General features: G+C 61.8%; 56 protein-coding genes (2 of these 56 cut by a window edge). 39 read left to right on the forward strand and 17 right to left on the reverse strand.

What is annotated here, in order from left to right; all coding sequences use genetic code 11:
- On the reverse strand, positions 1-897 hold the 5' portion of the coding sequence (locus B9Z48_RS02965; RefSeq protein WP_108377069.1) for a LysR family transcriptional regulator. 81 nt of this gene lie to the left of the window's left edge; 897 of the gene's 978 nt are visible here — the first part of the coding sequence; the start codon lies at positions 895-897; the stop codon falls past the left edge of the window.
- Between the two features lie 146 nt (positions 898-1043).
- Between B9Z48_RS02965 and B9Z48_RS02970 the strand changes: the two genes are divergently transcribed.
- The gene (locus B9Z48_RS02970; RefSeq protein ID WP_146186223.1) at positions 1044-1526 is read left to right on the forward strand and encodes a hypothetical protein; all 483 of its coding nucleotides are present in this window, start codon (positions 1044-1046) and stop codon (positions 1524-1526) included.
- A 9-nt stretch (positions 1527-1535) separates the two neighbouring features.
- Here B9Z48_RS02970 and B9Z48_RS02975 read toward each other — a convergent pair whose 3' ends face one another.
- Positions 1536-2504, reverse strand: coding sequence for a DMT family transporter (locus B9Z48_RS02975; protein WP_233261000.1), 969 nt, complete (start codon positions 2502-2504; stop codon positions 1536-1538).
- Between the two features lie 47 nt (positions 2505-2551).
- Between B9Z48_RS02975 and B9Z48_RS21625 the strand changes: the two genes are divergently transcribed.
- Entirely contained in the window at positions 2552-3226 is a 675-nt protein-coding gene (locus B9Z48_RS21625; protein ID WP_194944657.1) for a hypothetical protein, read from the forward strand.
- 82 nt (positions 3227-3308) lie between these two features.
- On the opposite strand, the gene B9Z48_RS02985 is transcribed toward B9Z48_RS21625, so the two are convergent.
- Positions 3309-5189, reverse strand: coding sequence for a phosphoenolpyruvate carboxykinase (GTP) (locus B9Z48_RS02985; RefSeq protein WP_089955664.1), 1881 nt, complete (start codon positions 5187-5189; stop codon positions 3309-3311).
- A gap of 217 nt (positions 5190-5406) precedes the next feature.
- Between B9Z48_RS02985 and modA the strand changes: the two genes are divergently transcribed.
- The 3 genes from modA (at position 5407) to B9Z48_RS03000 (ending at position 8147) form a co-directional block, all read left to right on the forward strand.
- A complete protein-coding gene (gene modA, locus B9Z48_RS02990) occupies positions 5407-6225 on the forward strand; it encodes a molybdate ABC transporter substrate-binding protein (protein WP_233261001.1) in 819 nt (272 codons plus the stop codon).
- Positions 6226-6294: 69 nt separating this feature from the next.
- A complete protein-coding gene (gene modB, locus B9Z48_RS02995; protein WP_089955668.1) occupies positions 6295-6972 on the forward strand; it encodes a molybdate ABC transporter permease subunit in 678 nt (225 codons plus the stop codon).
- Positions 6972-8147: an ABC transporter ATP-binding protein gene (locus B9Z48_RS03000; RefSeq protein ID WP_108377072.1), complete on the forward strand. Its 1176-nt coding sequence runs from the start codon at positions 6972-6974 to the stop codon at positions 8145-8147. Before modB ends, B9Z48_RS03000 begins: the two co-directional genes overlap by 1 nt.
- A 70-nt stretch (positions 8148-8217) precedes the next feature.
- Here the strand turns inward: B9Z48_RS03000 and B9Z48_RS21980 are convergent, their stop codons facing one another.
- Complete coding sequence (locus B9Z48_RS21980; protein ID WP_255350435.1) at positions 8218-8352, reverse strand: hypothetical protein; 135 nt, start codon at positions 8350-8352, stop codon at positions 8218-8220.
- 80 nt (positions 8353-8432) lie between these two features.
- Positions 8433-8861: a PaaI family thioesterase gene (locus B9Z48_RS03005; protein ID WP_089955672.1), complete on the reverse strand. Its 429-nt coding sequence runs from the start codon at positions 8859-8861 to the stop codon at positions 8433-8435.
- Positions 8862-8997: 136 nt separating this feature from the next.
- Between B9Z48_RS03005 and B9Z48_RS03010 the strand changes: the two genes are divergently transcribed.
- Positions 8998-10221 carry an alanine--glyoxylate aminotransferase family protein gene (locus tag B9Z48_RS03010; RefSeq protein ID WP_108377073.1) on the forward strand — a complete coding sequence of 408 codons (1224 nt, stop codon included), beginning with the start codon at positions 8998-9000 and terminating at the stop codon, positions 10219-10221.
- Here the strand turns inward: B9Z48_RS03010 and B9Z48_RS03015 are convergent.
- Complete coding sequence (locus tag B9Z48_RS03015; protein WP_108377074.1) at positions 10206-10673, reverse strand: DUF3237 domain-containing protein; 468 nt, start codon at positions 10671-10673, stop codon at positions 10206-10208. The genes B9Z48_RS03010 and B9Z48_RS03015 overlap by 16 nt on opposite strands.
- A 57-nt stretch (positions 10674-10730) precedes the next feature.
- Positions 10731-11330, reverse strand: a complete 600-nt coding sequence (locus B9Z48_RS03020) for a DUF502 domain-containing protein (RefSeq protein ID WP_194944658.1) — start codon at positions 11328-11330, stop codon at positions 10731-10733.
- A gap of 109 nt (positions 11331-11439) precedes the next feature.
- Between B9Z48_RS03020 and B9Z48_RS03025 the strand changes: the two genes are divergently transcribed.
- Positions 11440-12525 (forward strand): 3-deoxy-7-phosphoheptulonate synthase, encoded by a 1086-nt coding sequence (locus B9Z48_RS03025; protein ID WP_108377075.1) that lies wholly within the window; start codon positions 11440-11442, stop codon positions 12523-12525.
- A 295-nt stretch (positions 12526-12820) separates the two neighbouring features.
- Here B9Z48_RS03025 and B9Z48_RS03030 read toward each other — a convergent pair whose 3' ends face one another.
- The gene (locus B9Z48_RS03030; protein WP_108377076.1) at positions 12821-13966 is read right to left on the reverse strand and encodes a mandelate racemase/muconate lactonizing enzyme family protein; all 1146 of its coding nucleotides are present in this window, start codon (positions 13964-13966) and stop codon (positions 12821-12823) included.
- Positions 13967-14014: 48 nt separating this feature from the next.
- The gene (gene garD, locus B9Z48_RS03035; RefSeq protein ID WP_108377077.1) at positions 14015-15568 is read right to left on the reverse strand and encodes a galactarate dehydratase; all 1554 of its coding nucleotides are present in this window, start codon (positions 15566-15568) and stop codon (positions 14015-14017) included.
- Between the two features lie 94 nt (positions 15569-15662).
- On the opposite strand from garD, the gene B9Z48_RS03040 reads away from it, so the two are divergent.
- The 20 genes from B9Z48_RS03040 (at position 15663) to B9Z48_RS03135 (ending at position 37140) form a co-directional block, all read left to right on the forward strand.
- A complete protein-coding gene (locus tag B9Z48_RS03040) occupies positions 15663-16691 on the forward strand; it encodes a LacI family DNA-binding transcriptional regulator (RefSeq protein ID WP_089955697.1) in 1029 nt (342 codons plus the stop codon).
- A gap of 109 nt (positions 16692-16800) precedes the next feature.
- Positions 16801-17787: a tripartite tricarboxylate transporter substrate binding protein gene (locus B9Z48_RS03045; RefSeq protein WP_233261002.1), complete on the forward strand. Its 987-nt coding sequence runs from the start codon at positions 16801-16803 to the stop codon at positions 17785-17787.
- 20 nt (positions 17788-17807) lie between these two features.
- Positions 17808-19559 carry an L-arabinonate dehydratase gene (araD, locus tag B9Z48_RS03050; RefSeq protein ID WP_108377079.1) on the forward strand — a complete coding sequence of 584 codons (1752 nt, stop codon included), beginning with the start codon at positions 17808-17810 and terminating at the stop codon, positions 19557-19559.
- 11 nt (positions 19560-19570) lie between these two features.
- Positions 19571-20302 (forward strand): ribonuclease activity regulator RraA, encoded by a 732-nt coding sequence (locus B9Z48_RS03055; RefSeq protein WP_108377080.1) that lies wholly within the window; start codon positions 19571-19573, stop codon positions 20300-20302.
- 196 nt (positions 20303-20498) lie between these two features.
- Positions 20499-21242, forward strand: a complete 744-nt coding sequence (locus B9Z48_RS03060) for a LytTR family transcriptional regulator (protein ID WP_158273198.1) — start codon at positions 20499-20501, stop codon at positions 21240-21242.
- A gap of 998 nt (positions 21243-22240) precedes the next feature.
- Positions 22241-23104 (forward strand): xanthine dehydrogenase family protein subunit M, encoded by an 864-nt coding sequence (locus B9Z48_RS03065; RefSeq protein WP_108377082.1) that lies wholly within the window; start codon positions 22241-22243, stop codon positions 23102-23104.
- Positions 23105-23121: 17 nt separating this feature from the next.
- Positions 23122-23607 carry a (2Fe-2S)-binding protein gene (locus tag B9Z48_RS03070; RefSeq protein ID WP_053169257.1) on the forward strand — a complete coding sequence of 162 codons (486 nt, stop codon included), beginning with the start codon at positions 23122-23124 and terminating at the stop codon, positions 23605-23607.
- Positions 23608-23636: 29 nt separating this feature from the next.
- Positions 23637-26048, forward strand: a complete 2412-nt coding sequence (locus B9Z48_RS03075) for an aerobic carbon-monoxide dehydrogenase large subunit (protein WP_108377083.1) — start codon at positions 23637-23639, stop codon at positions 26046-26048.
- 12 nt (positions 26049-26060) lie between these two features.
- Positions 26061-26690, forward strand: a complete 630-nt coding sequence (locus tag B9Z48_RS03080; protein ID WP_108377084.1) for a CoxG family protein — start codon at positions 26061-26063, stop codon at positions 26688-26690.
- A 2-nt stretch (positions 26691-26692) separates the two neighbouring features.
- Positions 26693-27676: a MoxR family ATPase gene (locus B9Z48_RS03085; protein ID WP_228769155.1), complete on the forward strand. Its 984-nt coding sequence runs from the start codon at positions 26693-26695 to the stop codon at positions 27674-27676.
- On the forward strand, positions 27673-28857 hold the full coding sequence (locus B9Z48_RS03090) for a VWA domain-containing protein (protein WP_108377085.1): 1185 nt from the start codon (positions 27673-27675) through the stop codon (positions 28855-28857). The genes B9Z48_RS03085 and B9Z48_RS03090 overlap by 4 nt, the downstream gene beginning before the upstream one ends.
- Positions 28858-28881: 24 nt before the next feature.
- The gene (locus B9Z48_RS03095) at positions 28882-29979 is read left to right on the forward strand and encodes an XdhC family protein (protein ID WP_108377086.1); all 1098 of its coding nucleotides are present in this window, start codon (positions 28882-28884) and stop codon (positions 29977-29979) included.
- Positions 29980-29981: 2 nt separating this feature from the next.
- Positions 29982-30662 (forward strand): NTP transferase domain-containing protein, encoded by a 681-nt coding sequence (locus B9Z48_RS03100; protein WP_108377087.1) that lies wholly within the window; start codon positions 29982-29984, stop codon positions 30660-30662.
- Positions 30659-31378, forward strand: a complete 720-nt coding sequence (locus B9Z48_RS03105; RefSeq protein WP_233261003.1) for a TIGR02466 family protein — start codon at positions 30659-30661, stop codon at positions 31376-31378. The genes B9Z48_RS03100 and B9Z48_RS03105 overlap by 4 nt, the downstream gene beginning before the upstream one ends.
- Entirely contained in the window at positions 31371-32522 is a 1152-nt protein-coding gene (locus B9Z48_RS03110; protein ID WP_146186225.1) for a hypothetical protein, read from the forward strand. The genes B9Z48_RS03105 and B9Z48_RS03110 overlap by 8 nt, the downstream gene beginning before the upstream one ends.
- 45 nt (positions 32523-32567) lie before the next feature.
- The gene (locus B9Z48_RS03115; protein ID WP_108377089.1) at positions 32568-33572 is read left to right on the forward strand and encodes an XdhC family protein; all 1005 of its coding nucleotides are present in this window, start codon (positions 32568-32570) and stop codon (positions 33570-33572) included.
- Between the two features lie 88 nt (positions 33573-33660).
- Positions 33661-33903, forward strand: a complete 243-nt coding sequence (locus tag B9Z48_RS03120) for an AbrB/MazE/SpoVT family DNA-binding domain-containing protein (protein ID WP_108377090.1) — start codon at positions 33661-33663, stop codon at positions 33901-33903.
- On the forward strand, positions 33900-34295 hold the full coding sequence (locus B9Z48_RS03125; protein WP_108377091.1) for a PIN domain-containing protein: 396 nt from the start codon (positions 33900-33902) through the stop codon (positions 34293-34295). The genes B9Z48_RS03120 and B9Z48_RS03125 overlap by 4 nt, the downstream gene beginning before the upstream one ends.
- A gap of 197 nt (positions 34296-34492) precedes the next feature.
- The gene (locus tag B9Z48_RS03130) at positions 34493-34966 is read left to right on the forward strand and encodes a (2Fe-2S)-binding protein (protein WP_108377092.1); all 474 of its coding nucleotides are present in this window, start codon (positions 34493-34495) and stop codon (positions 34964-34966) included.
- Positions 34963-37140: a xanthine dehydrogenase family protein molybdopterin-binding subunit gene (locus B9Z48_RS03135; RefSeq protein WP_108377093.1), complete on the forward strand. Its 2178-nt coding sequence runs from the start codon at positions 34963-34965 to the stop codon at positions 37138-37140. The genes B9Z48_RS03130 and B9Z48_RS03135 overlap by 4 nt, the downstream gene beginning before the upstream one ends.
- A gap of 653 nt (positions 37141-37793) precedes the next feature.
- On the opposite strand, the gene B9Z48_RS03140 is transcribed toward B9Z48_RS03135, so the two are convergent.
- The 7 genes from B9Z48_RS03140 to B9Z48_RS03170 all read right to left on the reverse strand — a co-directional run bounded on the left by B9Z48_RS03140 (position 37794) and on the right by B9Z48_RS03170 (position 44660).
- Positions 37794-38537: a sulfite exporter TauE/SafE family protein gene (locus tag B9Z48_RS03140; RefSeq protein WP_108377094.1), complete on the reverse strand. Its 744-nt coding sequence runs from the start codon at positions 38535-38537 to the stop codon at positions 37794-37796.
- Positions 38538-38609: 72 nt separating this feature from the next.
- Positions 38610-39443 (reverse strand): 2-oxo-tetronate isomerase, encoded by an 834-nt coding sequence (gene otnI, locus B9Z48_RS03145; RefSeq protein WP_108377095.1) that lies wholly within the window; start codon positions 39441-39443, stop codon positions 38610-38612.
- A gap of 57 nt (positions 39444-39500) precedes the next feature.
- Entirely contained in the window at positions 39501-40160 is a 660-nt protein-coding gene (locus tag B9Z48_RS03150) for an aldolase (RefSeq protein WP_108377096.1), read from the reverse strand.
- Positions 40161-40295: 135 nt separating this feature from the next.
- Positions 40296-41576, reverse strand: coding sequence for a 3-oxo-tetronate kinase (otnK, locus tag B9Z48_RS03155; RefSeq protein ID WP_108377097.1), 1281 nt, complete (start codon positions 41574-41576; stop codon positions 40296-40298).
- Positions 41573-42472 carry an L-threonate dehydrogenase gene (gene ltnD, locus B9Z48_RS03160; RefSeq protein ID WP_108377098.1) on the reverse strand — a complete coding sequence of 300 codons (900 nt, stop codon included), beginning with the start codon at positions 42470-42472 and terminating at the stop codon, positions 41573-41575. Before ltnD ends, otnK begins: the two co-directional genes overlap by 4 nt.
- A gap of 46 nt (positions 42473-42518) precedes the next feature.
- Positions 42519-43493, reverse strand: coding sequence for a tripartite tricarboxylate transporter substrate binding protein (locus B9Z48_RS03165; RefSeq protein ID WP_108377099.1), 975 nt, complete (start codon positions 43491-43493; stop codon positions 42519-42521).
- 339 nt (positions 43494-43832) lie between these two features.
- Positions 43833-44660, reverse strand: coding sequence for a helix-turn-helix domain-containing protein (locus tag B9Z48_RS03170; protein WP_158273199.1), 828 nt, complete (start codon positions 44658-44660; stop codon positions 43833-43835).
- Between B9Z48_RS03170 and B9Z48_RS03175 the strand changes: the two genes are divergently transcribed.
- Positions 44659-45054 carry a phosphopantetheine adenylyltransferase gene (locus tag B9Z48_RS03175; protein WP_146186226.1) on the forward strand — a complete coding sequence of 132 codons (396 nt, stop codon included), beginning with the start codon at positions 44659-44661 and terminating at the stop codon, positions 45052-45054. The genes B9Z48_RS03170 and B9Z48_RS03175 overlap by 2 nt on opposite strands.
- 39 nt (positions 45055-45093) lie before the next feature.
- On the forward strand, positions 45094-45534 hold the full coding sequence (locus B9Z48_RS03180) for a GNAT family N-acetyltransferase (protein ID WP_108377102.1): 441 nt from the start codon (positions 45094-45096) through the stop codon (positions 45532-45534).
- 199 nt (positions 45535-45733) lie between these two features.
- Here the strand turns inward: B9Z48_RS03180 and B9Z48_RS03185 are convergent, their stop codons facing one another.
- Entirely contained in the window at positions 45734-46252 is a 519-nt protein-coding gene (locus tag B9Z48_RS03185) for a MarR family winged helix-turn-helix transcriptional regulator (protein WP_233261004.1), read from the reverse strand.
- Positions 46253-46385: 133 nt separating this feature from the next.
- Between B9Z48_RS03185 and badH the strand changes: the two genes are divergently transcribed.
- The 10 genes in view from badH to B9Z48_RS03235 are tightly spaced (at most 43 nt apart) and all read left to right on the forward strand, a layout consistent with a single transcriptional unit that may run on beyond the window.
- Positions 46386-47153, forward strand: a complete 768-nt coding sequence (gene badH / locus B9Z48_RS03190) for a 2-hydroxycyclohexanecarboxyl-CoA dehydrogenase (RefSeq protein WP_108377104.1) — start codon at positions 46386-46388, stop codon at positions 47151-47153.
- A gap of 30 nt (positions 47154-47183) precedes the next feature.
- A complete protein-coding gene (gene badI, locus B9Z48_RS03195; RefSeq protein WP_108377105.1) occupies positions 47184-47966 on the forward strand; it encodes a 2-ketocyclohexanecarboxyl-CoA hydrolase in 783 nt (260 codons plus the stop codon).
- Between the two features lie 22 nt (positions 47967-47988).
- The gene (gene aliB / locus B9Z48_RS03200) at positions 47989-49146 is read left to right on the forward strand and encodes a cyclohexanecarboxyl-CoA dehydrogenase (protein WP_108377106.1); all 1158 of its coding nucleotides are present in this window, start codon (positions 47989-47991) and stop codon (positions 49144-49146) included.
- A 38-nt stretch (positions 49147-49184) separates the two neighbouring features.
- Entirely contained in the window at positions 49185-50834 is a 1650-nt protein-coding gene (aliA, locus tag B9Z48_RS03205) for a cyclohexanecarboxylate-CoA ligase (RefSeq protein WP_108377107.1), read from the forward strand.
- A gap of 43 nt (positions 50835-50877) precedes the next feature.
- Positions 50878-51861 carry a tripartite tricarboxylate transporter substrate binding protein gene (locus B9Z48_RS03210; protein WP_108377108.1) on the forward strand — a complete coding sequence of 328 codons (984 nt, stop codon included), beginning with the start codon at positions 50878-50880 and terminating at the stop codon, positions 51859-51861.
- 13 nt (positions 51862-51874) lie between these two features.
- Positions 51875-52651 carry an enoyl-CoA hydratase gene (locus B9Z48_RS03215; protein WP_108377109.1) on the forward strand — a complete coding sequence of 259 codons (777 nt, stop codon included), beginning with the start codon at positions 51875-51877 and terminating at the stop codon, positions 52649-52651.
- 13 nt (positions 52652-52664) lie between these two features.
- On the forward strand, positions 52665-53825 hold the full coding sequence (locus B9Z48_RS03220; protein WP_108377110.1) for an acyl-CoA dehydrogenase family protein: 1161 nt from the start codon (positions 52665-52667) through the stop codon (positions 53823-53825).
- 28 nt (positions 53826-53853) lie between these two features.
- A complete protein-coding gene (locus B9Z48_RS03225) occupies positions 53854-55041 on the forward strand; it encodes an acyl-CoA dehydrogenase (RefSeq protein ID WP_108377111.1) in 1188 nt (395 codons plus the stop codon).
- Between the two features lie 18 nt (positions 55042-55059).
- Positions 55060-55815 (forward strand): electron transfer flavoprotein subunit beta/FixA family protein, encoded by a 756-nt coding sequence (locus B9Z48_RS03230; RefSeq protein WP_108377112.1) that lies wholly within the window; start codon positions 55060-55062, stop codon positions 55813-55815.
- A gap of 17 nt (positions 55816-55832) precedes the next feature.
- Positions 55833-56183, forward strand: the beginning of a protein-coding gene (locus tag B9Z48_RS03235) for an electron transfer flavoprotein subunit alpha/FixB family protein (protein WP_089961402.1). 582 nt of this gene lie beyond the right edge of the window; the window shows 351 of its 933 coding nt (coding positions 1-351); its start codon is at positions 55833-55835; the stop codon falls past the right edge of the window.

The raw sequence follows: 56183 nt of genomic DNA on the forward strand, positions 1-56183 counted from the left end.
TTGCATTCGACGATGCCACAGTGCCTCCACATGCACGGGCGGCACATCCAGCGGCAACTCGCACAACACCAGTTTGTCGGCCATGCCCGTGGTGGGCACAAAGTGGCGTGGCAACACGGTGAGCAAGTCGGAGCTGACCACCACTTGGCCCGCTGTGAAAAACTGGTTCACGGTGAGCACGATGCGCCGCTGCCGTCCGATCGAGGCCAATGCTTCGTCGACAAAACCATAAGGCCGACCAGAAAAGCTGACCAACAAATGGCGTGCGGCACAGTAAGCGTCGAGCGTCATGGGGTCGTGGGCCATGGGGTGGCCTTGACGCATCACGCAGACGTATTCACCCGCGTACAGACGCTGGTGTTCAAAAGACACCGCTTCTCCGGCTTGGGCACGCCCCGTCAAATCGGTCAACACGGCAGGAAAGTAGCCCAAGGCCATGTCGGCGACCCCTTCACCGAGCAGGCTTCGTGGGTCGCGCGTGTTCAGCGGCACCACCCTGAGTGACACGCCGGGCGCTTGCTGTTGCAGTTGTCGGGCCAAGCCGCCCATCAACTCGGCAGCTGTGGCGTCGGCCATGGCCAAGATGAAGGTGTTGGTGGCCTCTTGCGGCACAAACGGACTGGGCACGATGGCCTCTTGAAGCTGGCGCAGGGCTTCGCGCACACTGGGCCAAAGCGCCAGCGCCCGGGGGGTGGGCTCGATGCCATGGCCTTGGCGTTTGACCAGCTCATCGTCCAGGGCGTCGCGCAAGCGGCGCAAAGCATTGCTCACCGCCGGTTGAGACAGTGAGAGGTTTCGGGCCGCCCGGGTCAGGCTGCGCTCGGCCATGACTTCGTCAAAAATCCGAAGCAAGTTGAGGTCGAGCGTGCGAAATGAGGCTGGGATGTGAGCGTTCATGCGGGGACAGATGATTTATCACCATTATGAATGTCAAACATCATGAATATAAAGTTGAACGACACTGGTAAAAACCCTATGATTCACCCATCGGTTTTGACGTTTTCAATATCAAAGTGCACAAAATCGAATCAAGGGAACAAAAAATGAACACCACCTCCACCACCACCACCTCATCCGTCTTGGCTCAGATGAGCACCGTCCGTGCCAAGCACCCTGTGCTGAGTGCATCCACCAAAGCGTTGTCGACATGGCTGTCCACGGCAGGCGTGGCAGCCCTGCTGGTCTTGGCCAACCACCTCATGGACGATTGGGCCGAAACACACCTCATGGCCGCTTGGTTGGCTTTGTGGGCCTTGGCCATTGTGGCCATCGTTGTTTTGCGCAGCGTGAGCCGAATGCTGGCGCAAAACATGATCACGGGGCTGAACCAGTGGTCTGCACATCTGGCACGCCGTCGGGCCGATGAACGCCTGTGGAACATGGCCCAAGCCGACAGCCGTTTGATGGGTGAGCTGCAAACAGCGATGGACCGTGCCGATGAAATCGGGCTTCCAACGCCCAACTTGACCACTTACATGACTCGCCGCGCGGCCCGCATGGTCCATAACCGCCTGTATTACATCTGAGCGTTGGGCCTAAGCCCCTTTCGCGACCGATTTTTGTTCAAGGGCCGGTGTGGGTCGTGAGGCCAAGTAGATGCCGGGCAAGATCAAGGCAGCCCCCATCACATGGTGCCAGCCCAAAGACTCCCCCAACACAGCCCAAGCGGTCAAGCCGCCATACAAAGGGCCGAGGTACAAACTGGCGGCCACCCGACTCGCGCCCAAGGCTTTCTGGCAAAAACCATACGCCCAATAAGCCCCAATGCCGGGAACGAGACCCGCCAACACGACCAAGAGCGTGGCCTGCACGCTCCATGCGGGTGTGCTGTCCAGTTGCACTTCCCAAATTGCAAATGGCGTCAAGACCAAGACCCCACCTGCACAAATGGCCGCCAAACGCGCTGTGGCCCCCAGGGGACTGGGCCATTTCTTTTGCAACAAAGCAAAGGCCGCCCACGCGACCATGGCCAGCACAATCCAGCCATCGCCTGCGACCCAGTTGACTTGCCCCAGAGCGCCCCACTGGCCTTTCACCACCACATGAAAAACGCCAGACAAAGCCACCACCACGCCCAGGCCTTGCCGCCACGAAAAACGCTCACCCAGCCACAACACCGCCCCCAAGGTGATCAGCACGGGTGATGCGGCGTAAATCAGCGCGATGTTCATGGCGGTGGTGGTCTGCGCCCCTTGGTAAACCCAGGCCCCACAAACCAGCATGCCCAATGCCCCCAAGACCAAATAGCGCCATGTTTCTTGCAAGGTGCTGCGCCTCTCACGCCACAGTTCACGGCGGGCGACAAAACCCAAAATCAACCCGGCCAAGGCCCACCGACCCCAGGCCAGCATGTGCGGCTCAACCACCCCAGGCGCGGTGCGGGCCACGATGTAATTGACGGACCACAGGGCAGGGGTGATCCACAGCAAGGTCAAAGCCATGCGCTGCCGATCCATCCCCATGAATTTGAAATGGCTGTTCATGGAGTTAATATGTTTATTCATGCCAAAAGAATTCAAAATTTCTTCTTTTTATAAACGAAAGGACTGACATGCTGATCAGAACAGGGGTGTGCTTGCTGGTACTCGCCATGTTGGCGGGATGTTCGACGGCATCCAAAAAAATCGCTGCCACTTACACATCTCCCCAACAGTACCAATCTTACGATTGTGCCCAGTTGGCTCAAGAATCCCATCGGATCTTGGTGCGGGTCAAACAACTCGGTGTTCAATTGGACCAGGCTGCAGCCAATGACCAAGCCATTGGGGTGGTGGGGGCTGTTTTGTTCTGGCCAGCTTTGTTGGCCCTTGGAGGAACCAAGCAACAAGAGGCTGAGTACGCCCGTTTGAAAGGTGAATACGAGGCCGCTGAGCAAGCCGCCATCACCAAAAAATGTGCCTCAGTTGTGGCAGCACCCATGGCAAAAATCTCACCCAACAAGCCCCAGGTTGACTTGGACAAGGACTTTGCAAAGGTTTCAGATGTGCAGGCGGTCCCATTCTTGAATGACCGGGGACGTGAAGGGTATCGCCATTGGCTGAACCAAAAGCCTCCCAAAGCCTTTGTTCTTGCACCCAACGGAACATGGAACGCCACTTGGGGCCTGACCACGGGCAGTGGCGACGAAAGCCCCGACCCTTTGCCTCGGGCCATGGCCCGATGTGAAAAGCGGGCTCAAGGGTGCAAGGCTTACGCGGTGGATGAGCGCGTGGTGTGGGTGCCCTGAAAAAAAACCGCCACGACTTGGGGTCGCAGCGGTCGTTTGGCCGTGCCACGGGGTGGCACAGCCCTCACAGTTTGACGCCAAATCAAGCCGCCAAACGCGCCTGCAATGCCGACTTGGTGTCCAGCAGCGCTTGGGGCAAGTGGTAGCTCAGCTGCGCAAAGTGTTCGTCGTGCAGCTTGAACTCGGCTTGCCAGGCGGCGGCATCGATGCTGGTTACCGCTTTGAACTGCTCGGCGCTGAAGTCGATGCCGCTCCAGTTAATCTCTGCGTAAGTGGGGGCCACGCCGAACATGGTCTGCTCGCCCTGGGCCTTGCCTTCCAGACGGTCAATCATCCACTTCAGAACGCGCATGTTGTCGCCGTAGCCGGGCCACACAAACGAGCCGTCTTCGCCTTTGCGGAACCAGTTCACGCAGTACATGGCGGGCAGTTGGTGGCCAGCGGCCTCAGCCTTGGCGCCGGTGTCGAGCCAGTGCTGGAAGTAGTCGCTCATGTTGTAGCCGCAAAACGGCAGCATGGCGAACGGGTCGCGGCGCACCACGCCTTGCGCGCCAAAGGCGGCAGCGGTGGTCTCAGAGCCCATGGTGGCAGCCATGTAAACACCTTCGGTCCAGCTGCGTGCTTCGGTCACCAAGGGCACAGTGGTTGAACGGCGGCCGCCGAACATGAAGGCGTCGATCGGCACGCCCGCAGCGTCGTCCCAAGCGGGGTCGAGTGCGGGGTTGTTGGTCGCAGCCACGGTGAAGCGGGCGTTGGGGTGGGCGGCTTTGGCACCGGTTTCCTTGGCAATCTGGGGTGTCCAGTCCTTGCCTTGCCAGTCGATCAAATGGTCGGGCAGCTTACCGGTGTCCTTTTCCATGCCTTCCCACCACACGTCGCCATCGTCCGTGAGGGCCACGTTGGTGAAGATCACGTCCTTGTGCAGGCTCAGCATGCAGTTGGGGTTGGTCTTCATGTTGGTGCCGGGGGCGACGCCAAAGTAACCGGCTTCGGGGTTGATGGCGTACATCTTGCCGTCGGTGTGCGGCTTGACCCAAGCGATGTCGTCACCAATGGTGGTCACGCTCCAGCCTTCAAAGGCCTTGGGTGGCACCAGCATCGAGAAGTTGGTCTTGCCGCAGGCGCTGGGGAAAGCCGCTGCCACGTGGTACTTCTTGCCCTCGGGGTTGGTCACGCCCAAAATCAGCATGTGCTCGGCCAACCAGCCTTGGTCACGGCCCATGTTGGAGGCGATGCGCAGCGCAAAGCACTTCTTGCCCAGCAGCGCATTGCCGCCGTAGCCCGAACCGTAAGACCAGATCTCGCGGGTCTCAGGGAAGTGCACGATGTATTTGGTGGTGGGGTTGCAAGGCCAGCTGGTGCTGTCTTTTTGGCAAACACCGTCGATGGTGGCCAAAGGTGCGCCCACGGTGTGCATGCAGGGCACGAACTCGCCGTCGGTGCCCAGCACGTCGAACACGGCCTTGCCCATGCGGGTCATGATTTTCTGGTTCACGGCCACATAGGCACTGTCGGTCAGCTCGATGCCAATGTGGCTGATGTGCGAACCCAGCGGGCCCATCGAGAAAGGCACCACATACATCGTGCGGCCAGCCATGCAGCCGTCAAACAGCGGGTTCAGGGTGGTGCGCATTTGCGCGGGCTCCATCCAGTTGTTGGTGGGGCCGGCGTTTTCTTTTTGGGCCGAGCAGATGTAGGTGCGGTCTTCCACACGGGCCACGTCTGATGGATCAGAGCAGGCCAAGAAAGAGTTGGCGCGCTTGGCCGGGTTGAGTTTTTTGAAGGTGCCTGCAGCGACCAATTCGGCGCACAGGCGGTCGTATTCTTCTTGGGAGCCGTCGCACCAATAAATGTTGGCGGGCTTGCACAGGGCGGCCATTTCGGCGACCCAGGCGATCAGCTTGGCGTTTTTGACGTAACTGGGCGTATTGAGGGACAGGCCCTGCATCACGGGTGAGTTCATGGGAAGTGCTCCAAGTTTAAAAATCGTTTTTTCAAAACCTCTGCGCAGGGGCTTTGAAAAAACGGCTGGGGGGCTGAGATACTGCGCGTGACCCACTGAAAATGGGTGGTCACCATTGGGTAAGCTGTGGGGCCTCGATTTTAGGGAGCCTGCCTGTTGCGTGCCTGTCAGATTGCTGAAAAACCCTTTTATATCTATGCAAAAAACGCATGACGTTATGCAAACCGATTGGTTTGAACATGGGCGCCAAGGCCGTCGCGCCCGCACCCTGCTGGTGAGTGCGTTGTTCGTATCGGCAGCCCTGTTCCCGTTTTTGGCACGGGCCCAGGGCCAAGGGCCTGTGCGCCTCAAAATCGCCGCAGCCAGCAATCTGAAGTTTGTGCTGGCTGACTTGACAAGCCAATACAAGCAACAAACCGGCGTTCAGGTCGATGTGAATTTGGGCGCTTCGGGCAACCTGGCGCGGCAGATTTTGCAGGGTTTGCCGGTTGAACAATTCATCTCGGCCGATGAGGCTTGGGTGGCCGAACTGGCCAAAGCCGGGCGCACGGTGGACGCGGGTCAGCGATATGCCACGGGTCGCTTGGCGCTGATCGTGCCTAAAAATTCAGCACTTCCGCTGGCTCAGGGCTTGGCGGCGGTGGTCCGCGCCCTGAAACCGGGCGACAAATTCGCCCTCGCGAACCCGGCCCTGGCCCCTTATGGCGTGGCCGCCGTAGAGGCCTTGCAGCGTGCGGGCGTTGGACCACTGACTGCACAGCAAAAAGTGCTGGGCGACCACATCGGCCAGGCGACCCAGTTTGTGGCCACGGGCGCGGCGCAGGCGGGCATCACCGCTTTGGCGCTGGCGCAGGCCCCCGAGATCGCCCGCAGCTTGCAGGTTTTGCCGCTGCCTGCTGATTTGCACGCCCCCCTGCACCAGCGCATGGTGCTGCTCAAGGGTGCGGGTGCGGCGGCGGCAAACTGGCACCAGTTTTTGCTCAGCCCGCCCGCACAAGCGGTGTTTGTGCGGCACGGTTACGCCTTGCCGCAATAATCCAGCTCAACACCCGCCTCAAACTCAGCCATCAACCCTGCACTTCCATTCGCCTGCAAACCCCACTTTATGGATTGGTCCGCCCTTCACGTTTCGCTCACTTTGGCGGTTTTGACCACCCTGGCGCTGCTGCCCGTAGGCTTGGCGCTGGCCCGTTGGTTGGCCGTGACTGCCTGGGCAGGCCGCCCTGTGGTCGAGGCATTGCTGCTGCTGCCCTTGCTGCTGCCACCCACCGTGATCGGTTTTTACTTTTTGGTGGCCTTTGGGCAGGGCAGTTCTTTGGGCGCGTGGCTCTCGTCCTCGGGCGTCCGCTTGGTGTTCACGCTCGAAGGCTTGCTGCTGGTGAGCGTGCTGGTCAACCTGCCCTTCATGGTGCAACCGATTCAGCGCGCCTTTGCAGCAGTGCCGCACAGCCTGCGCGAGGCGGCTTGGGTGTCTGGCTTGTCGACCTGGCAGACCTTTTGGCGCATCGAGTTGCCTTTGGCCTGGCCCGGTTTGCTGGCCGGCATGGCGCTCACGGTGGCGCACACGCTGGGCGAGTTTGGCGTGGTGCTCATGGTGGGCGGCAACATCGAGGGTGAGACCCGCACGCTGTCGGTGTCGTTGTACGACAAAGTGCAGGGCATGGATTTGCAGTCTGCCCATGTGATGGCCTTGGCGCTGGTGGGCATCTCCTTGCTGGCGCTCAGCCTCGTGCTGGCGTTTGATCGGGTGGGCCAGCGCGGCCGCGCCTTGCAGGAGCGCTGATGAACGGCTTGCAAGTGCAATTGCGCTCAAACAGCCCCATTCGGCTGGAGGCCGAGTTTGACTGCGGCGCGGGCGAGTTGGTGGCGCTGGTCGGGCCGTCGGGCAGCGGCAAAACCAGCATGCTGCGCGCCATCGCGGGCTTGTGGACACCCACCGATGTGCAAGGCCACATTCGGGTGGCGGGCCAAGCTTGGCTGGACACGGCGGCGGGGGTGCAGCTCAGCCCGCAAGAGCGCCGGGCCGGCCTGGTGTTCCAGCATTACGCGCTGTTTCCGCACATGACGGCGCAGGCCAATGTGGCGCTGGCCGCTGGGCCGGGCTGGTCGGGCGCTGACGTGCAGACTTTGCTGGCGCGGTTGGGGCTGGCCGCGCTGAGCCAGCGCAGGCCCTCGCAACTGTCTGGCGGTCAGCAGCAGCGGGTGGCGCTGGCTCGGGCGCTGGTGCGGGTCATGCCCAGGCCCGCTTTGGCGTCAAGCCCCGCCAAGCCCCCCCAAGCGTTGCCCGGCGTCTTGTTGCTGGACGAGCCCTTTTCTGCGGTGGACGCACCCACACGCCAAACGCTGTACCGCGAGTTGGCCGCTTTGCGCCAAAAGGTGTCGGTGCCCATGGTGCTGGTCACGCACGACCTGGCCGAGGCCCGACGCCTGGCCGACCGGGTGGTGATCGTGGACGCGGGCCAGACCCTGCAAACCGGCGAACCTGCCCGCGTGTTTGCCAGCCCGCGCAACGCCCGGGTGGCCGAGTTGGTGGGCATTCAAAACCACTTTGAAGGGCGCTTTTTGAAGGGCGAAGCCGGCTGGGGGCGCTTGTGCTGGACAGACCCCGCGCAGCCAGAAGCCGAACTGGACCTGGCGGTGTTTGACAAAAACAAGATCGACGACGGCACCCGCGTGACCTGGGTGCTGAACGGGGAACAGGTGGACGTGATGGCCGACGGCCAGCTGCCCAGTCTGGCAGCGCCGGGCCACACACGCTTGCGCTGCCAGCTGCTGGAGGTCTTGTCGCTGGGCGAAATCAGCCTGTGCACGCTCCGGCCCGAAGCCCTGCCCAGCCAAACCATCACCTTGAACCTGACCACCCGCCTGCTGGACCGTTTGCAGGTGCAAGCCGGGGGCAGGGTGCAATTGCTGATCGCGCCGGGGGCGCTGCACATCATGCCCGTGCGCACAAAATAAAACCCGCAAAGCACGGGCTGTTGCGGGTTGGGCGGGTGCGGCCAAGCGGCGCACCGGGGGCGGCCAAGCCTCAGGCCATGAACACGGCGATGAAGGCCAGCAGGAAAATCAGCACGGCACCAGCGGCTGGAATGATCACGGGAATGTGCTTGACCACGTTTTCCACGGGATCGTCGGATGTGTGAGCGTCGTTGTGAGCAGACATGTGGAACCTCAAAAAATAATGGGCTTATTGTAGCCAAGCCAGACTGGCGGGCCGCTGACAAAGGGACGCGACAACCCGGCTCACATCAGGGCATAGGTGGTGCTGGCCCGAAAAACGCTTTTGCCGTCCTCGGCCCCGGCCAGGTCAATCTCGCCAAAGGCCATGGCCTTGCCCGCCCGCAGCACCCGGGCGGTGACCAGGGCGTCCTGGCCCGACAGGGGCTTCATGAAGCTGCTCGACAGCTGCACCGTGCTGCAGGGCCGGAACTGCCCAAAGTGGCTGATGAGCGCCAGCACCATGGCCGTGTCGGCCGCAGCCATCATGGCCTGACCGCACAGCATGCCGCCCACCCGCGAGAGCTGATCGCTCTGTGGCAGGCGCAGGGTCACGCTGTCGGCGTCAAAGCGCTCGACCTTCAGGTTCAGCGCCTGCACCCAAGGGGCAAACAGCTCGGACAGGGCTTGCTGCAGAGAGTCGGCGCTCACGCGCGATGAGGTATCTGGGGTCATGGTTTGCAAAAAAAGAACGCCAACGTTGGCTGTGGCTCACGGCCATTATCCAGCGCCTGCCTATCGCACAGGGTACAGTCGCCCCCAACAAGTCCCACTAGACTGAAAACCTTTTTCACCGACCTGCAGGAACGGCATGAACCGCTTTTCACCGTCCACCCCCCGCATTCCCGGCATCCGCTTTGTGCATTCGCCCGGCCCCACCCATGTGCCCGACGAGGTCATGCACGCCATGCAGCGGCCCATGACCGATTTGTCGGACCCTCGGGTGGCGGCCATGATCGCCGAATGTGAAAGCGGCATGAAACGGCTGCTCAACAGCCCTCGTTCAGATGTGTTCCTGTTTGCCAGCAACGGCCACGGCATGTGGGAGTCGGCAGCGGCCAACCTGGCGTCGCCGCAGCACACCTTGCTGCTGGCCGGTTCGGGCCATTTTTCAGACCAGTGGGCGATCCAGATTGAGGGGCTGGGCATCGCTTTGCAGCGCACGCCCTACCAAGAGGGCCATCCTTTTGACGTGGCTGCGATCGAGCAAGCCCTGCGCGAAGACAAAGACCACCGCATCAGCGCGGTGATGGTGGTGCACACCGACACCGCCAGTGGCGTGACCAGCGATCTGGCGGCGGTGCGCCGCGCCATCGACGCGGCGGCGCACCCGGCGCTGTATGTGGTCGACGTGGTGGCTTCGTTGGCCGCAAGCCCGTTTGACATGGACGCTTTGGGCGTGGACGTGGCCCTGGGCAGCTCGCAAAAAGGGTTGATGATGCCACCCGGTCTGGGTTTTGTGGCCGTGAATCCCCAAGCCATGGCCTGGTCGGCCCAGCACGCTGACCCGCGTTTTTACTGGGACTGGCAACGCCGCCAGTCCACCAACCAGTCGGCCAAGTTTTGCGGCACGCCGCCGCTGGCCCACATTGCTGGCTTGGAAACCGCCATTGCTTTGCTCGAAGCCGAGGGCTTGCCAAACGTGTGGGCCCGGCACCAACGTTTGGCGGGCGCGGTGCACGCGGCCGTGGAGCGCTGGGCGGTGCATGGGGCCATGCGTTTTCATGCCCGCTTGCCCGAGACCCGTTCAGCCTCGGTCACGGCCATCGAGGTGGCACCTGGCATCGACCCCGAAGCCCTGCGCACCGTGGCCCGCGAGCGTTTTCAGGTGGCCATGGCCGGGGGCTTGGGGCCACTGGCGGGGCGGGTGTTTCGCATCGGCCACTTGGGCGACATGAACGAGCCCATGATTTTGGGGGCGCTGGCCGGCATTGAGGCGGCCATGACGGTGCAAAAAATCCCGTTTGGCACCGACGGCGTGGCGGCGGCAGTGGCCTTTTTGGCCGATCATTTGGCCGTTCAAAGCACCCGGTAAAAACTCAGATACACCCCATCGGGCGTCCGTCGCCCACTGCCGATGAACTGGCTATCACTCAACCAGGCCCATTGCGGCGCGGTGGCTTCCAGCTTGGGTTGGCAGCGAAAGTAAATCTCGTCCGGGTTGACGGGTTGGCCGTTCATGATGCGTTGGGAGTTTTCGAGCGAGGCCACGCGCAAGGCGGTGTTTTGCACAAACACCCGGCTGCCGTCGTCCAGCTCAATCACGTAACGCGCGTCCAGGTGCGCCTGCGTGCCGCTGTTCAGGATGAGCTGAAAGTCGGCACCTCCGGCCATCACTGTGCCATTCAAGCGGGGGCCGGTCACGGTGCCGCCCGTGATCGGGATCATGCGGCGCAGACCCGCAGGGGTCTGGCCGACTTCTACGGGGGGGGCGATGGTCACGGCCAGGTCGCAAACATGCTCAAGTGCGGGTGGGGGCAGGGTCATGGCAGATTTTCCAAACAAGGGGAATGCGCAGTTTAAGGCGCAGCGCGGGGCAGTCTGTCACGTTGGCTCAGATGGACTTTTGGCGTTGCCCATCCAGGCGGTCAAGGATGAACGCATGGCTTCTTCCACCGACATGTCCAGCACCTGCACCCATTCGCGCGGCACAAACACGGTGTAGCCGCCGATCATGTAGCCCATGGGCAGATAGACCGCCACGTTTTGGCGGGTCTGCGCATCCAGCGGCAGGTCGCTCAGGTTTTGGCGCGTGACCAGGCCGATGATGGACAGCTCGCTGTCCGGTTTTTTCAACAGCACCACCTGCTGCGCATCGCGCTCGTGCGGCGAAAAGTAATCGGCAAAACTTTTGAGCGAGGAATAAATGCTTTTGACCAGCGGCAAGTTGGTGAAGGGCAACTCCACCCAGCTGAGCATGCGGGTCATGAAGGGCTGCGACACCAGAAAACCCAGCACCAGAATCAGCGCCGTGCCCAGCACAATGCCCAGGCCCGGCAGATAGAAATCGCCCGTGAACGGACGCAACACTTGCATGGCCAGGCCCTCAACCCAAGTGATGAACAGGTAAAGCACATAAACCGTCAGGCCCACAGGCAAAAAGCTGATCAGGCCGCGAAAAAAATAGGCGTAAATGCGTTTCATGCGCCAGATTGTGACCGTGCGGCAAAGGGCCGGGACAGGCGGGGAAAAGTCGCTTTTATACTGGTTCGCGTTATTCAGATCACATCGACCCACTCACCCCCACCTGCCCATGCTTTCCACCCAAGACAAAACCCGCATCGACGACACCCGCATCGCTTCGGTGCGCCCCCTCATGACGCCCGCCTTGCTCGAAGAGCGGTTGCCTGCCTCGCCCGCGCACCTGGCGCTGGTGGAACGTTCACGGCAAGACATCTCGAACGTGTTGCTGGGCCAAGACGACCGGCTGGTGGTGGTGGTCGGGCCGTGCTCGATCCATGACCACGACCAGGCCATCGCCTACGCCAAGCTGCTCAAGGCCGAGGCCGACAAACATGCGCAGGATTTGCACATCGTGATGCGCGTGTATTTTGAAAAGCCCCGCACCACGGTGGGCTGGAAGGGTTACATCAACGACCCGCACCTGGACGGCAGCTTTGCCATGAACCAGGGGCTGGAGATGGCCCGCAAGCTCTTGCTCGATGTCCTGGACTTGGGCCTGCCCGTGGCCACCGAATTTCTGGATTTGCTCAGCCCACAATTCATCAGCGACCTGGTCACCTGGGGCGCCATCGGTGCAAGAACCACCGAAAGCCAGAGCCACCGTCAACTGGCCAGTGGCTTGTCGTGCCCAGTGGGCTTCAAAAACGGGACCGATGGTGGTGTCAAGGTCGCGGCCGATGCGGTGGTGGCGGCCAAGGCTCCACACGCTTTTATGGGCATGACCAAGATGGGCCAGGCGGCGATCTTTGAGACGCGTGGCAACCAGGACGTGCACATCATTTTGCGCGGCGGCAAAGCGCCCAACTACTCGGCCGCCGATGTCGATGCAGCTTGCCAAGCGCTGCAAGCTTGCGGCATTGCGCCGCAGGTCATGGTGGACGTGTCGCACGCCAACAGCAGCAAGCAGCACGCCAAGCAAATCGAGGTGGCGCACGACGTGGCCGCGCAAGTGGCCGCAGGCGAGCGCCGCATCATGGGCCTCATGATTGAAAGCCATTTGAGCGAAGGACGGCAAGATCAAAAGCCGGGTCAGCCTTTGCAATACGGCGTGTCCATCACCGATGCCTGCATCAGCTTTGCTCAGACGGTGCCGGTACTCGATGCGCTGGCGCAGGCGGTGCAAAAGCGGCGGGGGGTGCAGCGGGCTGTTGGGTGATTGACAGGGTCTGCAAGCGTTTCATCCAGACATGCCATCCTCCAAGGTCAACAACGACTTGCCTTTTGAAACACGCAGTGATTTTGTCCGATGATGTTGGTTCGGGCGTTTTTTGTGGGAGCGGCGCCCTCGCCGCGATGGTGCCCTGACCCCCCCCATCGCCCGGACAACGGGGCTCTCTCGCCGATCGTGGAGCGCATCGCTGCGCCCAAGATCGGTTTTTCACTTCAAACTTCACAGGGCCGGCTCCATACGCACCGAGTCAAGGCGGTGCAAACCAGAGCCACCGATCCGCTCAGTTCACAGGCACACCCACTTCGGCCACCTCGCGTGTCCAGGCCCGGGCTTGTTCACTCAGGCTCACGCCCAGGCCGGTGCGGGTGGGCACCTGCATGCGGCCGTTGTGGATGGTGATGCGTTCGTTGAACAAGGGCTCCAGCCATTCAAAGTGTTCGACCCAGGGTTCGGTCTTGTAGGCAGCGGCCAGGTGCACATGCAGCTCCATGGCAAAGTGCGGCGCCAGCATCACGCCCGCATGTTCAGCCAGGGCGGCCACTTTCAAAAACGGTGTGATGCCGCCCACGCGCGGCGCATCGGGCATCAGGTAATCGGCGGCGCGGTGGCGGATCAGGTCCCAGTGCTCGCCTGCACTGGTCAGCATTTCACCCGTGGCAATGGGGGTGTCAAATTGGGTGGCCAGCGCGGCATGGCCTTCGTGGTCGTAGGCGTCCAGCGGCTCTTCGATCCAGACGAGGTTGAAGGCTTCGAGCGTGCGGCACATGCGTTGCGCGGTGGGGCGGTCCCATTGCTGGTTGGCATCGACCATGATGGGTACCGCGTCACCCAGGTGTTCGCGCATGGCGGCCACGCGCCGAATGTCCAGGGCGCAGTCGGGCTGACCCACCTTGAGTTTGATGCCGCCAATGCCTTGGGCGATGGACGCACTGGCATTCACCCGCAGCTGCTCCAGCGGGGTGTGCAAAAAACCACCCGAGGTGTTGTAGCAGCGCACCGAGTCGCGTTGCGCACCCAACAACTTGGCCAGCGACAAGCCCGCGCGTTTGGCCTTGAGGTCCCACAGCGCCACATCAAAAGCGCCTATGGCCTGCGTGCTCACACCGCTGCGTCCCACCGAAGCACCGGCCCAGCACAGCTTGTCCCACAGCTTGGCGATGTCGTTGGGGTCTTCACCCAGCACGGCCGGGGCGATTTCGCGTGCGTGGGCAAACTGGGCCGGACCGCCTGCCCGTTTGGAATAACTGAAGCCCAAACCCTGGTGGCCGCTGGCGGTCTGGATTTCGACAAACAGCATGGCGATTTCGGTCATCGGCTTTTGTCGGCCGGTCAGCACCTTGGCATCGCTGATCGGATTGGCCAAGGGCAAATAGCACGAAGACACGCGTGCCCAGGTGATGTGGTCGGGGGTGGTGGGTGTGGTCATGGTGTGTGAAGGAGGGGGGCAAAGGTAGAAAGGCCGTTGCAAAACGCTTCAGGTGATGGGGGCCGGATTGAACAGCACCAGCGCGTTGTGCAGCTTCCAGCGCTCGGCCCAGGTTTTTTGGCGGCCACTGGCCACCTCCAGCATCAAGTGAAACAGCTCCCAGCCCACGTCTTCGATGCTGGCACTGCCGTCGGCGATTTTTCCGGCGTTGATGTCCATCAGGTCATGCCAGCGCCGCGCCAGCTCGCTGCGCGTGGCCACTTTGATGACCGGCACTTCGGCCAGGCCGTAGGGCGTGCCCCGACCCGTGGTGAAGACATGCAGGTTCATGCCGGCGGCCAGTTGCAAGGTGCCGCAGATGAAGTCGCTGGCCGGCGTGGCCGCGTAAATCAGCCCTTTTTGGCGCAGTTTTTCGCCGGGTGCCAGCACGCCGCTGATCGGGGCTGTGCCCGACTTGACGATGGAGCCCATGGCTTTTTCGACGATGTTGGACAGCCCACCTTTTTTGTTGCCGGGGGTCGTGTTGGCGCTGCGGTCGACTTGGCCACGCGCCAGGTAGGCGTCGTACCAAGCCATCTCGCGCACCATGGCCTGGGCCACTTCGGGGGTGGACGCTCGTGCGGTCAGTTGGTCAATGCCGTCGCGCACTTCGGTGACTTCGGAAAACATGACGCTGGCGCCTGCACGCACCAGCAAGTCGGTGCAAAAACCCACCGCCGGGTTGGCGGTCACACCCGAAAACGCATCGCTGCCGCCGCACTGCACGCCCACCACCAGCTCACTGGCGGGCACGTTCTCGCGTCGGCGCTGGTTCAGCCGGGTCAGGTGCTCGCGGGCGGTGCCCATGATCGCCTCGATCATGGCCATGAAGCCCACATGGGCCTCGTCCTGCAGGCAAACCACGTCCAAGGCGGCGGGCTCGCTTCGGGTGTCGGTGATGGGAATGGTGCCCGGCGGCATCAGCCGTTCGGGCTGCAGCTTTTCGCAGCCCAGACTGACCACCATGACCTCGCCGCCAAAGTTGGGGTTCAGGCTGATGTGGCGCAGGGTGCGAATCGGGATCTCGGCGCCTTCGGCATCGATGGCCACGCCACAGCCGTAACTGTGCTCCAGCCCCACCACATCGTCCACATGGGGAAACAGCGGCAGCAGTTCGGCCTTGATGCGCTGGACGGCAAAGTCGACCACGCCCGAGACACATTGCACCGTGGTGGTGATGGCCAGGATGTTGCGGGTCCCCACCGAGCCGTCGGCGTTGCGAAAGCCTTCAAAGGTGTAGCCCTCCAGCGGGGGCAACGGGGCGGGCTGAGCGGTGGCCATGGGCAGCTGCGCCAGGCCCCGGGCCTCGGGCATGTGCAGCAGGCGCTCGTGCACCCAGCTGCCCGCCGCCACGTCCTGCAGCGCATGGCCAATCGGAATGCCGTAGCGCAGCACCGGGCTGTGCGCGGGCAAGTCAAGCAGGGCGACCTTGTGGCCTTGTGGCACTTTTTCACGCAGCACCAGGCCGCACGGCAGCACCGTGCCTGCGGGCAAGCCCCCGTCGTTGGCCACGATGGCCACGTTGTCGCTGGGGTGCATGCGGATGGTGAGGGGCGCGGCCATGGTGTCTCCTATGATCTGATCAAGCCCATCGCTTGACGGCATGTGTTACCAGCAAGATGATAGCGCTACCATTGCCGACCGACAAGAAACCTGAATGCCCGAAAAAGACCTTCCCAAAAAATCCCGGCGCAGCACCGGTGCCATGACCTTGCGCGATGTCGCCATGCTCGCCGGGGTGGCACCCATCACCGCCTCGCGTGCGATCAACACACCCGATCAGGTCTCGGCCGAGGTCTTGCGCAAGGTGCAGGAAGCGGTCTTGCGCACCGGCTATGTGCCCAACCGCATGGCCGGTGGGCTGGCGTCCTCGCGCAGCCGCTTGATTGCGGCGGTGACGCCCAGCACGGTGATGACGGTGCTCATGGGCACCATCGAATCGCTCAACAGCACTTTGTTTGATGCGGGCTACCAGCTCATGCTCGGGCAGACCAGCTACTCGAGCGAGCGTGAAGAGGCCTTGCTCGAAGCCATCATCGGGCGGCGTCCAGACGGCATTTTTCTGACCGGCCTGTTGCCGCCCGGCAAAAGTCGCACCCTGCTCATGGCCTCGGGCATTCCGGTGGTCGAATCTTGGGACCTGACGCCCACCCCGATCGACATGCTGATTGGCTTTTCCCACACCCACATTGGGCGCGAAGTGGCACGCTACCTCGCAGGCAAAGGCCACCGCCAAATGGCGATCGTGCGGGCCAATGATGAGCGGGCCAAGCGACGCGCGGCCGCTTTCCGTGACGAGCTGTTGCAGCTGGGCCTGCCCCCCGTGGTCGAGGTGGACGTGCAGGACAGGCGCTCGATCCAAAGCGGCCGAGACGCATTGACCCAGTTGCAGCAAACCGCGCCCGATGTGGACGCGGTCTTTTGCAGCTCCGATCTGCTGGCTTTGGGGGTCCTGATGCAGGCTGGGGTGCTGGGTTTGAAAGTGCCGCAGCAACTGGCCATCATGGGCTTTGGCGACACCCCACTGGCCAGCGATGTGGCACCCGCCTTGTCGTCGGTGCGCATCAATGGTGAGGAGATTGGCCGACTCGCGGCCCAATACCTGATGGCCCGCGCCGAAGGGCGCGATGTGGCCTCACCCACCATCGACGTGGGGTTTTCTGTGGTGGCCCGCGACAGCGCCTGACCCTCGTAAACCCTAGCCTCCAAAGGATTGACGCCGCTTGGGGCGCTGGTTACGATGCCTGCAAGCGCAATTGGTAGCGCTACCAAAAACAAGCCGCAGGAGACAAGACATGAACAGCAAACGCAATTGGATGGGCCAGCTGCTGGCCTTGACGGTGGGCCTGACCGGTCTGGTCAGCACCGTTGCCCAGGCCCAGACCGACTACCCCACCAAGCCGGTCAAGATCATCGTGGCGTTTCCACCCGGGGGCACCAGCGACGTCATGGCCCGCATGGTGGCCGACGAGATGGGCAAGCTGCTCAAGCAGCCCTTTGTGGTGGAAAACATTGGTGGTGCGGGGGGCACCATCGGCATGGACCGCGCCCTCAAATTGCCCGCCGACGGCTACACCCTGATCCAGACCGGCGTGGGCCAAAACGCGGTGGCGCATGGCCTGGACCCCCAGCTCAAATACAACTCGATCACCGATTTCATCCACCTGTCGCAGATCCATTCCGGCCCCAATGTGTTGGTGGTGCACCCCTCAACCCCCTACAAAACGGTCAAGGACATTGTGGATTTCGCCAAGAAAAGCCCCGGCAAGCTGGACTACGGCTACACCCACGCCGCCTCGGGCCACATGGCGATGGAGCTGTTCAAACAAACCACCGGCATTTTCATGACCGGCATTCCTTACCGGGGCGGTGGCCCCATGCTGAACGATTTGCTGGCGGGGACCATCCCCATGATGTTCATCAACCAGGACGCCGCATTGCCCCACGTCAAAGCGGGCAAACTGCGCCCTGTGGCCGTGACCAGCGTGCAGCGAAACCCGCTGTACCCCGATGTGCCCACCATTGCCGAGGCAGGCTACAAAGGCTTTGAGGCCTTGTCCTGGTCGGGCATGTCGGTGGCCAAGGGCACCCCCCAGCCCATCGTGACCAAACTCGAAAGTGCTTTGGCGCAGGTCATGCAGTCCGACAACATCAAGCAGCGCATGGGCTCGGTCGGCTTCATCATCCCGGCGCAGGGCATCAAGCCCTACACCGCCTTTGTGCAAAGCGAGCTGGACACCTGGACCCAAGTCATCAAGACCGCAGGCATCAAACCTCAGTGAGCTTTTTCAAGAATTCCTTCATGACCGCCAAGAAAAAAACCTACGAAGAACTGCGCAGCGCCCGCTGGTTTGCACCGGACGATTTCCGATCTTTTGGCCACCGCTCACGCGCCATGCAAATGGGTTATGACCATGTGGACTGGGCGGGCAAGCCGGTGATCGCCATCGTCAACACCTGGAGCGACATCAACAACTGCCATTCGCACTTCAAGCAGCGGGTGGAGGACGTCAAGCGCGGCATATTTCAGGCCGGGGGTTTTCCCATCGAGTTGCCTGCCATCTCCTTGGCCGAAAACTTCGTCAAACCCACCACCATGATGTACCGCAACTTGCTGGCCATCGAGACCGAAGAGCTGCTGCGCTCGCACCCGGTCGACGGTGCCGTGTTGATGGGCGGCTGCGACAAAACCACACCGGGCCTGCTCATGGGGGCGCTCAGCATGAACATGCCCTGCATTTATTTGCCCGCAGGCCCCATGTTGCGCGGCAACTGGAAAGGCAAGACCCTGGGCTCGGGCTCGGACGCGTTCAAGTACTGGGACGAGCGCCGGGCGGGCAATATCACACAGACGCAATGGCTCGAAGTCGAAGGCGGCATTGCCCGCAGCCACGGCACCTGCATGGTCATGGGCACGGCCGCCACCATGATGGGCATTGCCGAAGCCATGGGCATGACCTTGCCTGGGGCATCCAGCATTCCGGCACCCGACGCCAACCACCCGCGCATGTCGGCTGCTTGTGGTCGGCGCATCGTGGACATGGTGTGGGAAGACCAAAAACCCTCGGACATCCTGACGCGCCAGAGCTTTGAAAACGCCATCACCGTGGCCATGGCCGAAGGCTGCTCGACCAACGCCATCATCCACCTGGTGGCCATGTCACGCCGCGCCGGGGCGCACTGCGCAGTGACGCTGGACGACTTTGACGCCTTCAGCCGCAAGGTGCCGGTGATCGCCAACATCCGCCCCAGCGGCGACCAGTACCTGATGGAAGATTTTTATTACGCCGGGGGCATGAAAGGCCTGATGAGCCGCCTGCGTGATGGCGGTTTGCTGCACCTGGACGCGATGACCGTCTCGGGCCAAACCGTGCGCGAGAACATCGCCGATGCCGAGGTTTACAACGACGACGTGATCCGGCCGCTGAGCAACGCGATTTACGACGAAGGCGCATTGGCCGTGCTGCGCGGCAATCTCGCGCCCGATGGCTGCGTGATCAAGCCCAGCGCCTGCTCGGCCAAGTTCCAGCAGCACACCGGCCCAGCCTTGGTGTTTGACGATTACCCCAGCCTGAAAGTCGCCATCGACGACCCCGATCTGAACGTGACCGAAGACCACGTCATCATCTTGCGCAACGCGGGCCCCAAGGGCGGCCCCGGCATGCCCGAGTGGGGCATGGTGCCGATCCCCACCAAGCTGGTCAAGCAAGGCGTGCGCGACATGCTGCGCATCAGCGATGCCCGCATGAGCGGCACCAGCTATGGTGCCTGCGTGCTGCACGTTGCGCCCGAAGCCTATGTGGGCGGCAACCTGGCGCTGGTGCAAAACGGTGACTTGATCACGGTGGACATTCCGAATCGCAGCATTCACCTGCAGGTGAGCGACGAAGAGCTGGCCACGCGCCGCGCCGCCTGGACGCCGCTGCCCAAACGCTTTGAGCGGGGCTACGGCCACATGTTCACGCAGCACATTTTGCAGGCCGACCAGGGCTGCGACTTCGATTATCTGGAAACCTCGTTCGGCGCATCGGTGAGCGAGCCGGTCATTTATTGAGCACGCAAGCCATGCCTCTCCAAGCCGAAACCCGTGACAAGCTCAAAACCGTGAGCACCGCCACCTTGTGCACCGCGCTGTTCAAGTGCGGCTTGCGCAACCAGTTCATTCAGGACGTTCGCCCCGTCAATGCCGACTTGCAGCGTGACATGCCCAATATGGTGGGTGAAGCCTTCACACTGCGCTACATCCCGGCCCGGGAAGACCTCAACCCCATCAGCGTGTTTCTGGACCGCCATCACCCTCAACGTGTGGCGGTCGAAACTTGCCCACCTGGCGCGGTGATGGTGTTTGACAGCCGCAAAGACGCACGGGCCGCATCGGCCGGTGGCATTTTGGTGTCACGTCTCATGGTTCGAGGCTGCGCGGGTGTGGTGACCGATGGCGGTTTCCGTGATTCACCCGAAATTGCGGCCTTGAATTTTCCGGCCTACCACCAGCGCCCCAGCGCCCCCACCAATTTGACACTGCACCAAGCGCTGGACATTAACGTGCCCATTGGCTGTGGTGATGTGGCCGTCTGGCCTGGGGATGTGATGGTGGGGGACAAAGAGGGCGTGGTTGTGCTGCCCGCACACCTGGCCGACGAGTTGGCCGACGAAGCGGTGGAAATGACCGTGTTTGAAGACTTTGTGATCGACCAAGTGCAAAACCACGGCCGCAGCATTTTGGGCCTGTACCCGCCCACCGATCCACAGTCCAAGGACGACTTTGCGGTTTGGCGTCAGGCCAAGGGGCGTTGACCGGCCATGGCACCTGGGCAAACCCCGGCCAAGCTGCCAGCATGCCAAGGGTGACACATACACCCTTGCAACAGCGGTTTCAATTCATTGTTAAAGTGGCCCAATTCCGCCATCCGACGGCGTCAAATGGTGAACTTTGAACCGCTTGGCCCTGCAAACCCGAAGCCGCTTGTCAGTCGCATCAATGCCCCCCACCATGGACGCCAAAACCACCGCCAACCCCAGCCTGTACTTGTTTGAAAAGTTCGAGGCCGGGGTCATCCACCTGGATGCCCAGCGCAATGTGCTGGCCATGAACGACTTTGCGCGACGGGTCTTGCCGGTGGACGAGAAACAACCTTTCAACAAACTGGTCACCTCTTTCCACCCTGAGCGCTCCAAGCCCAAAGTCAATTTTTTGCTCGACGAGGCTTCGGGTTGTCCCATGGCCAATGCCGTGCCCATGACCATGATCATCAACATCCCCGAACAGGTGTTGCTCATCAAGGTCAGCCGTTTGGGCGATGCCCATGGTGTCACCACTGGTTTTGCCTTGGTCTTCTACGACGTGACCCAAGTGGTCAGCCAGGAATTGCCCTCCGCTGAGCCCCCCGCCAAAAACATGCGCTTGTCGCGCATCCCGATGGTGGCCGATCAAAAAGTCTCGTTTGTCGACACCGCCGATGTGCTCAGCCTGGAGTCGCAAGCCCACTACACCCGCGTGCTCACGCGCGAGGGTTACCACTTTTGCAACCTGAGCATTGGCGATCTGGCGCTGCGCCTGGACCCAGCGCAGTTCATGCGGGTGCACCGCTGCTTCATTGTGAACTTGGATGCTGTGCAATCCTTGGGGCGCGAGGGCAGCAAAACCCACATCTTGCTCAAAGGCAAAAACACCCAAGCCGTGCCCGTGTCACGCGGCGAAGTCGCCCGCTTGCGCGAGGCACTGGGCCTGAGCTGAACCCCGCCTTTTGTGGGGGGCCACAAACTGCAGGCAGCCACCTGTGCGGGGCTCCCACAAACTGCAGGCATCGCCCTGTAGGAGCGACGCCCCCGTCGCGAAAAGCCTAGCAGACCACGCAGAATCGCCTCGAGGGCGAGGCTCCTACAAACTGCAGGCAGCCACTTGGGCGGGGCACCCACAATTTGCGGACATGGCCCTGTAGGAGCGACGCCCTCGTCGCGAAAAGCCTAGCAGACCACGCAGAATCGCCCCGAGGGCGGGGCTCCTACAAACTGCAGGCTGCCACCTGTGCTGTTCTCCCACAATTTGCGGACATGGCCCTGTAGGAGCGACGCCCCCGTCGCGAAAAGCCTCGCAGACCACGAAGAATCGCCTCGAGGGCGAGGCTCCTACAAAGAGCAGGCAGCCACCTGTGCGGGGCTCCCACAATTTGCGGACATGGCCCTTTAGGAGCGACGCCCTCGTCGCGAAAAGCCTCGCAGACCACGAAGAATCGCCCAGGGGGCGAGGCTCCTACAAACTGCAGGCAGCCACCTGCGCGAGGCTCCCACAATTTGCGGACATGGCCCTGTAGGAGCGACGCCCTCGTCGCTAAAAGCCTCGCAGACCACGCAGAATCGCCCCGGGGGCGAGGCTCCTACAAACTGCAGGTAGCCACTTGGGCGGGGCTCCTACAAAGTGCAAGCTGCCACCTGGGCTTTGCACCCACAAACTGCAGCCGCGATGAACCCTTGCAAACCGCCCGTCATTCCCCTTACACCCCCGGGTATTGAGCGTCCAAACCAAGGGTATTCACTGGGCTTTGAGGCACCTAGGACATTCCCTGATTGCGAGACCGACAAAGTCTGTTCAATTCATTTCGTGCTCAATAAAGTGCATTTCGTGCAATAAATCGGCCATTAAGAGACGAATTTGAATAAAACCTGACTCTTCAGTCGGAAAAGGACTCTCACCAATACTCCGAACTGTTTTTCACAAAACTCAGGAGACCCTTGATGATTCCACCGCGTTTTGAATACCACGCGCCCAAAACCGTCGGCGAGGCGGTTGCCTTGCTCGGCCAATTGGGCTCTGACGCCAAGTTGCTGGCCGGCGGCCACAGCCTGTTGCCCATGATGAAGCTGCGTTTTGCAGCCCCCGAACACCTGATCGACATCAACCGCATCCCTGAACTCAAGGGCATCCGCGAAGAAGGCGGCACCGTGGTGATCGGTGCCATGACGGTCGAAAACGAGCTGATCAGCTCGCCCATCCTGCAAGCCAAAGTGCCTTTGTTGTGCGAAGCGGCCAAGCTGATTGCCGACCCCCAGGTGCGCAACCGAGGCACGATTGGCGGCGACATCGCCCACGGTGACCCCGGCAACGACCACCCCGCGCTGTCCATCGTGATCGACGCGTCCTTTGTGCTCGAAGGCCCCAATGGCCGCCGCACCGTGGCCGCCGACGGTTTTTTCCTCGGCACCTACATGACGCTGCTCGAAGAAAACGAAGTCATGTGCGAGATCCGCGTGCCTGCCTTTGCCGCTGGCACTGGTTACGCCTACGAAAAACTCAAGCGCAAAACCGGTGACTGGGCGACAGCCGGTTGCGCGGTGGTGATCCGCAAGTCGGGTGACCAGGTCAGCCATGTGCGTGTGGCCCTGACCAACGTGGCCCCGGCCGCGCTGCGTGTCGAAGCCGCCGAAGCCGCTTTGCTGAACAAGCCCTTCAACGCCGCCAACGTGCAAGCCGCCGTGCAAGCCGCCATCGCCGCCTGCGACCCTGCCGAAGACCTGCGCGGTGACATCGAATACAAGACCGCCATGGCCGGTGAGATGGTCAAACGCGCCCTGAACAAAGCCTGGTCGCGCTGCGCTTAAAGCACAAGGAAAACAACATGTCCAAAAAACTCGTCACCGTTTCCGTCAATGGCAAAAAAGAAGAAAAAGCCGTTGAACCACGCACCTTGCTGATCCACTTTTTGCGCGAAGAACTCAACCTGACCGGCGCCCATATCGGCTGCGAGACCAGCCACTGCGGCGCTTGCACCGTGGACATCGACGGCCAATCGGTCAAGTCTTGCACCCACCTGGCGGTGCAGTGCGACGGCTCCGAAGTGCTGACTGTCGAAGGCCTGGCCAACAAAGGCGTGTTGCACGCGGTGCAAGAAGGCTTCTACAAAGAACACGGCCTGCAGTGCGGCTTTTGCACGCCCGGCATGCTCATGCGTGCCTACCGCTTCTTGCAAGAGAACCCCAACCCGAGCGAAGACGAAATTCGCCACGGCATGGCCGGCAACCTGTGCCGCTGCACGGGCTACCAAAACATCGTCAAAGCCGTCCAGTACGCCGCCAAAAAACTGCAAGAGCCCGTTGCGGCTTGATGCGAACACCCATTTGATCGGAGACACACATGAACGCACCGGTACAAACCGCTGAAGCCCGCGAACTCGCGCTGGCTGGCATGGGCGCATCGCGCCTGCGCAAAGAAGACGCCCGTTTCATCCAGGGCAAGGGCAACTACGTTGACGACATCAAGATGCCCGGCATGTTGCACATGGACATCGTGCGCAGCCCCATCGCCCACGGCCGCATCGTCAAAATCAACAAAGAAGCCGCCCTGGCCATCCCCGGCGTGCACGCCGTGCTGACTGCCGACGACTTGAAGCCCCTGAAGCTGCACTGGATGCCCACCCTCGCGGGTGACGTGGCCGCTGTGCTGGCCGACGAGAAGGTGCACTTCCAGATGCAGGAAGTCGCCATCGTCATCGCTGACGACCGCTACATCGCCGCTGACGCGGTGGAAGCCGTCGAGATCGAATACGAAGAGCTGCCCGTGGTGCTCGACCCGTATGCCGCCTTGCAGCCCGGCGCCCCCGTGATCCGTGACGATTTGGCTGGCAAGACGGAAGGCGCACACGGCAAGCGTGACCACCACAACCACATCTTCACGTGGGATGCCGGTGACAAGTCGGCTGCTGACGCCGCTTTTGACAAAGCCGAAGTGACCGTGTCGCAGCACATGTACTACCCCCGCGTGCACCCTTGCCCGCTGGAGACCTGCGGCTGCGTCGCTTCCTTCGACCCGATCAAGGGCGACCTGACCACCTTCATCACCTCGCAAGCCCCCCATGTGGTGCGCACCGTGGTGTCCATGCTCTCGGGCATCCCCGAATCCAAAGTGCGCATCGTCAGCCCCGACATCGGTGGCGGCTTTGGCAACAAGGTCGGCATCTACCCCGGTTATGTCTGCGCCATCGTGGCCTCCATCGTGCTGGGCCGCCCCGTCAAGTGGGTCGAAGACCGCATCGAAAACATCTCGTCCACCGCCTTCGCCCGTGACTACCACATGGACGGCGAATTGGCTGCGACGGCCGACGGCAAGATCACCGGCCTGCGCGTGAACGTGGTGGCCGACCACGGCGCGTTTGACGCTTGTGCCGACCCGACCAAGTTCCCTGCCGGCATGTTCCACATCGTCTCAGGCTCGTATGACATTCCAGCTGCACACGCCAGCGTCAAAGGCGTCTACACCAACAAGGCCCCCGGTGGCGTGGCTTACCGCTGCTCCTTCCGCGTGACCGAAGCGGTGTACCTGATCGAGCGCATGGTCGACGTGCTGGCGCAAAAGCTGGGCATGGACAAGGCCGAGATCCGCGCCAAGAACTTCGTCAAGAAAGAACAGTTCCCCTACACCAGCGCCTTCGGTTTTGAATACGACTCGGGCGACTACCAAACCGCTTTGGACAAAGTGCTGGAAGCCGTGGACTACAAAGGTCTGCGTGCCGAGCAAGCAGCCAAACGCGCTGACCCCAACAGCCCCACGCTGATGGGCATTGGCCTGGTCACCTTCACCGAAGTGGTGGGTGCTGGCCCGTCCAAGATGTGCGACATCCTGGGCGTGGGCATGTTCGACTCCTGCGAAATCCGCATCCACCCCACCGGCAGCGCCATCGCCCGCATGGGCACGATCACGCAAGGCCAAGGCCACCAGACCACCTACGCGCAGATCATCGCCACCGAGTTGGGTATTCCGTCTGAAGTGATTCAGGTCGAAGAAGGCGATACCAGCACCGCGCCCTACGGCTTGGGCACCTACGGTTCACGCTCCACGCCTGTGGCCGGTGCCGCCATTGCTTTGGCTGCTCGCAAGATTCACGCAAAGGCCCGCAAGATCGCCGCCCACATGCTCGAAGTCAACGAAAACGACCTCGACTGGGAAGTGGACCGCTTCAAGGTCAAGGGCGACGACAGCAAGTACAAAACCATGGCCGATGTGGCATGGCAGGCTTACCACCAGCCACCAGATGGCTTGGAGCCAGGCCTGGAAGCCGTGCACTACTACGACCCACCGAACTTCACCTTCCCCTTCGGCATCTACCTGTGCGTGGTGGACATCGACCGCGCCACGGGCGAGACCAAAATCCGCCGCTTCTATGCGCTGGACGACTGCGGCACCCGCATCAACCCGATGATCATCGACGGCCAGATCCACGGCGGTCTGACCGAAGGTTTTGCCGTGGCCATGGGCCAGCAAATGCCATTCGATGCACAGGGCAACTTGCTGGGCAACACGCTGATGGACTACTTCTTGCCCACCTTCGTGGAAACCCCGCACTGGGAAACCGACCACACCGTGACCCCTTCGCCACACCACCCTCTGGGTGCCAAGGGCGTCGCCGAATCGCCCCACGTCGGCTCGATCCCCACCTTCACTTCGGCTGTGGTCGATGCCTTCTCGCACCTGGGTGTCACGCACCTGGACATGCCGCACAACGCTTTCCGCACCTGGAAAGCGCTGCGCGAGCACGGCGCCGCTTTGTAATCAGGAACCATCATGGAAGTCAAACTCGACAAACAATACCCGCTGGATGTGGATGCGGCACGGGCCTGGGCCCTGCTGACCGACCTGAAGGCGACTGCCAACTGCATGCCCGGTGCGGAAATCACCGAGCAGCTGTCCGAGACCTCGTTCAAGGGCGGCGTCAAGGTCAAGGTCGGCCCGGCTGTGGCCCAGTTCGGTGGTACCGTGGACGTGATCGAAGCGGTGGCCGCCGAGCGCAAGATGGTCTTGCGCGGCAAAGGTGCTGACAAGGGCGGCTCGTCCGCCTCGATGGACCTGACCGCGATCATCACCGCCGACCCGGCCAATCCGGCGCATTGCATATTGAACGGCCAAGCGGCGGTGATCGTGAACGGCAAGTTCGCGCAATTTGGCGGCCGCATGATGGTGCAGGTGTCCGACATGCTGCTGGCGCAGTTTGTCGAGAACTTCCGCCAGACAGCGCTGACCTTGCCAGCGGCCGAAGGCTCGCCAGCCGCTGCAACGGTGGCTTCGTCTACCGAGGCCGCAGCGCCAGCGGCAGCGCCTGCTGCGCCCGTGGTGGCCCGCGAGATCAACGGCCTGGCCATCTTCTGGGCTTTGCTCAAGAGCTGGTTCGGTGGTTTGGTTGGCAAGAAAGCCTGAGCATGACGACGCCAGACCTGAGCGCCACCGCTGCCACCCCCGCCGAGCAAGAGCGCTTGCTGCGTGAGCGGCTGCAGCGCTCGGGTTATCTGGCCGATGCCGACCTGGCCACCACCGTGTGGCTGGCGTCGGCTTTGCAACGCCCGCTGTTGCTCGAAGGCGATGCGGGCGTGGGCAAAACCGCCTTGGCCACCGCCTTGGCCCAATCACAAAACGCCACCTTGGTTCGCCTGCAATGCTTTGAGGGCTTGGACCTGGCACAAGCCGCTTACGAGTGGAACTACGGCCGCCAGTTGATGGCGATCCGCATGAGCGAAGCGGCCCAAAATAGCGGCAGTCATGATGGCGCTGGCCGTGTGCGCGAGTCCGACGTGTTCAGCCGCGAGTATTTGCTCGAGCGCCCTTTGCTGCGTGCCATCAGCCAGAGCGGCCCCTGCGTGCTCTTGATTGACGAGATCGACCGCGCCGACGAAGCCTTTGAAGCCTTTTTGCTCGAAGTGCTGGCCGAGTACCAGATCACCGTGCCCGAGATTGGCACCATCCGCGCCACCCACATTCCGCAGGTGATTTTGACGAGCAACGGCACGCGTGAGCTGTCAGACGCCTTGCGCCGCCGCTGCCTGTACCATTACCTCGATTACCCGACGCTGGCGCGAGAGATCGCCATCGTCAAAACCGCCTTGCCCGAGGCCGACACCCGCTTGGTGGAAGACGCGGTGCAGTTCGTGCAGCGCCTGCGCCGCGAAGACCTGGCCAAGATCCCTGGCATTGCCGAGACGCTGGACTGGGTGCGTGCGCTGTTCCAGCTGCGCCACAGCCACTTGCCCGAAGACATGTCGGCCGTGTTGGGCACCCTGGGCTGCCTGCTCAAGACCCGCGAAGACCGCTTTGTGATGGGCGCCGACCGCCTGCGCCAGCTGGTCGAAGGCCGCCGCACCGTGGGCGTGGCCGAAAACGCCAACGAACAAGCCAAAGTGGCGGCATGAGCACCTCGCCCGCCACCGCGCCCTCAGAGCGACTGGCCGGTTTTGCTGCGCTCTTGCGCGACCACGGCCTCACGGTGGGCGTGGCCGAGCAGCAGGCCATGTTGCAAGCCATGCTGTACTTTGGCCCTGTGCACGAGCGCCCTTTGCAAGCCGCTTGGCGGGCCATTGCCTGCCACAGCCAGCGCGAGTGGCAGCTGTGGGCCGATGTGTACGAGCGTTTTTGGCATCCCGAAAAACTGCGCGGCGGCGTCAAGGTCAGTGGCCAAACCCGGCCTAGCCGCAACTTGCGTCAAAGCGTGCAGGCCCTGCACGATCAGATGGACGCGGCCCAACAACCGGCCAGCCAACCCGGCAGCCCCCAAACAGCGCCCCAAACTGCGGGTGACTCGGCATCGAGCCCGCATGACGAACAAGACGCAGGCACGCCCCGCGCCCAAGGCGGTGCCAGCCGCACCGAAGCCCTGCACCAGCGCGACGGCCAGATGTGGATGCCGCAAGAACTCAGCGCCCTGCAAAATCTGGCCCGCCAGATCACGGCCAAGCTGCAACCCCGCGCCACCCGCCGCTGGCGCGTGGCCCCACGCGGGCAGCGCCTGGATTTGCGCCAAACCCTGCGTCGCAGCGTGGGCTGGGGCGGCGAGTTGCTGCAGCCGGCCTGGAAAGTCAAACGCGTGGAGCCGCCGCGCCTGTTCATCCTGGCCGATGTGAGCCGCTCGATGGAATCACACGCCGCCTTGTTTTTGCGCGTAGCCCGTGCTTTTGCGCTGGAGGCAGATGCCCGGGTGTTTGTGTTTCACACCCGACTGGCCGAGGTCACGCCCTACATGCAGCGCGACACCCCCGCCATTCAGGAAAAAGTGAACGCCGTGACGGCTGGTTTTGGCGGCGGCACCCGCATTGCCGCCAGCTTGCAAGACTTTGCCCGGCACCACGCCCGCGCCCAGCTCAACCGGGGTGCCCGTGTGTGGGTGTTCTCGGACGGCTTTGACACCGATGGGCCTGAATTTTTGAGCGCAGCGCTGCAGGAGGTGCGTGCACGCGGTGCCCGCATCACCTGGTTCCACCCCACGCGCCAGGTGCCTGCGGCCGGGGCCTTGCAGCGAGCGCGTGCCATGATTGACCGCTTTGTGCCGCTGGCCAGCCTGGCCGATCTGGCGGCAGCCCGGCATGTGCTGCACTGACATTAGACATTCAAGGAGAACGCCATGAACCGCAACGAATGGATCACCCAAGCTGCCCGCCTGCAAAGCGCGGACCAGCCTTTTGCCTTGGTCACGGTCTTGAGCGCCCAAGCCCCCACCTCGGGCAAAGCGGGCGACAAAGCGGTCGTCACGCCCGACGGTCAAATCCACGGCTGGATCGGCGGCGGCTGCGCCCAACCGGCGGTCATCAAGACCGTGCGCCGTGCTTTGCTCGACGGCCAGCCGCGCAAGATCCGCATTGCCCCCTCCGACGAAAGTGCCGAGCGCGATCTGGGCGATGTGCTCGAATTTGGCATGGCCTGCCACTCGGGCGGCACACTCGAATTGTTCATCGACCCGGTCATGCCCTCGGCCATGTTGACCGTGGTGGGCAACTCGCCCGTGGCGCGTGCTTTGGTGGGCCTGGCCCCCCGCGTGGGTTTGCGCGTGGCGGTGGTGGCACAGGGCGCACAGGCCGCTGATTTTCCCGATGCCGACACGGTGCTGAACAGTGACGATGCCGCTGGCGTGAGCGCCCGGCTGTCGTCACCCTTTGTGGTGGTGGCCACACAAGGCCGCCGCGACCTGCAAGGCCTCAAAGCCGCGCTGGCCCTGCAGCCGCAAGGCCTGTGGTTTGTGGCCAGCGCCCGCAAAGCGGCGGTGTTGCTCGACACGCTGGTGACCAGCGGCGAAGACCCGGCCGCTGTGGCCCGCATCGTGGCCCCAGCGGGTGAATTCATCGGTGCGCAAACCCCCGAAGAAATCGCCTTGTCGGTGCTGACTTCGGTGGTGGCAGCTCGGCGTGGGCGTGAATCCTCAGCGCCTGCGTCTCAGGCTGCTTTGACAGCGTCCATGGCTGCTTCAGCGCTTACACCATCTGCTACAGCGGCTGCTGGGTCGTCGTCTTGCTGCTCAACCACTGCGGCCACCGAGCCCAAGGAGGCCGTCAAGTCCAAGGCCCTTGCGCCGGTGGCGGCCAGCGCTTGCTGCGGTGGGTCCAAACAGGCCGCAGGCCAAGCCGCTGACACGGCGACCGATGCTGTCCCGAGCCGGACCGTCGAGCCTGCATTGGCCCTGGCGGCTGTGCCAGTATCGGTCAAATCTTCTTGCTGCGGAGGCTGAACATGGGTTGCATTCTCAAAGGGGGCGGGGGCTTGTACAGCCGCGTGGCGGTGGGCGCGGTGCTGCTGGCTGCGGGTTCGGGCTCGCGCATGGGGCATCGCCCCAAAAGTTTGCTCGAATTGGGTGGCGTGCCCCTCATTCGCCGCCAGCTGATCGCATTGTCGGGCGCGGGCATGGACGAGGTGGTGGTGGTGTTGGGCCATTACGCGGATCGCATCGAAGAGGCTGTTAAGGAATTTCCGGTGACGCTGGTGCGCAACCCCGACCCGGACGCCGGGCAGATTTCATCGCTGCGGCTGGGCTTGCAGGCGCTGTCGCCCAAGCTGGACGCGGTGCTGGTGGCGCTGGCCGACCAGCCGCTGATCAACTCGCAAGACATCAACGATCTGATTGGGGCTTACAAAAAGCGCCCAACAGGCACGCAAGTCGTGCAGCCCACGGTCGATGGCTTGCCGGGCAACCCGGTCATGTTCAGCACCGAGGTGCGCGAGCAAATTTTGGCGGGCGCAGCCAACGTGGGTTGCCGCCAATGGCAGACGGCCCACCCCGAGCAAGTGCACCACTGGGCGTGCAGCAACAACCGCTACCGCACCGATGTGGACACACCCGAAGACATTGCCGCGCTGGCGGCACGCACCGGCCACCAGCTCAAGTGGCCAGCTGATTTGATGGTCACCGCTTGAAACCGGCAGGCACCGCCATGATCCAGCCCGACCCGCTCCACACGCTGTGGCACACGCCCATCGGCGTGCACCGGTTTGCGCAAGCCGAGGCCGTCAACGAGGTGCTGGTGCGCGTTTTTCAGACCATGCGGGCCACCGACCCCATCGTGTCGGGTGAGCCCAAAGCCTTTTACGCCAGCCGTGACGATTTGCTGCAACGCATCCGCCTGTCGGAATGGGAACAGCTGGTGCGCTTCATCGTGGACAGCGTGCGCCAGACCGTGGTGCTGGCCAACCAGGGTGCCTGGCCCGAGGCCAAGCCCGGCTTTCAGATCGCGCTGCGCGGCATCTGGTTCCAAATCTCCAGCCAGGGCAGCCACCACGATGTGCACACGCACGGCAACTGTTCGTGGTCGGGCGTGTATTGCCTGCAGGTCGACCCGCCCGAGCAGCGCTGCCAGCACCCAGTGCTGGGCGCGGCCAATGGCGTGACGCGTTTTTATGGTCCCCACTTCAACCGCCTGGGCGGCGCGGCCATGGATTTTGGCAACGCTTATTTGCAAAACGCCCACCTCGACATCGAACCGGTGCCGGGCCAGTTGGTGGTGTTTCCGTCGTGGCTGGCGCACCAGGCCATGCCCTACCACGGCACGGCTGACCGGGTGATCGTGTCCTTCAATGTGAGCGTGCACGCGGCCGGGGGGTCGGACCAATTGCATGGGTATGCGCATGTCTGAGCGCCATCGCCCCGTGGCAACTGGTCAGCCTGGTTTGGTCCCGGTGTCTGTTCATGCGCTGGTCCATGCCGGTGAGGTGGCGCAATGGACGGTGGTTTTGCTCGCTTGGCTTTGGCTGGGTGAGCAAGGCATGCGACTGGGGTGGTCATGGGCCAGTGGCGTTTTGGCGGTGGTGCTGTGGTGGGCCGCGCGACTGCTCAGCCGTGGCCGTGTCTGGACCTTGCAGGCGACCCCAGCCTTGATGGGTTTGCTGGGATTGCTGACGGCCTGGGGCGTGTGGTGGCCTGACTTGTTGTCGGGACACAGTGCGGCCCATGCGGCCTTGCTGGCGGTGGCGGTGCTGTGGGGGGTGTGGTGTGGCTTGATCGAGACCCGCAGCCAGTCCAGCACCTTCACTTTGGGCCGTCTGGCATGGCACCCCTTGGTGGCGGCCGGGTTGACTTACTTGGCCTGGCGCATGCCGGGCAGCCTGCTGCTGTCCCCTTTGGGCGCGAGTGTGTTGCTGGCCCTGTGTGCGGCCGTGTTGCATGCGCGAGACCGCCTTGGTGCTTGGCAAGCTGGCGTGTGCAGGGGGGTGCAGGCCAGTTTGCCGCAGGTGCTGCCAGCTTCGGCGATGGGGCTGATGATGGGCAGTCTGTGGCTGGGCAACGCATGGTGTGCGGGTTTGAACCTGTCACTGGCGTGGATGGCCACCTCGCATTTGGTGTTGATGGCGGGTTTGCCCGCCTTGGTGGCGGGGGTCATGCGGTGGTGGATGCCCGTTGGCCATGCCCTGGCGCATGAACGCCTGAGTTTCATCAGCCTGGGTTTTCTGATCATGGGCCCCTTGATGCTGCTGGGCGACAGTGTGGTGCATGGGGTGTTGGCCATGCTGCTGCCCTCCTTGGCTTGGGCTGTGCATCTGGGGCGTCACCGCATGCCGGTGGGGTCTGCTGTGCGGTGGCCACCGGGTGTGCAGCGTGGTTTGGCACTTTTGCTCGGGCCAGGCTTGCTGGCCTGGGTGGGGTTTCTCAGTCCTTGGCAAGGCCCGCTGGCCGTGCAGTCGGCCTTTGCCTTGTTGGGGGTGTTGGCGGCGGTGCAAATTTTGCATGGTTTGCGGCGCTGGGCCGTGCCCCCTTCGGCGGGCTTGCCTCGTCCATTTTGACGGGGCAGGGAACCCCATTTTTTGCACAATAAAACGGAGACAAACATGAACAGCATCGACATTGACGTCATCCGCACCGCCCTCGACTGGCAAAGCCGGGGCCACCGCGTGGTCATGGGCACGGTGGTGCGCACCTGGGGTTCGGCCCCACGGCCCCCTGGCTCGCTCATGATCATCCGTGACGACGGCCAGGTGGCCGGATCGGTGTCCGGTGGCTGCATTGAAGACGATCTGATCCGCCGCGTGGCCGCTGGCGAGCTGGCCCTGCGCCTGCCCGACACCACCACTTATGGCCAAACCGCCGAAGAGGTGCGCCGCTTTGGCCTGCCCTGCGGCGGCTCGGTGCAGGTGGTGTTGGAGCCACTGTCGGCCCAGTCGCAGCTGCGCGAATTGCTGGTGCTGATCGAGCAACACCAGCGCGTGGAGCGCCGCATGGACATGGCCACCGGCATGGTGCGCATGAGTGCGGCCACCGAAGGCGACAAGTTGCAGTTTGACGGCCAAAGCCTGACCACGGTGCACGGCCCACGCCTGCGCTTGCTCATCATTGGTGGTGGTCAGTTGTCACGCTATCTGGCCGCCATGGCCGTGATGCTGGACTACCAGGTCACGGTGTGCGAGCCGCGCGTCGAATACCACGAAGGCTGGGAAGCCATGAGCGGTGTGACTTTGTCCAAAGAGATGCCCGACGACCTGGTGCTGGCCATGCGCCTGGACCACAACAGCGCGGTGGTGGCCGTCACGCACGACCCCAAACTCGATGACCTGGCCTTGATGGAAGCACTGCGCACCCCCGCGTTTTATGTGGGCGCATTGGGTTCGCTGCACAACAACGCGCAGCGCCGCAAACGCTTGCTCGACTTTGATGTGAGCGAAGAAGAGGTGCGCCAACTGCACGGCCCCGTGGGCCTGAACCTGGGCGCATTGACGCCCCCCGAAATTGCGCTGAGCATCGTGGCCGAAATGACCGCCTTGCGCCGAGGCACGGATTTGAGCCAGGCGCTCAGCAATTGGTCAGGCTCGAAGACGGTGTGTGGCTTGGTGAATTGAGGCGGTGCAAGACCCCTTGGGGGGCCTTGGTCTATCGCTTGAATGGCTCACGCGCCTTACAATCAAGTAAGGATTGAGGAGTTAGCGCATGACAACTGCCACTGTGACCGGTAAAGGTCAAATCACCATCCCGGCCCAGATCCGTGCGGCCTTGCATGTCGGCACTGGGGATCGGGTTGAATTTGTGGAGATCGAACCTGGTCGGTATGAATTCATGGCCGCAACACGGTCCTTGAGTGAACTCAAGGGCATGTTCAAAAAGCCCAGCAAACCCGTCTCCATACAAGACATGAATGCCGCCATTGCCGCACGAGGAGCCTCTGCCAAATGATGGGGCTCGACACCAATGTGCTGGTGCGCTACATCATGCAAGACGATGCCAAACAGTCGGCACAAGCCGTTCGTTTACTGGATGCCCTGAGTGTGGACAAGCCGGGCTTTGTCACGCTGGTGTCGATCGTTGAATTGGTTTGGGTGCTGTCGTCTTGCTACGAGTTGAGCCGTGCGCAATTGGTGACTGCGCTGGAAGCCCTGCTCAGAACCAAAGAATTGGTGATTGAAAACGCCGAAGTGGTCTGGCGTGCGGTGCGCCTTTTTCGGGATTCATCGGGTGATTTTGCCGACTGCTTGGTTGAAAGATCAGCCGCTGCTGCGGGCTGCACCCAAACCATGACTTTTGATCGCGGCGCAGTCAAAAACTGTGGCATGGTCTTGGTGCCCTGAGCCCAATGAGGGCCAGTGATCTTGGCCTGAATCCACCCAGCCACACCACCCCTCAGGGTTTGCCCGAGATTGAGCCTTGGGCGACACGCTGGTCACAGCGCTCGATTTAACTTCATGAGTTAACGGTGCAGGCGCAAGGCGTTGGGTTTTGTGCTGCCTCAGGCAAGCTGCATCAAAAGACACTTTTGGAGAGACACATGGTTCGAATGAAAGTCAATGGCGAGGCCGTCTCGGTCGATGCCAAGCCGGAGACCCCTTTGCTGTGGGTCATCCGCGAAAAGCTCAACCTCACGGGCACCAAGTTCGGCTGCGGCATTGCGCAGTGCGGCGCCTGCACGGTGCACCTGAACGGTCAGCCGGTGCGTTCATGCTCGCTGCCCGTGTCGGCGGCTGAGGGCAAAGACATCACCACCGTCGAAGGCCTGATGAAGACCCCCACCGGTCAAGCTTTGCAAGCCGGTTGGGTCAAAGCCCAAGCGCCGCAATGCGGCTACTGCCAGTCGGGTCAGCTCATGACCGCTGCCAAGGTGATCAGCATGGTCAAAAAGAACCTCAGCCGCACCGAGATTTTGGAAGCCATGAGCGGCAACATCTGCCGCTGCGGCACCTACAACCAGATCGCCAGCGCGGTCTCGCACGCCCAGAAAACCCTCCAAGGAGGCAAGGCATGAAAACCATGAACACCCCACTGACACCCAGCGTCTCTCGCCGCTCCTTCATCCTCGGCTCAGGCGGTTTGGCCCTGGGCCTGTCTTTTGGCCTCACACAAACCGAGCTGGCGCTGGCCCAAGCCCCCAGCGCGGGTGGCTTTGGCCCCAACAGCTGGATCAACATCGGCCTGGACGGCGTGGTGACCTTGATGTCGCCCGCCTCCGAAATGGGCCAAGGCACCATGACCGCCATGCCCATGCTGTTGGCCGAAGAGATGGACCTGGACTGGAGCCAGGTGCGCGTGGTGCAGTCGCCCAGCGACCCCAAGCGCTTTGGCAACCCCAAGTTTGGCGGCGGCATGACCACGGGCGCGTCGCGCACGGTGCAAGGCTATTACGAGCCGCTGCGCCTGGCCGGTGCCCAGGCCCGTCTGGTCATGGTCAACGCGGCAGCCCAGGCCATGGGTGTGCCCGCTGCCGAGCTGCGCACCGAAGCCAGCCGCGTGATCCACAGCGGTGGCCGTGCCATGACCTATGCCGACATCGCTAAAGTGGCCACGGTTCCAGCCGAGCTGCCCAAGGTGGACAAGAGCATGCTCAAGCCCATGGCGCAGTTCCGCCTGATTGGCAAAGACATTCCCCGCGTCGACGTGCCCGCCAAGTCGAGCGGCCAGGCCCTGTACGGCATTGACCAGCGTTTGCCCGGCATGCTGTGGGCCTCGGTGCTGCGTGCCCCGGTGCAAGGCGAAGTGCCCGAGAGCGTGGACGACAGCGCTGCCCGCGCGGTGGCTGGCGTGAAGAACGTGGTGCGTTTGCCTTATGGCGTGGCTGTGGTGGCCGATTCGTTTTACACGGCCAAAATCGCACGCGACCAGCTCAAAGTGGTCTGGAGCCGCAACTCCAAGGCACGCGTGCAGTACACCGACCAAATGCGTGTGGAATACACCAAGCGTGCGGAAGACCTGAACGACAAAGGCGTGGCCTTCATCGCACACGGCGACGCAGCGGCCAAGTTGGCAGGTGCCAGCAAAACCTTCAGCGCCACCTACACCAGCGAGATGGTGAGCCACATCTGCCTGGAGCCCATGAACTGCACAGCGCGTGTGGACGGCGACAAGATCGAAGTCTGGGCACCCGCCCAATCGGCCTCGTTTGTCACCGGCACGGTGGGGGGCGCGGGTGGCTTCAAGCCCGAAAACATCAAGGTCAACATCACCTTGCTCGGCGGTGGTTTTGGTCGCCGGGTGGAGGCCGATTACTCGGCCGATGCGGCTTTGGTGGCCAAGGCCATGCCGGGCACGCCGATCCAGGTCATCTGGACGCGCGAAGACGACATGACACACGACAAGTACCGCCCCATGACCGGCCAGCATTTGGTGGCCGGTGTGGACGCGCAGGGCAAGTTGGTGGGCTTGTTGCACCGCGTGGTGTCCGAAGGCGTGTACGCCCGCGTCGTGCCGCCAGCATTCAAGGCTGCAGGCGGCAAAGACGCGCCTGTGATGGAAGGCACCGAAATCACTTACGACATTCCCGACCACAGCGTGCAGTTCATGATCGAAGAGCGCGGCATCCAGGCTGGGTTCTGGCGTGCGGTGGGTCCGGGCTACACCAAGTTCGCCATCGAGACCCTGATCGACGAAGTGGCGCGTGGCGTGAAAGCCGACCCACTCGACTACCGCCTGGACTTGCTCAAGAAAAACCCGCGTGGTCAGGCTGTGCTCAAAGCGGTGGCCGACATGTCGCAGTGGGGCAAAGCCAAGCTGCCCAAAGGCCACGCACTGGGCCTGGCGTTCTCTGACGCCTGGAACACCTTCTGCGGCATGGTGGTGCAAGTCTCCATCGTCAACGGCCGTCCCAAGGTGCACAAGGTCTGGTCGGCGGTGGATTGCGGTCACGCTTTGCAACCGCAAAACGTGCAGGCGCAAATTGAAGGCTCGGTGATCTTTGGCTTGTCTGCCGCCTTGCATGAGCACATGGACTTCCGGGCCGGTGAGCCCCAGCAAACCAACCTGAACAAGTACCAAGTGCTGCGTGCCAACGAAGCGCCCGAAGTGTTTGTGAAGGTGATGCCCACCGACAACCACCCCGGCGGCATTGGCGAAGTGGGCCTGCCTCCCTTGGCCCCGGCCATTGCCAACGCGATCGCATCGATCAACGGCAAGCGCTTGCGTGCTTTGCCTTTGCCGATGGTGTGATCTGAAAAGGGCTTATAAAAGCCAAAGCCCACGAGACGCCCTTGCATGGTATTTCGTGGGCTTTTTTGTGGGCTTTTTGTAGGCTTTTTGTGGGAGCGACGCCCCCGTCGCGAAAACCCTCGCAGACCACTACCCATCCCCCCGAGGGCGGGGCTCCTACAAAATGCAGGGTATCCCCTGTAGGAGCGACGCCCCCGTCGCGATCAAGCCTCGCAGACCACGGCCCATCGCCCCGAGGGCGGGGCTCCTACAAAATGCAGGGCATCCCCTGTAGGAGCGACGCCCCCGTCGCGAAAACCCTTGCAGACCACCAAGAATCGCCCCGAGGGCGGGGCTCCTACAAAATGCAGGGCATCCCCTGTAGGAGCGACGCCCCCGTCGCGATCAAGCCTCGCAGACCACCAAGAATCGCCCCGAGGGCGGGGCTCCTACAAAATGCAGGGTATCTCCTGTAGGAGCGACGCCCCCGTCGCGATCAAGCCTCGCAGACCACCACCCATCGCCCCGAGGGCGGGGCTCCTACAAAATGCAGGGCATCCCCTGTAGGAGCGACGCCCTCGTCGCGAAAAGCCTCGCAGACCACCACCCATCGCCCCGAGGGCGGGGCCCCCACAATGACAGCCTTCTCAAGGCCTCATCCACAGCGGTGGGCATCAAGCCCAAATCACGTCCACGATCAGCTTGACAGAAATCGCGAGCAAGCCCACTTGCACCCATTTGAAGAACCATTCATCGGCGATTTTGCGTGTGAGGTAAGCGCCCGCCACGGTGCCCACCAAGGCAAACGGAATCAGCACCAAGGCCCCCATCAGTTCGTTCGTGCCATAGGGCTGTAGCGCGTGATAAGGCCCCAGCTTGGCCAAGTTGATGAAGGCAAAAAACAAAGTCGAGGTGCCCGCAAACACCAGCTTGGGCAGTTTTTGGGGCAAGAGGTAGACCTGAAACGGTGGGCCACCTGCATGCGAGATGAAGCTGGTGAAACCCGACAAACTGCCCCACAGCAGGCCTTGACCCCAGCTGGCAGGTTGGGGTGCTTGCGCTGCATGTCGCTTGCGCCAGGCGTTGAACACAAAGCCCACGCCCATGAGGCCGATCATCATTTTCACGGCCGTGTCGGACACCACCGATGCCGTCAGCCAGCCCACCAGCACACCGCCCACGCCTGCGGGTATGAGGATTTTCAGGTTGATGGCGCTGAAGTTTTTGCGGTAAAGCCACAAGCCCACCAGGTCCGAGATGATGTAAATCGGCAGCAGCATCACCACCGCTTTGACCGGAGACATGAACAGCGAAAGAATGGGCACAGACAGCATGCCCACCGTGGGCAAGCCGCCTTTGGACAGGCCGACCATGGCCGCTGCCAGCCCTGCCCAGATCAGGTAATTTGCATCGGCCATGTCACATCGGGCGCTGCTCAGTGCCGGGCGCTGATCTCACCCCTGATCGCACGCATGATCGCATCGGCGTGCTCACAGATAGGCACGCGCCCAGCCCAAACCGCGTGAAGTCCCACCCGCTGACGCATCGGCCGGGTTGTACTCGCACCCGATCCAGCCGTCCCAGCCACATTCGCCGCTCACACGGTCGATCACTTGGAAGATGTGTGTCCAGTTCACCTCACCGGTGCCCGGCTCGTGGCGATGCGGCACTTCGGCAATCTGAAAATGCCCCACCCGGCCCGTGGGCAGGTACTGCGCGATCTTGGCGCTCAAATCGCCCTCGACGATTTGGCAATGGAACAGGTCCATCTGCACCTTGACATTGTCTGCGCCCACCGCACGCACGATGCGGTGCGCATGGTCTTGGCGGTTGAGGTGAAAGCCCGGCACGCTGCGGGTGTTGATCGGCTCGATCAGCACATCGCGCCCAGCCTTGGCGGCTTCGACGGCGGCCCATTGCAAATTGCTGATCAGCGTGGCGTCAGCCGCTTCGGCTTCTGCGCCTGATGCACGCAAGCCGACCATGGCGTGGATGCGCGGGCAGTTCAGCGCTTCGGCATAGACCAGTGCTTGTGCAAAGCCGGTGCGAAACTCCGCCTCGCGTCCGGGCACGCTGGCCGTGCCGCGTTGGCCCGTCTCCCAGGCCTTGGTAAAGCTGTCGGTATCGGTGCCGCCAGGGGGGCCGTTGAACAGCACCTGCTGCAAGCCGTTGGCCTTCAAGCGGGCAGCCAGTTCGTTGGCGGCAAAGGCATAAGGAAACAAATACTCCACGGCCTTGAAGCCGTCTTTGGCAGCCGCTTCAAAGCGGTCCAGAAACGGCAGGTCGGGGTACATCATGGAGAGGTTGGCGGCAAAACGGGGCATGGGTTTCTTTCAGTGGTCAGAGAAGATCTTCGCGGCGAGGGCGCCGTTCCTGCAGGGTTACCAACGGGCACCAAAGATTTGGCGCAGTTCGTCCAGATCGTTGGCGTGCAGGGCTTGAGTGTGGGGTTGCAGCAGCATGAGCCGCGCAGTTTCTTCCAGCTCTTCGAGCGTGGCCATGGCCGCTGCAGGCGAGTCGTGCCACACATTGGGCCCCAGACGCGCCAGCATCACAGCACGGATCGGCGCACCTTGGGCGGCGTGGTGGCGGATCAGGTCGGACACTTCTTGCGCCGCATCCGGGCTGCCCGGGCGGTGGTAGCGCAGCAATGGCACATGGCCCACCTTCATCACAAAATAAGGGGTGATGGGGGGCAGCAATTCGGGTCCGGTGCTGTTCAGGCTGAGGGCCACGCAGTGCGTGCTGTGGGTGTGGATCACGCAGCGGGTATGGGCATCGGTCTCGCAAGCAGCGGCGTAAATTTGGCGGTGCACGGCGATGGTTTTGCTGCCTTTGTCGCCACTGACTTGATGGCCTTGCCCATCGAGCTTGGCCAAGCGTGCCGGGTCCAGAAAACCCAGGCACGCATCGGTGGGGGTGATGAGAAAGCCGTCATCCAGACGCACGCTGATGTTGCCTGCAGAGGCGTGCACATAGCCCCGCTCAAACAAGCTGCGGCCCACGCGGCAGATCTCTTCGCGGGCTTGGGATTCATTCATGCAGGGTCTCCGAAATTCGTGGGGTTTCCAAGTGCAGTGGCCGCCTTGTCGGGGCTGAAGCCACCGACCTACGGGGTATGCGGCAGGTCGGCGGCTTCAGCCCCGACATGCTCGATGCCCCGCTGTGCGCAACTGTCACTGCAAAACCCCAAACGCTTTGCTGAAAAAGTCTTCGGTGCCGAAGTTGCCCGATTTGAGGGCGATGTGCAGGCCGCCTGTTTCGGAGGGCGCATGGCACCACGGCACCCCGGGGTCGATTTGCGGGCCGATTTGCAACTGTGCGATGTCCAGCGCCTGCACACAAGCGCCCGAAGTTTCGCCACCGGCCACCACCAGCTGCCGCACACCCAGGTCCACCAAGCCACGGGCCACAGACGCCAAGGCGTGTTCCACCAAAGCACCCGCCTCGGCCACGCCCAACTGCGCCTGCACGGCTTTGACGGCCTCGGGCTCGGCGGTGGAATACACCAGCACCGGGCCGTCCTTGAGCAGCGGCGCGGCCCAGGCCAGCACCTGCTGCACCACCGCCTCGCTTTGGCCATTCATGAGCGCCGCAGGGTTGATCGCCATCGCGGGGCGGCCGGAGGCTTTGAAGTGCGCCACTTGCGCATTGGTGGCCACAGAGCAACTCCCCGACACCACCGCCTGCAAGCCGCTGGCTGCGGGCAACTGGCTGGCTTGCAAAGAAGGCTTCAGGCCAAAGTTGGCGGGCAGGCCAATCGCCACGCCCGAGCCTGCGGTGACCAGCGGCATGTCCTTCAAAGCAGGCCCCAGAAGATGCAGGTCGTCGTTGCTGGTCGCGTCGACCACCGCCACGCTCACACCTTCGGCACGCAGCGTGGCGATGCGGTCACGGATGGCCGACGCGCCAAGGGCCACGGTTTTGTAGTCGATCAGGCCGACTTTGCGTTTCGTTTGCGCCTGCATCACGCGCACCAAATTCGAATCGGTCATCGGTGTGAGCGGGTGGTTTTGCATGCCCGATTCATTGAGCAGCACGTTGCCTGCGAACAGGTAACCCTTGAACACGGTGCGGCCATTGTCAGGAAAGGCCGGGGTCGCGATGGTGAAGTCCGTGCCCAGCGCGTCCATCAGCGCCTCGGTCACTGGGCCGATGTTGCCTTCGGGCGTGCTGTCAAAGGTCGAGCAGTATTTGAAATAGATCTGCTCCGCTCCTTGGGCTTGCAGCCACTTCAAGGCGTCGAGCGATTGCGCGATGGCCTCGGCCGCCGGAATGGTGCGCGACTTGAGCGCCACCACTACTGCATCGACGTCTGCTGCCAGCGGCGAGGTAGGCACGCCAATGGTTTGCACCACCCGCATGCCCGAACGCACCAGGTTGTTGGCGAGGTCCGTGGCGCCTGTGAAGTCGTCGGCTATACAGCCCAACTTCAATCCGAGTTTCAACGCGCTCATGCTTTCCCCTTCGGCAGCTCAATGCCCGGAAAAATCTTGATGACCGCGCTGTCGTCTTCCTTGGCAAAGCCTGCCGTGCTGGCCTGCATGAACATCTGGTGCGCGGTGCTCGACAGCGGCAGTGGGAATTTGCTGGCACGCGCCATGTCGAGCACGATGCCCAAATCCTTCACAAAAATGTCCACCGCTGAGAGCGGCGTGTAGTCGGCCGCCAGCACATGGGCCATGCGGTTTTCAAACATCCAGCTGTTGCCCGCGCTGTGGGTGATCACCTCGTACAAAGCGGCCGGGTCCACACCTTCGCGCAGGCCCAGCGCCATGGCTTCGGCCGCAGCGGCAATGTGCACACCCGCCAGCAGCTGGTTGATGATCTTGACCTTGCTGCCCGCGCCTGCGCTGTCGCCCAGCTTGTAGACCTTGGCGGCCATGGCGTTCAAGAAGGGCTCGGCCAGCGCATAAGCCTCAGGCTTGCCTGCGGTCATCATGGTCATCTGGCCGGATGCCGCTTTGGCCGCACCGCCCGAGATGGGCGCATCCACATAACGCAAGCCCATGGCTTCCAAGCGCGACTCCAAAGCCACCGACCAGTTGGGGTCCACGGTGGAGCACATCACAAACACGCTGCCGGGCTTCATGCTGGCGGCGCAACCCGGGGTGTTGCCATCGCCAAACAACACGGCTTCGGTCTGCGCAGCATTCACCACCACCGACACGACCACGTCACACGCTGCACCCAGCGAGGCCAGGGTGTCATGCGCTGTGCCCCCCGCGTTCGTGAAGGCATCAGCCACTTCGTGGCGCACGTCAAACACCTGCACGCTGTGCCCGGCGCGGCGCAGCGATGCGGCCATGCCCGAGCCCATGGCCCCCAAACCGATCAAACCTACTGTGCTCATTTCATGTCTCCAGCGTCAAGCGCATTCAAATTTTACAAACGAGGTTTCAATCCAAGCTGATCTTGGCGAAAGCCGCCACTTTTTTCCACTGCGCCGTGTCGGCCTGCATGAAGCTGGCCAGGCCTTGGGCGTTGGCCCAAGCGGGCTCGGCACCAGCCTTGAGCATGGCCGCCTTCACCTCGGGCTGGCTGGCCACACGCTCCAGCGCTTGTTCCAGCTTTTGCGCAACCGGGGTAGGCAGGCCCGCAGGCGCGGCCACACCAAACCAGGCAAACACCTGATAGCCCTTCATGCCGGCTTCTTCCATGGTGGGCACATTGGGCAAAGCGCTGCTGCGCTGGGGCGTGGTCACAGCCAAGGCCTTGAGCTTGCCACCATTGATCAGGCCCAGCGCCGAGGGCAGGTTGTCAAACATCATGTTCACCTCGCCCGCCATCAGGCCCGTCAGGCCCGCTGCCGCGCCCCGGTAAGGGATGTGCGTGACGAACGCGCCCGACTGGCTTTTGTACAGCTCGGCGCTCAGGTGCAGCGAGGTGCCCTGCCCGTTGGACGCGTAATTGAGCTGGCCCGGCTTGGACTTGGCAAGCGCCGTGAGTTCGGCCACCGTGTTGATGCCCGCAGCCGGGTTGACCATCAGCACGTTGGGCACACGACCCAGCAGGGCGATCGGGGCAATTTGCTCGGGCTTGTAAGGCAGCTTGCTGTAAAGCGCCGGGCTGATGGTGAGCGGGGGCGATGCCATGAGCAAGGTGTAACCATCGGCTGGCGCACGCGCGGCCTCGGCCGCACCCAGATTGCCACCGGCACCGGGCTTGTTGTCAATGACAATGGGCTGGCCCAACTCCAGCGCCAGTTTGGGCGCGACCAGACGGGCCATGTTGTCGATCAAACCGCCGGGTGGAAAAGGCACGACCAACTTGATGGGCCGTGCGGGCCAAGTTTGGGCCAAAGCGGTGTTGGCCAGAAATGGCGATATGGCGACCAAAGCAGCGGCCGCTGCGATCCAGTTTCTGCGTTGCATGGGGATCCCTGATGTCAATTGATCAGGTCATCATACAAATTTTGAATGGACTTCGCATCAGGGAGATCACGGGGGCAGGTGTGGGTGTCGGTGCAGCTTGGATATGAGTCACCGACGGCTGCCAGCCTGAATCAGTGATCCGCCCAAATGAAAGGGCCGTTAATTTTTATGTTCGGCTTCAGGCTGGAAGCGGTCACTTCACTTAAGACGATGACCGACTGCAAACGCTGCATCAACGCCGCCCAAGCCAGCGTCGCGACTGTTCGCTTTGGGTCGAAAGGGCACTCTTGTGCAACCTATCAGGAGCAGAGGTAGCTTCAAACCACGCACCACGCTGGTCTATTTTTTCTGCACTTGGATTGAACCTAAGGCCTCTACCCGGTCTTCGGAAATATCCAGAGCCACGCCCATGGCTATAACCTCGCTGGCAGATAAACCAAACATGCCTTTGAAAGCACTGCTCAGATGAGCAGAACTTGAGAACCCGGATTCAATCGCTGCGGTGGTCAAACTTTGGCCTTGGGCGACAGCGCGCATGACGATCGCCATGCGTCGCCACATGCGATAGCGACGAAACGGCAAACCTACTGCTACTTGAAACCGCGCCCTGAAGCGTGATGGAGACAAGCAGGCCAGTTCGGCTGCTTCGGCCAGTCGCCCAAAAGCGGCAGGTCGTTTTTCTATTTCCAGGACGACCCTTTGGATACGCGCATCGCGTGCCCGCTGGGGCTGTATATCAAATGCACCAAAGGCGTCGTGGATACCGAATTTGGGGTCCATTTGGAGCAACTGTGCGCGACCTTGATCCAAAGCCTCTTGAGTGAGCGGATGTTGGCGATCGGTGACTGGATCCAAGTAGAGGAAAGCCAAGGGTCCGTCACTCTTGATGTGGTGAAGTGTCTCGGAAGGAATGAGCGCAGACATGCAGGAGCGCCATTCGGACCAGCCGCTCGGCGGCTTGAACGTTCGAAGTGAAAAAGACTCTTTTAACGCGATCGCGATCGTGGCCGCTGCGTTGCTGTGCGGCGCAAGTTGCAGACCCGGCCCCACGTACATTGCGCGAGCCGGCGCGATACAAATCCGAGGCAAGACAGGCGATTCTTGAAAGCACTTGGTTGGGGAAGCGGGCAGGATGTCTGCATCCCAATTGCACTTCTTTTTTGTCATGACTAAGCTGCTTGAATACGGTTCCACCGTCGCCCTCCTTGTATCCGGGATCATCCACCTGATACCGGTTTATGGTGTTTCAGGCCCGGCTGCGCTGACCCAACTTTATGGCATCGAGGTGGTTGACTCGAATGTCGCCATATTGTTGCAGCATCGAGCCCTGTTGTTTGGCATCTTGGGTCTATTGATGCTGTTGGCCATTGCACTGCCATCTATTCGCATCACTGTGCTGGTTGCCGGTTTGCTCAGCGCAGCCAGTTTCATCGTTGTGGCGATGTGGGTTGGAGGCTACAACGATGCCATATCCAGGGTCATAAGGGCTGACGCACTAGCGTCTGCATTACTGGCGGCGGGTTTATTGACTGAGTGGCATTTTGCTTATGGCACGAGATGATCCAATTGCTTAAAAATTTAATAATCCTAAGGAGAACATATGAAAATCCGAATGGCTCACGAAGATGATTTCGCGCAATGGGTAACCCTTTGGAAGGGTTACCAAGTTTTCTATAAGACCCACATCGCGGAAGCAACGACGGACACAACCTGGTCACGCTTTTTGGATCCTGCAGAGCCCATGTATTGCGCAGTCGCAGAGGTTGACGGCAAATTGATTGGAATGGTGCATTACATCTTTCACCGCAGCTGCTGGACTGCAGGAGACTACGTTTACCTGCAAGACCTGTTCGCAGCGCCAGAACTGCGCGGAAAAGGCGTGGGACGCGCATTGATCGATCATGTGTATGCGGTAGCAAAAGCGCAAGGCGGCAGCCGTGTTTGGTGGCTCACGCACGAGACCAACAGTGATGCCATGCACTTGTACGACAAGATGGCCGACAAGAGTGGCTTTATTCAATACAGAAAATTGATGACTTGATCCACCGTCAGGCATCTTGATCAGTGGTCTTGGGACCGGATCTTGAAAATCAGAGAAAGCGAAAGTTGTTTCAGATCCCGCCCCATCACGAAGGCTGAGTGGGCAATGACCGTTTTTTATGTTCGGCTTCAGGCTGTTATGTAGAGATCTACATAACGGCCTTTTGAGGTCATCAAAACATAAGACGTTATGTGGGTGATCACAAATCCTGCTCGCCTTCTCGTGTGTCGTCGTCCTCTGACGCAGGAATTTTTTGATCAATCTTTTCCATGTTGTCCAGCAGCTTCAGAAAGTAATGAAGGGTGTGGGCCATGTCACCCATCGAGAAATCCTGCAGAGCCTGCTCGTAATAGGCCTTGATCTTGGGTTGCGCCAGATCCATCCAGACATGACGACCCGAATCGGTCATCACCACCAAACGCGAGCGGCGGTCACGCCCGTCGGTGCTCATCTCGATGTGGCCATCGCGCGTCATCCGGGTGATCAGGCCTGACAAGTTTTGCCGGCTGACCATCAGATAGCGCGCCAGCTCCCCCACGCCCATGCCTTGCGCCGCCTCGGGCCGCGACAGCGCACCGAGCACTGCCCATTGCTGTGTGGTCAGGCCTTCATCCTGAACTGCGCGGCTGCCGGTTTTATGCAACATGTTGGCACACTGATACAGTTTGAAGAAAATTCGATTAGCAAGTTCCATGCGAGCGTCTTTGGTCTGTGGCATAGGGAAAACGATAGGTTATTGAACACGAAAAAGACTTGAAGAGGAACGTGGGAAAACCCTAGAATAAGTCAACATGTTGTCATATGTTCGATATTCAGAGTTTTCCAATCCATTTCAATTCACGGAGAAAGTCATGAAAGACCTCAAAGGCAAAACAGCGATTGTGACCGGTGGCGGTGGCGGTATTGGCGGGGCCACTTGCCGCCGTTTTGCCGAAGAAGGCGCTCAGGTTGCGGTGTTTGATATGAACCTGGAAGCCGCCCAGAAAGTCGCTGACGGCATCGTGGCCGCTGGTGGCAAGGCTCAGGCTTTTGCCTGCAACATCACCGACCGTACCCAGGTCGATGCGGCAGTCGCGGCTGCTGAGGCTCAGCTGGGTCCCATCGATATCTTGGTCAACAACGCGGGTTGGGACATCTTCAAGCCTTTCACCAAAACCGTGCCCGCCGAGTGGGGCAAGTTGATCGCCATCAACCTCACAGGCGCTTTGCACATGCACCACGCTGTGTTGCCCGGCATGGCCGCACGCTGCACTGGCCGCATCGTCAACATCGCCTCAGACGCGGCCCGTGGCGGTTCGTCCGGCGAAGCCGTTTACGCCGCTTGCAAGGGCGGCCTGGTCGCTTTGTCCAAAACCCTGGCACGCGAGCACGCACGCCACAACATCACCGTCAACGTGGTCTGCCCCGGCCCAACCGATACCGCCTTGCTGGCCGGTTTTGCCGAAGGTGCTTCTAACCCCGAAAAACTCATGGACGCCTTCAAGAAGGCCATCCCGCTGGGCCGCCTGGGCCAGCCCGATGACCTCGCCGGTGCCATCGTCTTCCTGAGCAGCGCCGACGCGGCCTTCATCACCGGTCAGGTCCTGAGCGTCTCGGGCGGCCTGACCATGCACGGCTGATCCATCACCCCCATTCAACCGGAGAAACACATGCAATTCGAAGACATCCTGTACGAAAACCGCAACGGCGTGGCCTGGATCACGATCAACCGCCCCGACAAGATGAACGCCTTTCGCGGCACCACCTGCGACGAAATCATCAAGGCCCTGAACAAGGCGGGTTACGACCGTGACATCGGCTGCATCGTGCTCGCCGGTGCCGGTGAGCGGGCGTTTTGCACAGGCGGCGACCAGTCGGCCCACGACGGCAACTACGACGGTCGGGGCACCATCGGCTTGCCCATGGAAGAGTTGCACACCGCCATCCGCGATGTGCCCAAGCCCGTGATTGCCCGCGTGCAAGGCTTTGCGATCGGTGGCGGCAACGTGCTGTGCACGATCTGTGACCTGACCATCTGCTCGGACAAAGCCATCTTCGGCCAGGTCGGCCCCAAGATGGGTTCGGTCGACCCCGGCTACGGCACCGCTTTCCTGGCCCGCGTGGTCGGCGAGAAGAAGGCCCGCGAAATCTGGTACCTCAACAAGCGCTATTCCGGCCAGGAGGCCGTGGACATGGGCCTGGCCAACATTTGCGTGCCGCACGAGCAACTCGACGCCACCGTGCAGGAGTGGGCCGAGACCATTTGTGAACGCAGCCCCACCGCCATTGCCATTGCCAAGCGCAGCTTCAACATGGATACCGCCCACCAGTCGGGCATTGCGGGCATGGGCATGTACGCGCTCAAGCTGTACTACGACACCGAAGAGTCGCGTGAAGGCGTGAAGGCTTTGCAAGAAAAGCGCAAGCCCGACTTCCGCAAGTACGCCAAGTAAACGCTCAGACAGAGGAAGTCAGATGAACCCGAACCCCTACATCAACGAAGACCTGCAGGCGTTGGCCGAAACCGTGCGCCGCTTTGCCGATGAGAAAATCAAACCCGGTTTTCTGGAGCGCGACAAGACCCGCGAGTTTGACCTCGCCTTGCTGCGCGAGATGGGCGAGTTGGGCTTCATCTGCCCCGAAGTGCCCGAAGCGTTTGGTGGCTTGGGCATGGGCTGTGTGGCCGCAGGCGTGATCCACGAGGAAATTGCACGCGCCGACCTGAGCTTTTCTTACCTGAACCTGTTGGCCTCGCTGAACAGCCAGATCCTCTACAAATACGGCAAGCCCGAAGTGGTGCGCCCTTGGCTCGACAAGATCCGTGAAGGCCGTGCTATTTGCGCGATTGCGTTGACCGAACCGCGAGGCGGATCGGACGCAGCCAACCTTCGGTTGCGGGTCGAACGCGATGGTGACTTTTATGTCATCAACGGCGAAAAGACTTCCATTTCGGCGGCCGATCAAGCCGACATCACCGTGGTCTTTGGTCGCACCGGCACAGCCGAGTCAGGCGCACATGGCGTCACCGCCTTGCTGGTGCCGATGGATACGCCCGGCTTGACCACCAGCCGCTTTGACTGCCACGGCCAGCGCTCCATCGGCCGCGGCTCCATCTTCTTCGAGAACGTGCGTGTGCCCGTCAGCCACCGCTTGGGAGACGAGAACAAAGGCTTTGTTCAGGTCATGCACGGCTTTGACTATTCGCGCTCACTGATCGGACTGCAATGCCTGGCGGTAGCACGCGTGGCGCTCGAGGAAACCTGGGAATACATCACCCAACGCCAGGCCTTTGGCCAGCCCTTGTCGGCTTTCCAGGGTGTCACACACCCCTTGGCCCAATACGACACCGAGGTCGAAGGGGCACGCTTGGTCTGCTTACAAGGTCTGTGGCTCAAAGACCAAGGTCTGCCGCACTCCGCAGAGGCCGGCATGGCCAAGTGGTGGGGCCCCAAGTTGGCCTATCACGTGATCCACCAGTGCCTGCTGTGCTTTGGCCACGGCGGTTACGACCGCGGCCTGATGGAGCAACGCATGCGCGATGTGCTGGGCTTCCAGATCGGTGACGGGACCGCACAGATCATGAAAACCATCATTGCACGCACTCGTGCGGGCCGCAAAAACGTGCCTGCCTGAGATTTTCAAAACAAGAAACCCACCCCAAGGAGACAACCATGGAATTCGATGCCGTATTACTGCCCGCCCGCCGCGCACGCATGATCGCGCAAGGCCTGTGGCACGACCGCACCATCAACGACGAACTGGACGCCTGTGTGGCCGACTGCCCGGACAAGCTGGCGCTGACCGCCTACCGGGTCGAAGCCGATGATCTGCGCCGATTCACCTACCGTGAACTGGCGCAGATGGTCGACCGGGTGGCTGTGGGATTGGCCCGCTTGGGCGTGCAAAAGAACGACATCGTGGCCTGCCAGTTGCCCAACTGGTGGCAGTTCACAGTGACCTACCTGGCGTGCTCGCGCATCGGTGCGGTCATCAACCCATTGATGCACATCTTCCGTGAGCGTGAATTGAATTTCATGCTCAAACACGGCGAGGCCAAGGTCATCATCGCACCCAAGACGTTTCGGGGTTTTGACTTCGAGCAGATGATCACCGCGATCCAGCCTGGCCTGCCGCATCTGCAGCATGTGGTGGTGATCGATGGCCATGGCCCCAACAGTTTCGAAGCCTTGCTGAGTGGCCCCACCTGGGAAAACGAGCCCGATGCTGCAAGCATCCTGAGTGCGCATCGCCCTGGCCCGGATGACATTACCCAGCTCATCTACACCTCGGGCACCACAGGCGAACCTAAAGGCGTGATGCATTCGGCCAACACCGTGATGGCCAACATCATTCCTTATGCCAAGCGTCTGCAGCTCGATGCCGAGGACGTGGTGCTCATGGCCTCACCCATGGCGCACCAGACAGGTTTCATGTACGGCCTGATGATGCCCATCATGCTCCAGGCCAGCGCCGTGCTGCAGGACATCTGGGAGCCCAAGAAGGCGGTCGAGGTGATCAACGCCGAAAAAGCCAGCTTCACCATGGCTTCAACGCCGTTTCTGACCGACTTGACCCGCGTGGTGACGGAAAACAAAACACCGGTGCCCAGCCTCAAGACTTTCTTGTGTGCTGGCGCTCCAATACCCGGTCCATTGGTCGAGCAGGCGCGTGCCACTTTAGGCACCAAAATCGTATCGGCCTGGGGCATGAGTGAAAACGGGGCCGTCACACTGATCCGGCTCGATGATCCCGATGAACGTGCCTTCAACACAGATGGCCTGCCCCTGCCCGGGGTTGAGCTCAAGGTGGTGGAAGCGGACGCCTCGGGTCCTGCACTGCCTGCAGGCACGCAAGGCAAGTTGTATCTGCGTGCCTGCTCCAACTTTGGCGGATACCTCAAGCGACAGCACCTCAACGGCACAGACGCCGAAGGCTGGTTTGACACAGGCGATCTGGCCCGTATCGACGAGCAAGGCTACGTGCGCATCACCGGGCGCAGCAAGGACGTGATCATCCGAGGCGGCGAAAACATCCCAGTGGTTGAAATCGAGTCGCTGCTCTACAAGCACCCTGCAGTGGCCTTGGTCGCCATCGTGGCCTACCCCGACGAACGCCTGGGCGAACGGGCTTGCGCCGTGGTGGTGCCCAAGCCCGGTCAAACCTTCGACATGCCCAGCCTGGTCACTTACCTCAAAGAGCAGAAGGTTGCGATTCAGTACATCCCTGAACGCCTCGAAGTTCGGCAAAGCATGCCGTCCACGCCATCCGGAAAGATCCAGAAATTCAAGCTGCGCGAGGATTTGCGCGACGGTGCAGCTTAAGACAAAGCGCTCAACTTTCAACCACCCCATCAGGAGACAAACCATGACATCCACATCACGTTTTCAACTGCGCCGCACCTTGACGGTCGCCGCCCTTTCCCTGCTCGGCTTGGGTGCCAGCGTCAGCAGTCATGCACAGGCCTGGCCCAGCAAGCCCATCCGCATCGTGGTCGGCTTTGCCCCCGGTGGCACGACCGATGCCATGGCGCGACTGGTCGCTCAAAGCTTGACAGAGAGCTTGGGCCAGTCTGTCGTTATTGACAACAAGCCCGGAGCCAGCGGCAACATTGCAGCCGCAGAGGTGGCTCGCGCAACCCCTGATGGTCACACCTTGTTCATCTCACCCACATCGGTAGAAACCGTCAACCCGCACCTGATCAAATCCAACTTGCTGCCCTCCCGCGACCTCACCCCGGTCAGTGGCATCGGTAAATCGCAAATGTATTTGGTGACCAAGCCACAAAGCACCGCCAAAGATGTGCGCGAACTGGTCGCACAGGCCAAGTCCGGAAAATTGGCCTACGCCTCAGCCGGTGCTGGCACGCCCCCCCACCTGGCTTGCGAACTGTTCAAACAGGCCACCGGCACCAACATCCTGCACGTGCCCTACAAAGGGGCCGCACCGGCACTGCAAGACGTTCTGGCAGGTCAAGCCGACATGGTGTGCGACCCGGGCATTGCTTTCCCGCACATCCGCACGGGCAAGGTCAAATTGCTGGCGGTGGTGAGTGAGAAGCGCTCACCCTTTTTCCCCGATGTGCCCACCGTGGCTGAGCAAGGTTTCAAAGGGGCCAATCTGGACATTTGGTTTGGCATGTGGACACCGAACGGCACCCCCGCCGAGGTCATCGCCCGTTTGAACCGTGAGGTCGCCAAGGCCTTGGCATCGCCCACACTGAAGGCCCGCTACGCCGATCTGGGCGGCGAGAACGTTGCGCTGGACACGGCCGAATTCAAGGCGCTGCTGGCCAACGAAGGCAAAGTCCTGGGCGCTTTGATCCGCGACCAGAAAATCACCGTCGAGTAAGCTGGAGCGCGCGATGTCCGAGTCCCCCATCCTGAGCACCCGGCACGGACGTGTCGGTGTCATCACCCTGAACCGTCCCGCCCAGCTCAATGCGCTCAACGACGCCTTGATGGACGCACTGGGCCAGGCGCTGCTGGGTCTGGATGCGGACCCGGACATTGGCGCCATCGTCATCACCGGCAGTGACAAGGCGTTCGCCGCCGGTGCCGACATCGCCGTGATGGCCGACTGGTCCTACATGGATGTTTTTCAAAGTGGCTTCATCACCCGCAATTGGGAAACCATCCGTCAGGTGCGCAAGCCGGTGATCGCTGCGGTGGCGGGTTACGCCATGGGCGGCGGTTGCGAGCTGGCACTGGCTTGCGACATCGTGATCGCGGCCGAGTCGGCGCAGTTTGCCCTGCCCGAAATCAAGCTGGCCATGCTGCCCGGCGCGGGGGGCACACAGCGCTTGCCGCGTGCCATTGGCAAGGCCAAAGCCATGGACATGTGCCTGTCGGCCCGCATGCTGAACGCCGAAGAAGCCGACTGCTACGGCCTGGTCTCGCGCGTGGTGCCCGACGCCGAGCTGCAGGCCGTGACGCTGAAGCTGGCCACGCAGATTGCGGGCTACTCGCTGCCCGCCTTGATGGCCATCAAGGAGTCGGTCAACCGCGCCCACGAGGCCAGCCTGACAGAAGGCATTTTGTTCGAGCGCCGTGCGCTGCACGCCCGCTTCGCCAGCGCCGACGCCCATGAAGGCATGCACGCCTTCCTCGACAAACGAAAACCCGTTTTCCAGCACCGTTAACCCCACTTTGACCATGGCTCTCGACTCCGAATCCTTTGATCTCCTGCTGCCCACCTTGCAGCGCTTCATCCGCGAGCGCCTGATCCCAGCCGAAAACCACCTCGAAGAGCACGACGACGTGCCACTGGACATCGTTCAGGACATGAAGGACATGGGCCTGTTTGGCCTGACGGTGCCCGAAGCGTTCGGCGGCATCGGTCTGTCGGTCAGTCAAGAGGTGCTGGTTAACTACGAACTCGGCCGCACCGCGCCCGCCTTCCGCTCCGTCTTTGGCACCAACATCGGCATCGGCTCACAAGGCATCTTGATGGACGGCACGCCCGAACAAAAAGCCGCCTACCTGCCCAGCGTGGCCAGTGGCGAGTTGATCATGTCCTTCGCACTGACCGAGCCCGATGTCGGCACCGACGCCGCCTCGCTCAAGACCCGTGCCGAACTCGACGGCGACCACTATGTGCTGAGTGGCACCAAGCGCTACATCACCAACGCGCCGCGTGCCGGTGCCTTCACCCTGATGGCGCGCACCGGCGGTCCTGGCGCCAGTGGCGTGTCGGCCTTCATCGTGCCGGCCGATCTGCCGGGCATCAAGCTGGGCAAGCCCGACAAGAAAATGGGCCAGCGCGGCACCAAGACCTGCGACGTGATTCTGGAGAATGTGCGCGTGCCCGCCGCCAACATCATCGGCGGCGTGCCCGGCCAAGGCTTCAAGACCGCCATGAAAGTGCTGGACCGTGGGCGCCTGAACATCTCGGCCGTCTCCTGCGGATTGGCCTCGCGCATCCTGGATGAGGCCCGCAGCTACGCCCGCGACCGCAAACAGTTCGGCAAACCGATTGGCGAGTTCCAACTGATCCAGGCCATGCTGGCCGACAGCCAAGCCGAGCTGCTGGCGGGTTGGTCGCTGGTCAAGGACGTGGCTGCGCGCTTTGACCTCAAGCCGCCGCATGTGTCTGACCCTGAAATTTCGATGCAGGTGTCATGCGCCAAGCTGTTCTCCACCGAGATGGTGGGCCGCGTGGCCGACCGCGGCGTTCAGATCCACGGCGGGGCAGGTTACATCAATGAATACCCGGTCGAGCGCTTTTACCGCGACGCCCGCCTGCTGCGCCTGTACGAAGGCACCACCCAGGTGCAGCAAATCATCATCGGCCGCGAACTGTTGCGCGCGGCCTGACACCAGACCTTTAACCCTGAGAACTCCTATGGCCAACCCAAAAAATACCTTCAACTGGGAAGACCCCTTCAACCTCAGCGCCCAGCTCACCGAAGACGAGCGCCAGGTGCAGGAAGCCGCCCGCGCCTATTGCCAAGAAAAGCTGCTGCCCCGCGTGAAAGACGCGTTTCTGAATGAAACCACCGACGTGGCCATCTTCCGCGAAATGGGCGAGCTGGGCCTCTTGGGCCCAACCATCCCCGAGCAGTACGGCGGTGCAGGCCTCAACTACGTCTGCTACGGCCTGGTGGCCCGCGAGGTCGAGCGCGTGGACAGCGGCTACCGCTCCATGATGAGCGTGCAGTCGTCCCTCGTGATGGTGCCGATCAACGACTTCGGCACCGAAGTGCAAAAACAAAAATACCTGCCTAAGCTGGCGCGTGGCGAGTGGATCGGCTGCTTTGGCCTGACCGAACCCAACCACGGCTCAGACCCCGGCAGCATGATCACCCGCGCCAAAAAGGTGGACGGCGGCTACAGCATCAGCGGCGCCAAGATGTGGATCACCAACAGCCCCATCGCCGACGTGTTTGTGGTCTGGGCCAAGGACGACGGCGGCCAGATCCGTGGCTTCATTTTGGAAAAAGGCTGGAAAGGCCTGAGCGCCCCCGCTGTGCACGGCAAGGTGGGCTTGCGCGCGTCGATCACCGGCGAGATCGTCATGGACGAAGTCTTCTGCCCTGAAGAAAACGCTTTCCCTGAAGTGCGCGGCTTGAAAGGCCCCTTCACTTGCCTGAACAGCGCCCGCTACGGCATCGCTTGGGGTGCCTTGGGCGCTGCCGAAGACTGCTATGCCCGCGCCCGCCAGTACGTGATGGACCGCCAGCAGTTCGGCCGCCCCTTGGCTGCCAACCAACTGATCCAGAAGAAACTGGCCGACATGCTGACCGAAATCAGCCTGGGCCTGCAAGGCTGCCTGCGCCTGGGCCGCATGAAGGACGAAGGCACCGCTTCGGTGGACCTGACCTCCATCCTCAAGCGCAACAGCTGCGGCAAGGCTTTGGACATCGCTCGCATGGCACGCGACATGATGGGCGGCAACGGCATCAGCGCCGAATACGGCGTGGCCCGCCACTTGGTGAACCTGGAAGTGGTCAACACCTACGAAGGCACACACGACGTGCACGCCCTGATTTTGGGCCGGGCCATCACGGGTATCGCGGCATTCGCTAACTGATTCACAAGGAGTCAAGCCATGAAAATTCTCGTTCCCGTCAAGCGGGTGGTGGACTACAACGTCAAGGTCCGTGTCAAGTCCGATGGTTCGGGCGTGGACATTGCCAACGTCAAGATGAGCATGAACCCCTTTGACGAGATCGCCGTCGAAGAAGCCGTGCGCCTGAAAGAAAAAGGTTTGGCCACTGAAGTCATCGCGGTGTCTTGCGGCGTGACCCAGTGCCAGGAAACCTTGCGCACCGCCATGGCCATTGGTGCCGACCGCGGCATTTTGGTTGAGACCCCTGCCGACTTGGACCTGCAGCCCTTGGCAGTGGCCAAACTCCTCAAGGCTTTGGTGGACAAAGAGCAACCCGGTCTGATCATTTTGGGCAAACAAGCCATTGACGACGATTGCAACCAGACGGGCCAGATGCTGGCCGCTTTGGCCGATCTGCCCCAAGCCACCTTTGCCTCCAAGGTCAACATCGTGGATGGCAAAGCCCAGGTGACCCGAGAGATCGATGGCGGCCTGGAAGTGCTGAGCATCAGCCTGCCAGCGGTGGTGACCACCGACCTGCGCCTGAACGAACCACGCTACGTGACCTTGCCCAACATCATGAAGGCCAAGAAAAAGCAGCTGGACAACTTCAAGCCTGAAGACCTAGGCGTGGATGTGGCCCCCCGCATCAAGACCCTGAAAGTGGCAGAGCCTGCCAAGCGCAGCGCTGGCATCAAGGTGCCCGATGTGGCCACGCTGGTGGACAAGCTCAAGAACGTGGCCAAGGTCATCTGACCATCCAAGGAAATCTCATGACTTCTCTCGTTATTGCCGAACACGACAACGCCTCCATCAAGGGCGCAACTCTTAATACGATCACGGCCGCTGCCGCTTGTGGTGGTGATGTGCATCTGCTGGTGGCGGGCCACAATGCCGCTGCTGCTGCGCAAGCTGCTGCCCAAATCGTGGGTGTATCCAAAGTGATCCACGCTGACAGCCAAGCCTTGGCCCATGGCCTGGCCGAGAATGTCGCAGCCCAGGTGCTGGCGATTGCTGGCAACTACAGCCACATCCTGTTCCCAGCAACCGCTGCAGGCAAGAACGTGGCCCCCCGCGTGGCCGCCAAGCTCGATGTGGCGCAAATCAGCGATGTGACGAAAGTC

Origin of the sequence: Limnohabitans sp. WS1, assembly GCF_003063265.1 — a bacterium.
GTDB lineage: Bacteria > Pseudomonadota > Gammaproteobacteria > Burkholderiales > Burkholderiaceae_C > Limnohabitans_A.

Excerpts from the sequence above, each read along its gene's own strand:
- B9Z48_RS02970 (WP_146186223.1), top strand. The coding sequence starts at position 1,044 with ATGAACACCACCTCCACCACCACCACCTCATCCGTCTTGGCTCAGATG.
- B9Z48_RS02975 (WP_233261000.1), bottom strand. The coding sequence starts at position 2,504 with ATGAATAAACATATTAACTCCATGAACAGCCATTTCAAATTCATGGGG.
- B9Z48_RS21625 (WP_194944657.1), top strand. The coding sequence starts at position 2,552 with ATGCTGATCAGAACAGGGGTGTGCTTGCTGGTACTCGCCATGTTGGCG.
- B9Z48_RS02985 (WP_089955664.1), bottom strand. The coding sequence starts at position 5,189 with ATGAACTCACCCGTGATGCAGGGCCTGTCCCTCAATACGCCCAGTTAC.
- modA (WP_233261001.1), top strand. The coding sequence starts at position 5,407 with ATGCAAACCGATTGGTTTGAACATGGGCGCCAAGGCCGTCGCGCCCGC.
- modB (WP_089955668.1), top strand. The coding sequence starts at position 6,295 with ATGGATTGGTCCGCCCTTCACGTTTCGCTCACTTTGGCGGTTTTGACC.
- B9Z48_RS03000 (WP_108377072.1), top strand. The coding sequence starts at position 6,972 with ATGAACGGCTTGCAAGTGCAATTGCGCTCAAACAGCCCCATTCGGCTG.
- B9Z48_RS21980 (WP_255350435.1), bottom strand. The coding sequence starts at position 8,352 with ATGTCTGCTCACAACGACGCTCACACATCCGACGATCCCGTGGAAAAC.
- B9Z48_RS03005 (WP_089955672.1), bottom strand. The coding sequence starts at position 8,861 with ATGACCCCAGATACCTCATCGCGCGTGAGCGCCGACTCTCTGCAGCAA.
- B9Z48_RS03010 (WP_108377073.1), top strand. The coding sequence starts at position 8,998 with ATGAACCGCTTTTCACCGTCCACCCCCCGCATTCCCGGCATCCGCTTT.
- B9Z48_RS03015 (WP_108377074.1), bottom strand. The coding sequence starts at position 10,673 with ATGACCCTGCCCCCACCCGCACTTGAGCATGTTTGCGACCTGGCCGTG.
- B9Z48_RS03020 (WP_194944658.1), bottom strand. The coding sequence starts at position 11,330 with ATGAAACGCATTTACGCCTATTTTTTTCGCGGCCTGATCAGCTTTTTG.
- B9Z48_RS03025 (WP_108377075.1), top strand. The coding sequence starts at position 11,440 with ATGCTTTCCACCCAAGACAAAACCCGCATCGACGACACCCGCATCGCT.
- B9Z48_RS03030 (WP_108377076.1), bottom strand. The coding sequence starts at position 13,966 with ATGACCACACCCACCACCCCCGACCACATCACCTGGGCACGCGTGTCT.
- garD (WP_108377077.1), bottom strand. The coding sequence starts at position 15,568 with ATGGCCGCGCCCCTCACCATCCGCATGCACCCCAGCGACAACGTGGCC.
- B9Z48_RS03040 (WP_089955697.1), top strand. The coding sequence starts at position 15,663 with ATGCCCGAAAAAGACCTTCCCAAAAAATCCCGGCGCAGCACCGGTGCC.
- B9Z48_RS03045 (WP_233261002.1), top strand. The coding sequence starts at position 16,801 with ATGAACAGCAAACGCAATTGGATGGGCCAGCTGCTGGCCTTGACGGTG.
- araD (WP_108377079.1), top strand. The coding sequence starts at position 17,808 with ATGACCGCCAAGAAAAAAACCTACGAAGAACTGCGCAGCGCCCGCTGG.
- B9Z48_RS03055 (WP_108377080.1), top strand. The coding sequence starts at position 19,571 with ATGCCTCTCCAAGCCGAAACCCGTGACAAGCTCAAAACCGTGAGCACC.
- B9Z48_RS03060 (WP_158273198.1), top strand. The coding sequence starts at position 20,499 with ATGGACGCCAAAACCACCGCCAACCCCAGCCTGTACTTGTTTGAAAAG.
- B9Z48_RS03065 (WP_108377082.1), top strand. The coding sequence starts at position 22,241 with ATGATTCCACCGCGTTTTGAATACCACGCGCCCAAAACCGTCGGCGAG.
- B9Z48_RS03070 (WP_053169257.1), top strand. The coding sequence starts at position 23,122 with ATGTCCAAAAAACTCGTCACCGTTTCCGTCAATGGCAAAAAAGAAGAA.
- B9Z48_RS03075 (WP_108377083.1), top strand. The coding sequence starts at position 23,637 with ATGAACGCACCGGTACAAACCGCTGAAGCCCGCGAACTCGCGCTGGCT.
- B9Z48_RS03080 (WP_108377084.1), top strand. The coding sequence starts at position 26,061 with ATGGAAGTCAAACTCGACAAACAATACCCGCTGGATGTGGATGCGGCA.
- B9Z48_RS03085 (WP_228769155.1), top strand. The coding sequence starts at position 26,693 with ATGACGACGCCAGACCTGAGCGCCACCGCTGCCACCCCCGCCGAGCAA.
- B9Z48_RS03090 (WP_108377085.1), top strand. The coding sequence starts at position 27,673 with ATGAGCACCTCGCCCGCCACCGCGCCCTCAGAGCGACTGGCCGGTTTT.
- B9Z48_RS03095 (WP_108377086.1), top strand. The coding sequence starts at position 28,882 with ATGAACCGCAACGAATGGATCACCCAAGCTGCCCGCCTGCAAAGCGCG.
- B9Z48_RS03100 (WP_108377087.1), top strand. The coding sequence starts at position 29,982 with ATGGGTTGCATTCTCAAAGGGGGCGGGGGCTTGTACAGCCGCGTGGCG.
- B9Z48_RS03110 (WP_146186225.1), top strand. The coding sequence starts at position 31,371 with ATGTCTGAGCGCCATCGCCCCGTGGCAACTGGTCAGCCTGGTTTGGTC.
- B9Z48_RS03115 (WP_108377089.1), top strand. The coding sequence starts at position 32,568 with ATGAACAGCATCGACATTGACGTCATCCGCACCGCCCTCGACTGGCAA.
- B9Z48_RS03120 (WP_108377090.1), top strand. The coding sequence starts at position 33,661 with ATGACAACTGCCACTGTGACCGGTAAAGGTCAAATCACCATCCCGGCC.
- B9Z48_RS03125 (WP_108377091.1), top strand. The coding sequence starts at position 33,900 with ATGATGGGGCTCGACACCAATGTGCTGGTGCGCTACATCATGCAAGAC.
- B9Z48_RS03130 (WP_108377092.1), top strand. The coding sequence starts at position 34,493 with ATGGTTCGAATGAAAGTCAATGGCGAGGCCGTCTCGGTCGATGCCAAG.
- B9Z48_RS03135 (WP_108377093.1), top strand. The coding sequence starts at position 34,963 with ATGAAAACCATGAACACCCCACTGACACCCAGCGTCTCTCGCCGCTCC.
- B9Z48_RS03140 (WP_108377094.1), bottom strand. The coding sequence starts at position 38,537 with ATGGCCGATGCAAATTACCTGATCTGGGCAGGGCTGGCAGCGGCCATG.
- otnI (WP_108377095.1), bottom strand. The coding sequence starts at position 39,443 with ATGCCCCGTTTTGCCGCCAACCTCTCCATGATGTACCCCGACCTGCCG.
- B9Z48_RS03150 (WP_108377096.1), bottom strand. The coding sequence starts at position 40,160 with ATGAATGAATCCCAAGCCCGCGAAGAGATCTGCCGCGTGGGCCGCAGC.
- otnK (WP_108377097.1), bottom strand. The coding sequence starts at position 41,576 with ATGAGCGCGTTGAAACTCGGATTGAAGTTGGGCTGTATAGCCGACGAC.
- ltnD (WP_108377098.1), bottom strand. The coding sequence starts at position 42,472 with ATGAGCACAGTAGGTTTGATCGGTTTGGGGGCCATGGGCTCGGGCATG.
- B9Z48_RS03165 (WP_108377099.1), bottom strand. The coding sequence starts at position 43,493 with ATGCAACGCAGAAACTGGATCGCAGCGGCCGCTGCTTTGGTCGCCATA.
- B9Z48_RS03175 (WP_146186226.1), top strand. The coding sequence starts at position 44,659 with ATGACTAAGCTGCTTGAATACGGTTCCACCGTCGCCCTCCTTGTATCC.
- B9Z48_RS03170 (WP_158273199.1), bottom strand. The coding sequence starts at position 44,660 with ATGACAAAAAAGAAGTGCAATTGGGATGCAGACATCCTGCCCGCTTCC.
- B9Z48_RS03180 (WP_108377102.1), top strand. The coding sequence starts at position 45,094 with ATGAAAATCCGAATGGCTCACGAAGATGATTTCGCGCAATGGGTAACC.
- B9Z48_RS03185 (WP_233261004.1), bottom strand. The coding sequence starts at position 46,252 with ATGCCACAGACCAAAGACGCTCGCATGGAACTTGCTAATCGAATTTTC.
- badH (WP_108377104.1), top strand. The coding sequence starts at position 46,386 with ATGAAAGACCTCAAAGGCAAAACAGCGATTGTGACCGGTGGCGGTGGC.
- badI (WP_108377105.1), top strand. The coding sequence starts at position 47,184 with ATGCAATTCGAAGACATCCTGTACGAAAACCGCAACGGCGTGGCCTGG.
- aliB (WP_108377106.1), top strand. The coding sequence starts at position 47,989 with ATGAACCCGAACCCCTACATCAACGAAGACCTGCAGGCGTTGGCCGAA.
- aliA (WP_108377107.1), top strand. The coding sequence starts at position 49,185 with ATGGAATTCGATGCCGTATTACTGCCCGCCCGCCGCGCACGCATGATC.
- B9Z48_RS03210 (WP_108377108.1), top strand. The coding sequence starts at position 50,878 with ATGACATCCACATCACGTTTTCAACTGCGCCGCACCTTGACGGTCGCC.
- B9Z48_RS03215 (WP_108377109.1), top strand. The coding sequence starts at position 51,875 with ATGTCCGAGTCCCCCATCCTGAGCACCCGGCACGGACGTGTCGGTGTC.
- B9Z48_RS03220 (WP_108377110.1), top strand. The coding sequence starts at position 52,665 with ATGGCTCTCGACTCCGAATCCTTTGATCTCCTGCTGCCCACCTTGCAG.
- B9Z48_RS03225 (WP_108377111.1), top strand. The coding sequence starts at position 53,854 with ATGGCCAACCCAAAAAATACCTTCAACTGGGAAGACCCCTTCAACCTC.
- B9Z48_RS03230 (WP_108377112.1), top strand. The coding sequence starts at position 55,060 with ATGAAAATTCTCGTTCCCGTCAAGCGGGTGGTGGACTACAACGTCAAG.